Origin of the sequence: Wocania arenilitoris, assembly GCF_021728535.1 — a bacterium.
GTDB lineage: Bacteria > Bacteroidota > Bacteroidia > Flavobacteriales > Flavobacteriaceae > Wocania_A > Wocania_A arenilitoris.
The window spans coordinates 57,672-115,342 of sequence record NZ_JAKKDU010000001.1 but is presented as its reverse complement, the minus strand read 5'-3'; the positions used below and the strand labels follow the sequence as shown (position 1 = coordinate 115,342).

Annotated in this window: 59 protein-coding genes, 1 tRNA gene and 1 pseudogene (2 of these 61 cut by a window edge); 29 read left to right on the top strand and 32 right to left on the bottom strand. The window is 32.7% G+C overall.

Annotated elements, in window-relative coordinates; all coding sequences use genetic code 11:
• The 5 genes in view from L3X37_RS00570 to L3X37_RS00550 are tightly spaced (at most 56 nt apart) and all read right to left on the bottom strand, a layout consistent with a single transcriptional unit that may run on beyond the window.
• On the bottom strand, positions 1-69 hold the start of the coding sequence (locus L3X37_RS00570) for a hypothetical protein (RefSeq protein WP_237238210.1). The gene continues 330 nt to the left of window position 1, outside the view; only the first 69 of its 399 coding nucleotides appear in the window; the start codon lies at positions 67-69; its stop codon lies off the left edge, out of view.
• Positions 70-123: 54 nt separating this feature from the next.
• Positions 124-702 carry a nicotinate (nicotinamide) nucleotide adenylyltransferase gene (gene nadD / locus L3X37_RS00565; RefSeq protein WP_237238209.1) on the bottom strand — a complete coding sequence of 193 codons (579 nt, stop codon included), beginning with the start codon at positions 700-702 and terminating at the stop codon, positions 124-126.
• 2 nt (positions 703-704) lie between these two features.
• Positions 705-1,295 carry a guanylate kinase gene (gmk, locus tag L3X37_RS00560; RefSeq protein ID WP_237238208.1) on the bottom strand — a complete coding sequence of 197 codons (591 nt, stop codon included), beginning with the start codon at positions 1,293-1,295 and terminating at the stop codon, positions 705-707.
• A 37-nt stretch (positions 1,296-1,332) separates the two neighbouring features.
• Positions 1,333-2,190, bottom strand: coding sequence for a YicC/YloC family endoribonuclease (locus L3X37_RS00555; protein ID WP_237238207.1), 858 nt, complete (start codon positions 2,188-2,190; stop codon positions 1,333-1,335).
• A gap of 56 nt (positions 2,191-2,246) precedes the next feature.
• Entirely contained in the window at positions 2,247-3,806 is a 1,560-nt protein-coding gene (locus tag L3X37_RS00550) for an arylsulfatase (RefSeq protein ID WP_237238205.1), read from the bottom strand.
• Positions 3,807-4,072: 266 nt separating this feature from the next.
• On the opposite strand from L3X37_RS00550, the gene L3X37_RS00545 reads away from it, so the two are divergent.
• Both L3X37_RS00545 and L3X37_RS00540 read left to right on the top strand, forming a co-directional pair.
• On the top strand, positions 4,073-5,026 hold the full coding sequence (locus L3X37_RS00545) for a formylglycine-generating enzyme family protein (RefSeq protein WP_369409857.1): 954 nt from the start codon (positions 4,073-4,075) through the stop codon (positions 5,024-5,026).
• A gap of 239 nt (positions 5,027-5,265) precedes the next feature.
• Complete coding sequence (locus L3X37_RS00540) at positions 5,266-5,946, top strand: carbohydrate-binding family 9-like protein (protein ID WP_237238202.1); 681 nt, start codon at positions 5,266-5,268, stop codon at positions 5,944-5,946.
• A gap of 51 nt (positions 5,947-5,997) precedes the next feature.
• Here the strand turns inward: L3X37_RS00540 and L3X37_RS00535 are convergent.
• Positions 5,998-6,079 (bottom strand) — tRNA-Leu (locus tag L3X37_RS00535).
• Positions 6,080-6,225: 146 nt separating this feature from the next.
• Here L3X37_RS00535 and L3X37_RS00530 point away from each other — a divergent pair.
• The 6 genes from L3X37_RS00530 (at position 6,226) to L3X37_RS00505 (ending at position 11,536) form a co-directional block, all read left to right on the top strand.
• Positions 6,226-7,167 carry a ribose-phosphate pyrophosphokinase gene (locus L3X37_RS00530; protein ID WP_237238200.1) on the top strand — a complete coding sequence of 314 codons (942 nt, stop codon included), beginning with the start codon at positions 6,226-6,228 and terminating at the stop codon, positions 7,165-7,167.
• Positions 7,168-7,254: 87 nt separating this feature from the next.
• Positions 7,255-7,893: a 50S ribosomal protein L25/general stress protein Ctc gene (locus L3X37_RS00525; protein ID WP_237238199.1), complete on the top strand. Its 639-nt coding sequence runs from the start codon at positions 7,255-7,257 to the stop codon at positions 7,891-7,893.
• A gap of 138 nt (positions 7,894-8,031) precedes the next feature.
• A complete protein-coding gene (pth, locus tag L3X37_RS00520; RefSeq protein WP_237238198.1) occupies positions 8,032-8,598 on the top strand; it encodes an aminoacyl-tRNA hydrolase in 567 nt (188 codons plus the stop codon).
• A gap of 155 nt (positions 8,599-8,753) precedes the next feature.
• On the top strand, positions 8,754-8,924 hold the full coding sequence (locus L3X37_RS00515) for a transposase (RefSeq protein WP_237238197.1): 171 nt from the start codon (positions 8,754-8,756) through the stop codon (positions 8,922-8,924).
• Between the two features lie 196 nt (positions 8,925-9,120).
• On the top strand, positions 9,121-10,521 hold the full coding sequence (locus tag L3X37_RS00510; RefSeq protein WP_237238196.1) for a Gfo/Idh/MocA family oxidoreductase: 1,401 nt from the start codon (positions 9,121-9,123) through the stop codon (positions 10,519-10,521).
• Positions 10,522-10,735: 214 nt separating this feature from the next.
• A complete protein-coding gene (locus L3X37_RS00505) occupies positions 10,736-11,536 on the top strand; it encodes an SGNH/GDSL hydrolase family protein (protein ID WP_237238195.1) in 801 nt (266 codons plus the stop codon).
• A gap of 234 nt (positions 11,537-11,770) precedes the next feature.
• On the opposite strand, the gene L3X37_RS00500 is transcribed toward L3X37_RS00505, so the two are convergent.
• The 6 genes from L3X37_RS00500 to L3X37_RS00475 form a co-directional block, all read right to left on the bottom strand.
• The gene (locus L3X37_RS00500) at positions 11,771-12,553 is read right to left on the bottom strand and encodes an enoyl-CoA hydratase/isomerase family protein (protein ID WP_237238194.1); all 783 of its coding nucleotides are present in this window, start codon (positions 12,551-12,553) and stop codon (positions 11,771-11,773) included.
• Between the two features lie 43 nt (positions 12,554-12,596).
• Positions 12,597-14,039, bottom strand: a complete 1,443-nt coding sequence (locus L3X37_RS00495; protein WP_237238193.1) for a sensor histidine kinase — start codon at positions 14,037-14,039, stop codon at positions 12,597-12,599.
• Between the two features lie 174 nt (positions 14,040-14,213).
• Entirely contained in the window at positions 14,214-14,786 is a 573-nt protein-coding gene (locus L3X37_RS00490; RefSeq protein ID WP_237238190.1) for a CopD family protein, read from the bottom strand.
• Between the two features lie 2 nt (positions 14,787-14,788).
• On the bottom strand, positions 14,789-15,820 hold the full coding sequence (gene hemH / locus L3X37_RS00485) for a ferrochelatase (protein WP_237238188.1): 1,032 nt from the start codon (positions 15,818-15,820) through the stop codon (positions 14,789-14,791).
• A gap of 58 nt (positions 15,821-15,878) precedes the next feature.
• Positions 15,879-16,028 carry a hypothetical protein gene (locus tag L3X37_RS00480; protein ID WP_237238187.1) on the bottom strand — a complete coding sequence of 50 codons (150 nt, stop codon included), beginning with the start codon at positions 16,026-16,028 and terminating at the stop codon, positions 15,879-15,881.
• 49 nt (positions 16,029-16,077) lie between these two features.
• The gene (locus L3X37_RS00475) at positions 16,078-16,974 is read right to left on the bottom strand and encodes an AraC family transcriptional regulator (RefSeq protein WP_237238185.1); all 897 of its coding nucleotides are present in this window, start codon (positions 16,972-16,974) and stop codon (positions 16,078-16,080) included.
• A gap of 192 nt (positions 16,975-17,166) precedes the next feature.
• On the opposite strand from L3X37_RS00475, the gene hemA reads away from it, so the two are divergent.
• The 13 genes from hemA (at position 17,167) to L3X37_RS00410 (ending at position 29,940) form a co-directional block, all read left to right on the top strand.
• Positions 17,167-18,441, top strand: a complete 1,275-nt coding sequence (hemA, locus tag L3X37_RS00470; protein ID WP_237238184.1) for a glutamyl-tRNA reductase — start codon at positions 17,167-17,169, stop codon at positions 18,439-18,441.
• Between the two features lie 133 nt (positions 18,442-18,574).
• Complete coding sequence (gene hemC / locus L3X37_RS00465; protein WP_237238183.1) at positions 18,575-20,164, top strand: hydroxymethylbilane synthase; 1,590 nt, start codon at positions 18,575-18,577, stop codon at positions 20,162-20,164.
• Between the two features lie 93 nt (positions 20,165-20,257).
• Complete coding sequence (locus L3X37_RS00460; protein ID WP_237238182.1) at positions 20,258-20,614, top strand: four helix bundle protein; 357 nt, start codon at positions 20,258-20,260, stop codon at positions 20,612-20,614.
• 44 nt (positions 20,615-20,658) lie between these two features.
• Positions 20,659-21,684, top strand: coding sequence for a uroporphyrinogen decarboxylase (gene hemE / locus L3X37_RS00455; protein ID WP_237238181.1), 1,026 nt, complete (start codon positions 20,659-20,661; stop codon positions 21,682-21,684).
• Positions 21,685-21,854: 170 nt separating this feature from the next.
• Complete coding sequence (locus L3X37_RS00450) at positions 21,855-22,622, top strand: EI24 domain-containing protein (RefSeq protein ID WP_237238180.1); 768 nt, start codon at positions 21,855-21,857, stop codon at positions 22,620-22,622.
• Positions 22,623-23,165 carry a GNAT family N-acetyltransferase gene (locus L3X37_RS00445; protein ID WP_237238179.1) on the top strand — a complete coding sequence of 181 codons (543 nt, stop codon included), beginning with the start codon at positions 22,623-22,625 and terminating at the stop codon, positions 23,163-23,165. It abuts the gene before it with no gap.
• Complete coding sequence (gene hemF, locus L3X37_RS00440) at positions 23,165-24,073, top strand: oxygen-dependent coproporphyrinogen oxidase (protein ID WP_237238178.1); 909 nt, start codon at positions 23,165-23,167, stop codon at positions 24,071-24,073. Before L3X37_RS00445 ends, hemF begins: the two co-directional genes overlap by 1 nt.
• Before the next feature lie 26 nt (positions 24,074-24,099).
• Positions 24,100-25,089, top strand: coding sequence for a porphobilinogen synthase (gene hemB / locus L3X37_RS00435; protein ID WP_237238394.1), 990 nt, complete (start codon positions 24,100-24,102; stop codon positions 25,087-25,089).
• Positions 25,090-25,116: 27 nt separating this feature from the next.
• Entirely contained in the window at positions 25,117-26,406 is a 1,290-nt protein-coding gene (locus tag L3X37_RS00430; protein ID WP_237238176.1) for a serine hydrolase domain-containing protein, read from the top strand.
• A 40-nt stretch (positions 26,407-26,446) separates the two neighbouring features.
• The gene (locus L3X37_RS00425; RefSeq protein ID WP_237238175.1) at positions 26,447-27,565 is read left to right on the top strand and encodes a CNNM domain-containing protein; all 1,119 of its coding nucleotides are present in this window, start codon (positions 26,447-26,449) and stop codon (positions 27,563-27,565) included.
• A 340-nt stretch (positions 27,566-27,905) separates the two neighbouring features.
• Positions 27,906-28,034 carry an MGMT family protein gene (locus L3X37_RS15345; RefSeq protein ID WP_369409861.1) on the top strand — a complete coding sequence of 43 codons (129 nt, stop codon included), beginning with the start codon at positions 27,906-27,908 and terminating at the stop codon, positions 28,032-28,034.
• A gap of 51 nt (positions 28,035-28,085) precedes the next feature.
• Positions 28,086-29,237 carry a serine hydrolase domain-containing protein gene (locus tag L3X37_RS00415; protein ID WP_237238174.1) on the top strand — a complete coding sequence of 384 codons (1,152 nt, stop codon included), beginning with the start codon at positions 28,086-28,088 and terminating at the stop codon, positions 29,235-29,237.
• Positions 29,227-29,940, top strand: coding sequence for a 3'-5' exonuclease (locus L3X37_RS00410; RefSeq protein ID WP_237238173.1), 714 nt, complete (start codon positions 29,227-29,229; stop codon positions 29,938-29,940). Before L3X37_RS00415 ends, L3X37_RS00410 begins: the two co-directional genes overlap by 11 nt.
• Positions 29,941-30,336: 396 nt before the next feature.
• Here the strand turns inward: L3X37_RS00410 and L3X37_RS00405 are convergent, their stop codons facing one another.
• From L3X37_RS00405 to trhO, 6 genes are all read right to left on the bottom strand, one after another.
• Positions 30,337-30,990 carry a 3-oxoacid CoA-transferase subunit B gene (locus tag L3X37_RS00405; protein WP_237238172.1) on the bottom strand — a complete coding sequence of 218 codons (654 nt, stop codon included), beginning with the start codon at positions 30,988-30,990 and terminating at the stop codon, positions 30,337-30,339.
• A 130-nt stretch (positions 30,991-31,120) separates the two neighbouring features.
• Positions 31,121-31,822, bottom strand: coding sequence for a CoA transferase subunit A (locus L3X37_RS00400; RefSeq protein WP_237238171.1), 702 nt, complete (start codon positions 31,820-31,822; stop codon positions 31,121-31,123).
• A 121-nt stretch (positions 31,823-31,943) separates the two neighbouring features.
• On the bottom strand, positions 31,944-34,289 hold the full coding sequence (locus tag L3X37_RS00395; RefSeq protein WP_237238170.1) for a penicillin-binding protein 1A: 2,346 nt from the start codon (positions 34,287-34,289) through the stop codon (positions 31,944-31,946).
• Between the two features lie 65 nt (positions 34,290-34,354).
• Positions 34,355-34,849 carry a gliding motility lipoprotein GldH gene (locus tag L3X37_RS00390; protein ID WP_237238169.1) on the bottom strand — a complete coding sequence of 165 codons (495 nt, stop codon included), beginning with the start codon at positions 34,847-34,849 and terminating at the stop codon, positions 34,355-34,357.
• A complete protein-coding gene (locus L3X37_RS00385; RefSeq protein ID WP_237238168.1) occupies positions 34,836-36,023 on the bottom strand; it encodes a PSP1 domain-containing protein in 1,188 nt (395 codons plus the stop codon). Before L3X37_RS00385 ends, L3X37_RS00390 begins: the two co-directional genes overlap by 14 nt.
• A 202-nt stretch (positions 36,024-36,225) precedes the next feature.
• A complete protein-coding gene (gene trhO, locus L3X37_RS00380; RefSeq protein ID WP_237238166.1) occupies positions 36,226-37,299 on the bottom strand; it encodes an oxygen-dependent tRNA uridine(34) hydroxylase TrhO in 1,074 nt (357 codons plus the stop codon).
• 377 nt (positions 37,300-37,676) lie between these two features.
• On the opposite strand from trhO, the gene recA reads away from it, so the two are divergent.
• The 4 genes from recA to L3X37_RS00360 all read left to right on the top strand — a co-directional run bounded on the left by recA (position 37,677) and on the right by L3X37_RS00360 (position 41,336).
• The gene (gene recA, locus L3X37_RS00375) at positions 37,677-38,681 is read left to right on the top strand and encodes a recombinase RecA (protein ID WP_237238163.1); all 1,005 of its coding nucleotides are present in this window, start codon (positions 37,677-37,679) and stop codon (positions 38,679-38,681) included.
• Positions 38,682-38,808: 127 nt separating this feature from the next.
• Entirely contained in the window at positions 38,809-39,219 is a 411-nt protein-coding gene (locus tag L3X37_RS00370; RefSeq protein ID WP_237238162.1) for a hypothetical protein, read from the top strand.
• A 30-nt stretch (positions 39,220-39,249) separates the two neighbouring features.
• On the top strand, positions 39,250-39,792 hold the full coding sequence (locus tag L3X37_RS00365; RefSeq protein WP_237238159.1) for an RNA polymerase sigma factor: 543 nt from the start codon (positions 39,250-39,252) through the stop codon (positions 39,790-39,792).
• Entirely contained in the window at positions 39,792-41,336 is a 1,545-nt protein-coding gene (locus tag L3X37_RS00360; RefSeq protein WP_237238158.1) for a hypothetical protein, read from the top strand. The genes L3X37_RS00365 and L3X37_RS00360 overlap by 1 nt, the downstream gene beginning before the upstream one ends.
• Before the next feature lie 80 nt (positions 41,337-41,416).
• On the opposite strand, the gene L3X37_RS00355 is transcribed toward L3X37_RS00360, so the two are convergent.
• The gene (locus L3X37_RS00355; RefSeq protein ID WP_237238156.1) at positions 41,417-42,154 is read right to left on the bottom strand and encodes a lysophospholipid acyltransferase family protein; all 738 of its coding nucleotides are present in this window, start codon (positions 42,152-42,154) and stop codon (positions 41,417-41,419) included.
• A 65-nt stretch (positions 42,155-42,219) separates the two neighbouring features.
• On the opposite strand from L3X37_RS00355, the gene L3X37_RS00350 reads away from it, so the two are divergent.
• Together L3X37_RS00350 and trpS are read left to right on the top strand one after the other, a co-directional pair.
• The gene (locus L3X37_RS00350) at positions 42,220-42,462 is read left to right on the top strand and encodes a GlsB/YeaQ/YmgE family stress response membrane protein (protein ID WP_237238155.1); all 243 of its coding nucleotides are present in this window, start codon (positions 42,220-42,222) and stop codon (positions 42,460-42,462) included.
• A 120-nt stretch (positions 42,463-42,582) separates the two neighbouring features.
• Positions 42,583-43,551: a tryptophan--tRNA ligase gene (gene trpS / locus L3X37_RS00345; RefSeq protein WP_237238154.1), complete on the top strand. Its 969-nt coding sequence runs from the start codon at positions 42,583-42,585 to the stop codon at positions 43,549-43,551.
• On the opposite strand, the gene dprA is transcribed toward trpS, so the two are convergent.
• The gene (gene dprA, locus L3X37_RS00340; RefSeq protein ID WP_237238153.1) at positions 43,548-44,663 is read right to left on the bottom strand and encodes a DNA-processing protein DprA; all 1,116 of its coding nucleotides are present in this window, start codon (positions 44,661-44,663) and stop codon (positions 43,548-43,550) included. The two genes, trpS and dprA, sit on opposite strands and share 4 nt — an antisense overlap.
• Before the next feature lie 104 nt (positions 44,664-44,767).
• Here dprA and L3X37_RS00335 point away from each other — a divergent pair, with 104 nt between their 5' ends.
• Both L3X37_RS00335 and L3X37_RS00330 read left to right on the top strand, forming a co-directional pair.
• A complete protein-coding gene (locus tag L3X37_RS00335; RefSeq protein ID WP_237238152.1) occupies positions 44,768-45,724 on the top strand; it encodes an HU domain-containing protein in 957 nt (318 codons plus the stop codon).
• Between the two features lie 82 nt (positions 45,725-45,806).
• Positions 45,807-46,316, top strand: coding sequence for an acyl-CoA thioesterase (locus L3X37_RS00330; RefSeq protein WP_237238393.1), 510 nt, complete (start codon positions 45,807-45,809; stop codon positions 46,314-46,316).
• Positions 46,317-46,646: 330 nt separating this feature from the next.
• On the opposite strand, the gene L3X37_RS00325 is transcribed toward L3X37_RS00330, so the two are convergent.
• The 12 genes and pseudogenes from L3X37_RS00325 to L3X37_RS00265 form a co-directional block, all read right to left on the bottom strand.
• Entirely contained in the window at positions 46,647-47,873 is a 1,227-nt protein-coding gene (locus L3X37_RS00325; protein ID WP_237238151.1) for a murein hydrolase activator EnvC family protein, read from the bottom strand.
• A gap of 2 nt (positions 47,874-47,875) precedes the next feature.
• Positions 47,876-48,637, bottom strand: a complete 762-nt coding sequence (lolB1, locus tag L3X37_RS00320; protein WP_237238150.1) for a lipoprotein insertase outer membrane protein LolB1 — start codon at positions 48,635-48,637, stop codon at positions 47,876-47,878.
• Positions 48,637-49,998 (bottom strand): tetratricopeptide repeat protein, encoded by a 1,362-nt coding sequence (locus tag L3X37_RS00315; protein WP_237238148.1) that lies wholly within the window; start codon positions 49,996-49,998, stop codon positions 48,637-48,639. Before L3X37_RS00315 ends, lolB1 begins: the two co-directional genes overlap by 1 nt.
• Before the next feature lie 47 nt (positions 49,999-50,045).
• On the bottom strand, positions 50,046-51,065 hold the full coding sequence (locus L3X37_RS00310) for a sugar phosphate nucleotidyltransferase (protein ID WP_237238147.1): 1,020 nt from the start codon (positions 51,063-51,065) through the stop codon (positions 50,046-50,048).
• Between the two features lie 422 nt (positions 51,066-51,487).
• Positions 51,488-51,922 carry a dUTP diphosphatase gene (dut, locus tag L3X37_RS00300; protein WP_237238145.1) on the bottom strand — a complete coding sequence of 145 codons (435 nt, stop codon included), beginning with the start codon at positions 51,920-51,922 and terminating at the stop codon, positions 51,488-51,490.
• A 2-nt stretch (positions 51,923-51,924) separates the two neighbouring features.
• The gene (locus L3X37_RS00295) at positions 51,925-53,385 is read right to left on the bottom strand and encodes a lipopolysaccharide biosynthesis protein (protein WP_237238143.1); all 1,461 of its coding nucleotides are present in this window, start codon (positions 53,383-53,385) and stop codon (positions 51,925-51,927) included.
• Positions 53,386-53,540: 155 nt separating this feature from the next.
• Positions 53,541-54,011 (bottom strand): hypothetical protein, encoded by a 471-nt coding sequence (locus L3X37_RS00290; protein ID WP_237238141.1) that lies wholly within the window; start codon positions 54,009-54,011, stop codon positions 53,541-53,543.
• Between the two features lie 121 nt (positions 54,012-54,132).
• On the bottom strand, positions 54,133-54,993 hold the full coding sequence (gene atpG, locus L3X37_RS00285; RefSeq protein WP_237238139.1) for an ATP synthase F1 subunit gamma: 861 nt from the start codon (positions 54,991-54,993) through the stop codon (positions 54,133-54,135).
• A gap of 29 nt (positions 54,994-55,022) precedes the next feature.
• Positions 55,023-55,358 (bottom strand): annotated as a pseudogene (locus L3X37_RS00280) (four helix bundle protein).
• A gap of 67 nt (positions 55,359-55,425) precedes the next feature.
• Positions 55,426-57,003, bottom strand: a complete 1,578-nt coding sequence (gene atpA / locus L3X37_RS00275; protein WP_237238137.1) for a F0F1 ATP synthase subunit alpha — start codon at positions 57,001-57,003, stop codon at positions 55,426-55,428.
• Between the two features lie 6 nt (positions 57,004-57,009).
• The gene (atpH, locus tag L3X37_RS00270; RefSeq protein ID WP_237238136.1) at positions 57,010-57,546 is read right to left on the bottom strand and encodes an ATP synthase F1 subunit delta; all 537 of its coding nucleotides are present in this window, start codon (positions 57,544-57,546) and stop codon (positions 57,010-57,012) included.
• A 6-nt stretch (positions 57,547-57,552) separates the two neighbouring features.
• Positions 57,553-57,671, bottom strand: partial view of a F0F1 ATP synthase subunit B gene (locus L3X37_RS00265; protein WP_237238135.1) — the 3' end only. Its footprint extends 382 nt past the window's final position; only the last 119 of its 501 coding nucleotides appear in the window; its start codon lies beyond the right edge, outside the window — the gene reads right to left on this strand; its stop codon occupies positions 57,553-57,555.

The window sequence follows — 57,671 nt, the reverse complement described above, 5'->3', positions numbered from 1 at the left end:
ATCACATTGAAAAGCCATTAACGACAAACAAATTGCGAGTGTGAATAAATGAAACGGTGCGTTTTTCATATCTAACAATTTTATTTATAGATGTGAAATAATTGAAAAGGTTGCGTTAATTATTTACTTATAAAAATTCATTTCATCTAAATACTCCCAAACATATTGAGGAAGCATAGGTTGAATATTTTTACCCGCTTTAATGGATTTACGTATAAAGGTTGAAGATAGCTCCATAATTGGTGCATCGATATGATGAATTTTTTTATGATTATCAAATCGTGTTTCAATGTTACTTTTTGATATTCTTGGGTATACGTAAATATGATGATTTTCTAGTATCAATTCATAATTTTTCCACTTATGAAAACTCTTTAAATTATCCTCGCCCATAATTAAGGAGAAATTATAATTTGGGTGTTTTTCTTGTAAATATGTAAGCGTATTTATGGTGTAATTAGGTTGTGGTAAATTAAATTCAATATCGCTTGGCTTTAGTTTTGTGTAGTCTTTAGTAGCACGATAAACCATTTCTAAACGTTGGTAATTATCTAATAAGCTGCTCTTTTTTTTAAACGGATTGTGTGGCGTTACTACAAACCATATTTGGTCTAAATTAGTGTGCTCAACCAAATGATTTGCAATAATTAAATGCCCAATATGTATGGGGTTAAAGGAACCAAAATATAAGCCAGTTTTCATGCCTATGAATGTACAAAATCACTAATTAAAGTTTCGGCTTCGTTTAGTGCTTTTTTTAAATTATCATTTTCAATAATCACATCAAATAAAGGTGCAGTTGCTAATTCTGCAGATGCTTTTGCAACACGCATATTTATTTTATCGTCACTTTCAGTTTTGCGTTTTTTTAATCTAATTTTAAGTTCGTCAATACTTGGTGGTTTTACAAAAACGGCGAGTGTTTGCTCGGGGAATTTTCGTTTTATACGTAATCCTCCAGATACATCAATATCAAAAATAACATGTTTGCCTTTTGCCCAAATGCGTTTTACTTCGGTTTTTAGTGTGCCATAAAAATTGTCGCGATATACTTCTTCCCATTCTAAAAACTCATCCTTTTTAATTTTAGCTTTAAATGCTTTGGCAGATAAAAAGTAATAATCTTTACCCTCAATTTCTTCTCCTCGTTTTTCTCTGGAAGTGGCTGATATTGAAAATTCTAAATTCAAATCTTCAATATCTAATAAGTGTCTTACAATGGTTGTTTTTCCAGAGCCAGATGGGGCTGAAAAAACTATTAATTTTCCTTTTTTATTTGATTTTTGTTTTGCCACAAATACATGAATATTTTTTGTTTATACTACTAAACATTTAGAGTACATTCAATAACTGTTCCTTAATTTTTTCAAGTTCATCTTTCATTTGAACCACTAATTGTTGCATAGGTGCATAATTACTTTTAGAGCCAATAGTATTTATTTCTCGACCAATTTCCTGACTAATAAACCCTAATTTTTTACCATTAGAGTCTTTAGAATTTAAGCATTCTAAAAAATAATTTAAATGGTTTTTTAAACGCACTTTTTCTTCGGTAATATCAAACTTTTCAATATAATAAACCAGCTCTTGCTCAAATCTGTTTTCGTCGTATTTCTCTTTTAACTCTTCAACACCTTTAAGCAGTCTTTCGCGCACAGCTTTAACACGTTCTGGGTCTATTTTTATAACGCCATTAAGAATATCGTCAATATTACTAATGCGAGTTTTAAAATCTGATTCTAAAACCTTTCCTTCATTTAATCTATGTTGATTTAAACGTGTTATTGCATTTTCAATTTCAACTTCAATCTGTTTCCATTCTTTTTCATCAATTTCTTCTCTTACTGTATTAAGTGCATCTGGAAATCGAACGGCCATTTTAAGGAAATCTATCTCGTTACCTTTAACTACATTTTTTAATTGGTTTATATATTGTTTAACAACAGGAGCATTAATTTGTGTTGAAGTGTCTTCAGCAGTCGTCTCTACATAAATTGAAAAATCTACTTTACCACGTTCTAACTTTTTAGCAAGTAGCTTTCTTATGGCTAACTCTTTTTCTCTATAAATAGAATGCATTCTAGTATTTAAATCGAGACTTTTACTATTTAAAGATTTTATTTCTAAAGTGATTTTTTTTGTTGGTAATTGCAATACAGATTTTCCATAACCCGTCATTGAATGTATCATATTCCAAATATATTAAGTTGCACAAAGGTATGAAAACCTAAGGTTTAGAAAACGAATTATTTAGAATTAATAATGTTTTCTAAAGCTTGAATTTTAAATTTATCTATTTCTGGTGTGGTGTGTTCTTTTTTAATGATTTGATAAAAGTTTTCAATAAGTTCAGGATGATTATTTGCAATATTATGTTCTTCTAAAAGATCTTCATCAAGATTGTAAAGCTCAACCTCTGTATTACCTTTCTTAATTTTTTGCCAAACAAATTTCCATTTGCCTTGACGTATTGCCACTTGCCCATTATATTCTGGGAATTCCCAGTACATATAATCATGTTTTTTTTGAGTTTCCTTTTCAACTAAGGTGTTGTAAAAACTAATACCATCAGTGTTTTTTGGGCTTTCAATTTGTGCAACATCGCAAAGCGTAGCCATAACATCGTAAAAAGATGACATATGATTTGTTAATGTGTTTGGTTTTATTTTTCCAGCCCATGAAGCAATCATAGGTACACGAATCCCACCTTCATAAAGAAATCCTTTACCTCTTCCGTATTCACCATTAAAAGGTTTTGCGCTTTTAAACCAAACAGGATCTGCACCACCGGCATAACTAGGGCCATTATCGGATGTAAAAATAATAAGTGTATTATCATATTCATCAATCGATTTTAAATGCGCAATGAGGTCGCCTACTTTTTCATCTAAATAAGAAATCATTGCAGCATAAGTCGCTTTAGGGTAGCGGTTAGGAAAATAACCTTTGTTGCCAATATATGGTGGCTCTTCCCCAAACTTATTTACATAATAATCTACCCATTTTTTTGGAGCTTGTAATGGCATATGTGGAATAGGAGTTGCCCAATATAAAAAGAACGGTTTGTCTTTATTAGAATCAACAAAACCAATCATTTTGTCAAATGAAACTTCTGGAGCGTAGAAGGGTTGTGTATATTTTTTATAACTCGCAACATCATTAGGGTCTGCATTTTTATCTAATTTTTCGTTTGGAGGAACCGTATCATTATCTAAATAGTATCTTTTTTCATTTTCATATAAATGTAAAGGTGTGTATGTGTGTGCCTGACGCTGGCAATTATAGCCAAAGAAATAATTAAACCCCATTTGTGTTGGTAAAGAATGTGTGTTTGGAGCACCTAAACCCCATTTGCCAACAATACCTGTAGCATAACCAGATTGTTGTAATAATTCAGCAATGGTTATGGTGTTTTTTGGCAATGGGCGTTGGCCTTCAATAGTAGAATCTTTTGCCATTTCTAGGTAATCCCAAACCTTTCCTCTGGTATGCCATTCATCATTGCCTCTTATGTAAGAATGTCCTAAATGCTTTCCTGTAAGCAATGATGCTCTTGCTGGAGCACATACAGGAGCTCCTGAATAATGCTGAGTAAAAAGCATACCTCCTTTTGCTAACTTGTCTATATTAGGTGTTTCAATTTTTTCTTGACCATAGACCCCCAATTCTGAATACCCTAAATCATCGGCTAAAATATAAACTATATTAGGCTTTCCAGGGCTTTTGTTTATCACTTTTTCTTTTTTATTGCAAGAAATATGAAATAAAATTAAAAAGCCAAAAAAGAGATGTTTAGTTTTAAGCATTCGATATGATTTTTTAATTGAAACATAATAATTCACAAAATAAGAACTTTATCTATAAAATATAAAGATTTAGTAAAAGTAAATTAATATTTTTACCATCAATTAATCAGTTAAGCTTAATGAGGACTCTAATAATTTGCATTTGTGTTTTTACTTTTTTTTGTTGTAAGAATAAAAGTTTTAATAAAACTGAAAGAGTTAATAGTAATACAAAGAATGTCAGTACTACTATTTACGATAGTATAATTAACAACCCTCCAAAAGGTATGCTATGGATTCCTGGAGGCACTTTTTTACAAGGCGCTGTACCTCATGATGAAATAGCAATGATGCACGAAAAACCACAGCATTCTGTAAGTGTTGATGGGTTCTTTATGGATATAACCGAAGTAACAAATGCGCAATTCTCTAAATTTGTTGAAGAGACAGGATATATTACCGTAGCAGAACGAGAAATTGATTGGGAGGAAATGAAAAAACAATTACCTCAAGGCACGCCCAAACCCCATGATACTATTATGCAACCAGGGTCTTTAATGTTTAAAAAAACAAAAACATCTGTCCCTAACTTATATGATTTTTCGCAATGGTGGCGATGGGTAATTGGTGTAAACTGGAAACACCCAAGTGGTGTTAAATCGACTTTAGAAGGAAAAGAAAATTACCCTGTTACACATATCTCTTTTGAGGATGCTCAAGCTTATTGTAAATGGGCTGGAAGACGTTTGCCAACAGAAGCAGAATGGGAGTACGCAGCTAGAGGAAAAAAATCAAACACCATGTATTTTTGGGGTGATGACATTAACATATTGTCTAAAAATGCAAATACATGGGAAGGTGAATTCCCTGTGTTTAACACTTTTGAAGATGGTTACGAGAGAGCAGCACCTGTGAAATCTTATCCTCCAAACAGTTTAGGTTTATATGATATGGCTGGTAATGTTTGGGAATGGACTACAGATTGGTATAATATTAATTATTACCAAGAATTAGCGTCAACAAATACTACAACAAACAACCCTAAAGGCGCAGAAAAAGCCTACAATCCAAACAACCCATATATTCAAGAAAAAATTATAAAAGGAGGCTCGTTTTTATGCAGTTATTCGTACTGTGCGAGTTATAGAATTTCATCTCGAATGGGGTCTAGTACAGACTCTTCATCTGAGCATATAGGTTTTAGAACGGTTGCCACTCCAGATATGTTAGTAAAAGAATAGTATCTCAACACTTAGCTTGCTTTACAATGGTTCTTTCTGTTTCAATTTAATTTATTTATTAGTAACAGTTCATGAAAGTAAACAAATTTAGCAAAAGAACTCGGTTAGAAGCAAAATTAGTATTGCACCTAGTAATGGAGTTGATACAAAAACGGGAGAATTAATTAAAGGGGTATTACTCATTTATTATTACCATACTTTTATTACAATACAAAAAGATTAACACTAATAAAAAAGACATGACTTCAAATAAATCATTGTATTTATATAAAGTTGAGAAATCCACTGAACCTCACAATATTAATTCAAAATGGGATAAACAAATATGGAAAAACACCAAATCAATCGGTTTAAAAAACTTTATGGGAGAAAAACCTTTTCATTTCCCAGAAACAAAGGTAAAGTTACGTTATGATGCTAATAATATATATATTATTTTTAGTGTTAATGATAACTATATAAGAGCTATAGCGACCGAAACACATGGAAACGTTTGGGAAGATAGCTGTGTAGAATTCTTTTTTACTCCCGGATTAGATACAGACATAGGATATTTTAATTTAGAAGCAAATTGCAAAGGTGTTTTTCTGCTCGGATACCATCTTAAAAACAAGGAAATAAATGGCAAAGTAGCCCTTGAGGACTGTAAAAAAATCACAATATCTCATTCCTTAAAAAAAAATGTAGATACAGAATCTACTGAACCAGAAAACTGGACTGTTGAATATAGCATACCTATTTCAATACTATCAAAATATATGAAAGTAGAGCAGCCTAAAGCAGGTGTAAGTTGGCGCGCAAATTTTTATAAGTGTGCTGATGAAACTTCACATCCTCATTGGCTTACATGGGCACCTATTGATTACCCTAAACCAAATTTCCATTTGCCTGAATTTTTTGGAGAGCTAGTTTTCGAATAAAATAAAAAAACCTCAATTTATTTAGTTATTAAATAGTTGAGGTTTTATTTGTACTCAAGGTGGGAATCGAACCCACACTTCCGAAGAAACTGGATTTTGAATCCAGCGCGTCTACCAATTCCGCCACTTGAGCAATTTCTGACAGCAAAAATATAAAATATTTTTACTCATAACTATTAAAATAGTCGCTTTTATCCTTTTGGAATTCAAATAAATCCCTAAATTTGCACCTCATTAAAAATAAGTAACCTTTTTCGACTCATTAACAAGTAGTTAGTTATGACCAAAATAAAAACTCGAGCCAAAATATTTGCGTGTACTCAAAGTACAATTTTAGCACAAAAAATAGCAAAGGCTTATGGAGAAGAATTAGGGAATGTAATAACATCAACCTACAGCGATGGCGAGTTTCAACCGTCTTATGAGGAGTCCATCCGTGGGACTAGAATTTTTATAATCGGATCAACACATCCAGAACCAAGAAATTTGATGGAAATGTTGCTGATGATTGACGCAGCAAAACGTGCCTCGGCAAGACATATTACTGCAGTAATGCCTTATTTTGGTTGGGCGAGACAAGATAGAAAAGATAAACCAAGAGTACCGATTGCAGCTAAATTAATAGCAAAAATGCTTGAAGCTGCTGGAGCAACTAGAATAATCACCATGGATTTGCATGCAGACCAAATTCAAGGTTTTTTTGAAAGGCCTGTAGACCATTTATTTGCTTCAACAATATTTTTACCATATTTAAAAAGCTTAGGGCTTGATAATTTAACCATTGCTTCGCCAGATATGGGAGGCTCCAAAAGAGCTTATGCCTATTCTAAGGCTTTAGAAAGCGATGTAGTAATTTGCTACAAACAACGCGCAAAAGCTAATGTTATTTCGCACATGGAATTAATAGGTAATGTTGAAGGTAAAAATGTAGTATTGGTTGATGATATGGTAGATACAGCAGGAACATTAACTAGAGCGGCAGATTTAATGATAGAACGTGGTGCATTAAGTGTAAGAGCTATTTGTACGCACCCTATATTGTCTGGTAAAGCTTATGAAAACATAGAAAAATCAAAATTAGAAGAACTCATAGTAACAGATTCTATTCCTTTATCACAAAACAGTGATAAAATTAGAGTTTTAAGTTGTGCAGATTTATTTGCTAATGTTATGCACAAAGTGCATCATAATAAATCGATTAGTTCTCAATTTGTTATGTAGCTTCGACAAGCTCAGCTACCAATTATAGCTGTAAACGCTAGCGACTATATAAATAATGTAAATAATTAAATTAATATATAAACAAAAATGAAATCAATTACAATCAACGGATCTCAAAGAGAAAGCGTGGGCAAAAAAGCAACAAAAGCCTTACGTAATGCTGGTCAGGTTCCTTGCGTATTATACGGAGGAGATAAACCAGTGCATTTCTCAGCACCAGAATTAGCCTTCTCAAAACTTGTATACACGCCAAATGCGCATACAGTTGTGATTGAGCTAGGCAATGGAGAAACTTTAAACGCCGTACTCCAAGACATTCAATTTCACCCAGTAACAGACAGAATTTTACACGTAGATTTCTATCAATTATTTGAAGACAAAGAAATTGCTTTAAATATTCCTGTTCAACTTGTAGGAAACTCAAGAGGCGTTAAAAACGGTGGTGTTTTAAGAAGAAACAACCGTAAACTACGTATTAAAGCGCTTCCTGCTAACTTACCAGATTTCATAGAGATAGATATTACGCCTCTAAAAATTGGCGATAAAATAGCGGTTGGCGATTTACCAAGCGATAAATACACATTCTTACATTCAGACAATACTGTGGTATGTCAAATTAAGACATCAAGAGTAGCTGTTGAAGATGAAGAAGATGAAGAAGAATTAGAAGAAGGAGCTGAAGCAACTGCAGCAGAAGGAGCTGAAGCAACTGAGACTCAAGAATAGAAATTATTCTCAATTAAATAATAAAAAGCATCCTGTTTTATTCAGGATGCTTTTTTATTTTTACACAAATAAACTTTTATGTGTAAATTTTTAATCAGCTTATTTAAAAAGAAAAAGCATTTAAAGGATCTTGATTCTATGAAAAAATTCTTAATAGTAGGTTTAGGAAACGTTGGAGAGAAATACCAAAACACAAGACACAATATTGGTTTTAAAGTTTTAGATTTTTTTGCCAATAAAGAAGATTTGATTTTCGAAACTCAAAAACTTGGAGATATTGCTACATATAAACTAAAAGGCAGAACGTTTATATTTTTAAAACCAAGCACCTATATGAATTTAAGTGGAAAAGCCATTTTGTATTGGTTAACAAAAGAGAAAATTCCTTTAGAGAATTTGTTGGTTATTACGGATGATTTAAATTTACCCTTTGGAAGCATTCGTTTAAAAACAAAGGGAAGCGATGGCGGACACAATGGATTAAAAGATACTCAAGATAAATTAAACACTACAAAATACAACCGTTTTAGGTTTGGTATAAGTGATACTTTTAGCAAAGGCAGACAAGTAGATTATGTTTTAGGCGAGTGGACAGAAGAAGAAAACATAACACTTACAGAACGACTGGATAAGTCGGTAGAGCTCATAAAATCTTTTGTTTTATCTGGAGTAAATAATACGATGAATACCTTTAATGGTAAATAATAAATGAAGCGGTTCTGTAAATTAAGCTCTGTCTAGGTTTTCACTTCTCATGTGACTATCTCTATGAGAAGTGTGTTTTAAACCCAATTGGACTTTCTATATTAGACTGGACATTAAGTTGCGAGATTTAGAGTTATAAAAATTAACTTTGAATCATGAAAAAAAGAAACAGGACTTACAGTCCATCATTTAAGCAAAAAGCAGTAGAACTAATTATTTCCAAAGGTAATGTAAAACAAGTTTGTAAAGAATTAGACATTCCATATTCAGTTTTACATCGTTGGCAATCAAACTGTAGACTTTCTTCATACTTTTCACATATGTAATAATAAATTTTTACTAACTTGTAATCCTTGTTGTTGAGATTTGTATCCAAAATAATCTTGTTGAAATTGACTATTAAGATACTGAAAATCAATTACTTAAACAGGTTTAAAGCGTTGTTTTTCAATTAATTAAGCTTGTTTTTTTATTATATTCTCAACCCTTGATTCGCATAACTAATAAATTTACATCATAAATATGGAACATTCAAGAAGAACATTTCTAAAATCAATTAGCATGCTGTCGGCAAGTGCTGCACTACCAGTAAGCTCCTTTGCCTTTGGTAAGGGCGATCAAAAACTAAAGATATGCATGATAGGCACAGGTATACGTGGAAATGGATTTTGGGGAAAACGATTGGTAGATAAATATTCAGATATTTTAGAATTTGTCGGCTTGTCTGACAATAATCCTGGTAGATTAGCCTATGCTAAAAAATTTATAGGTGTAACATGTCCGACTTTTTCTGATTTTGAGCAAATGGTAACCGAAACCAAGCCAGATTTGGTAATAGTTACTACCAAGGATTCGAACCACCATGAATTTATCATTAAAGGTCTTGAGATGGGATGCGATGTACTCACGGAGAAACCATTAACCATTGATGAGGATAAATGTCAGGCAATTCTTGATGCGGAACGTAATTCGAATAAGAAGTTGATTGTTGGGTTTAACTACCGATGGAGTCCATACGCCACTAAAATAAAGGAATTGATTAAAAATGATACTATTGGGAAAATAGTATCTGTAGATTTTAATTACTACCTCAATACCAGTCATGGCGCATCATATTTCAGAAGGTGGCATGGTCTGAGAGAAGAAGGTGGTACGTTGTTGATTCATAAAGCTACGCATCACTTCGATCTCATGAACTGGTGGTTGAATTCCGATCCTGAGGAAGTTTTTGCCTATGGCGATTTAGAATTTTATGGAGATAACGGTCCTTTTAAGGGTAAGAATTGTAGGGAATGTGATTTTAAAGATAAATGTGATTTCCATTGGGATATCACCAAAGATCAGAGTATGATGGATTTGTATGTCAATAACGAAAAACACGACGGCTATATTCGAGATAATTGTCTGTATCGATCAGAGATAAACATCTATGATAAGATGTCGGCACAAGTCAAATATGCTAATAATGTGGTGATGAACTATTCACTGACCACCTATTCACCATTTGAAGGGTATCGGGTTTCATTTAATGGCACCAAAGGGAGGATAGAGGCTTGGAGACACGTCCCATACCTTCAAGATTCTAACATAGATCAGAAGAATATGCATGCAGCAGAAATGGATCAGGATAACGATGCAATGAACCATGAGCCGATTATCATTCATAAGCTATGGAATGATGAGTATGATACTCAGGTTGTAAGTTCAGAAAAAGGTGGACATGGTGGTGGAGACAGTCGTTTGCAGGATAAGGTCTTTATCGATCCCAATAAAAAAGATGAATTCGATAGATCGGCAGGCGTAAGAGATGGTGCTATGTCCATCTTGATTGGAATCGCAGCAAGGAAAAGTATTGAGTCGGGCAATCCCGTTCGAATTGAAGAATTAACGACCCTTGTTCCACGAGAAAAGAAACTTGTATAGTTGTTACAGGCTACTTTAAGGAACTTCTAGCGCTTAATAAAAGCCCTAATAATCTTAAAATTCATAAAGATTTTAAAGGTTTTCGAGCATTATTACTTGCATCAACTTTGAGTGGTAATTTGATAGATTTGAAGCGCAAAGTCCCTTACAAAATAATATACTCAACGTTAGCGAAAATAATGATAGAAATACAATAATTAAATTTAAAGAATCAATGCAAATATCACGAAGAAATTTTTTTCTGAATTTAGGAATAACAGGATTAGGTATAATCAGTTCGCCGAATATTCTTTTAGCAAAAAATCGCAGCAAACATTATCTTAAAAACACCAAAGGAACGGGATTAACATTTCTGTTCCAAGGAGACTCAATTACTGATGGAAAACGGTCGCGAAACAAAGACTGGAATCATGTAATGGGGCATGGATATGCATATCTTATTGCGAGTCGTCTTTGGTTCGATTATACAAATGAAGATTTAATGTTTTATAACAGAGGCATTAGCGGAAATAAAATAACGGATTTAAATGCTCGGTGGCAACAAGATACCATTGACCTGAACCCCGACGTACTAAGTATTTTAATTGGTGTGAATGATGTGCCCAAGATAATAGAAAATGAATACTCAATTAAAAAATGGGAGGAGACATATATTCAGGTTTTAGACAAAACAATAAAAGCTCTACCTAATACTCAAATTATTCTGTGTGAGCCTTTCATTCTCCCTTCTAATAATATGGTGAGAATTGACTGGACGAAAGAAAAAACAGAATCCTATCAAAGCGTGATTTCAGAAATGCAAAAAATCGTAAGGCAATTAGCTGATGCATACAAAGCTACTTTAATTGAATTGCAACAACCTTTTTTGGATGCGTGCAAAAAAGCTCCCGCTAAATATTGGATTTGGGATGGAGTTCACCCAATGCCTGCCGGTCATGAATTAATTGCTCGTACTTGGATAAATGAAGTGAGTAAAAAACTGAATTTCATAGGGCATGATTATTTAAAAGATTGATTTAACACTAAAGGCATATTAATACTTTCGCTAACAAAGTGTTATATTTAATTTGGGTTTCAGCCGTTTTATGGGCTATAGTTCGTTGTTGCAGCGTCGCCAATTCGTCTTTGACGATTGATGGAAAATTAGTAATATTTAATATACGAATTGACTACGTGCGTGTTTGAAAGTATCGTACTTTTAATCTCGCACTACACACACAAACCATTAAACGAACACCCTAAAAAGGCACTACTGCCCAGGAAAATTAGCCTTACGCTTTTCTAAAAAAGCGGTAGTCCCTTCTTTAAAGTCTTGGGTGTCAAAACAGTTTCCGAATTGCTTTACCTCAACTTTAAACCCATTTACACTATCTTCAAAATTAGCATTTATAGCTTTTATTGCAGCACTAATAGCTACTGAAGAATTTCGAGTTATTTTACTAGCTATTTTTTTGCAAAGTGGCAGTAACTCTTCTGGCGTGGTTACATGGTTAACTAAACCATAATTTAGTGCTTGGTTTGCATCAATCATACCAGCAGTCATAATCATTTCCATAGCGCGACCTTTACCTATTAGTTGTGGTAAACGTTGTGTGCCTCCATAACCAGGAATAACACCAAGCGATACTTCTGGCAAACCCATTTTTGCATTGTTACTAGCTACTCTAAAATGACATGCCATAGCTAATTCTAGTCCGCCACCTAGTGCAAAACCATTAACCGCAGCAATGGTTGGTGTGGATAAGTTTTCAACAAAATTGAACAGTATTTCTTGTCCTTTTTTAGCTAATTTTTTTCCTTTTTTAGAATCGAAATCTGCAAACTCAGAAATATCGGCCCCAGCAACAAAAGCTTTTTCTCCACTACCAGAAACAATAATAACTTTGGTTTGCTTATTAGCATCTGCACTTTTAAAAGCGTCGTGCAGTTCTTTTATTGTTGCCTTATTTAAAGCATTTAATTTGTTTGGGCGGTTAATTGTTATGGTTGTAATTCCGTTATTAAATGCTGTTAAAATATTTTCGTAATTCATACTATATGATTAATGGATTCCTGCCTTCGCAGGAATGACTAATTTATTCTTTAGGAAAAGACACGTTAAATGTTGTGCCTTTATCTTTTTCTGATGTAAATGTAATACTGCCTTTATAAGTTTCTACTATATTTTTAACCATGGCTAAACCGAGTCCCATTCCACTGGTTTTTGTGGTGAATTTAGGCTCGAAAACCATAGGTTTATTTTCTTCTGAAATGCCATTGCCATTATCTGAAACAATAATATTTACATGGTTGTTTTCTGAGGTTACTTGTACAACAACACTTGGGTGTTCTTTATCTTGTGGAATGGATTGAATACCGTTTTTTACTAAATTGGTTACTACTCTAATAAGTTGTGTTCTATCTAATTTAGCAATTATCTCTTCTTCATCGGTTTGAAAATGTATATAATCTTCGTTAAAAATATCTAAAGCTAACTTCACAATATTAACCACATTTAAGGTTTCGTTTTGTTGTGCTGGCATTTTAGCAAAGTTTGAAAATGCCGATGCAATAGAACTCATAGTATCTATTTGTTGAATGAGTGTTTTACTATACTCGTCTACTTTTTTGTGAATATTCTCGTCTTTTGGATTAAACTTTCGTTGAAAATTTTGAACCGTAAGTCGCATTGGTGTCAATGGGTTTTTAATTTCGTGCGCCACTTGTTTTGCCATTTCTCTCCAAGCTTGTTCGCGCTCGCTTTTCGCTAATTGTACAGCACTTTCTTCAAGCTCATCAATCATACTATTATACGATTTTACAAGTGTTGAAATTTCTTCGCTAGTTTCATCTATATCAATTTTTTCATTTCGTTTTTCTAATCGTGTAGCATTAATTTTATCACTTATAGTTTTAAGCGATTTGGTAATATATTTTGAAAGTAAAAAGGCAACACCAATTGCCATAAGCAAAACAAATAGATATGCGTACATAAGACGCCCTAAAAACTCGTTAAGTTCTTTTGAAAGAAAATCGTCATTTTCTAAATACGGGATATTTAATATGGCTAATTGCTTAGATTTTTTGTCGTTAACATAAGTGTATAATGATTGAAATGTTTCTCCGTTTTCTTTATGATAATCTACAAACCTATGTTCTAACTCGTTAGATATAGTGTTTAATTCTAGGTTATTTGATAGGCTATTTAATGTTTCGGCTTCAATACATTTATCTTTTAAGCTAGGTTGTAAATTGGCTTTTGAAGAAATTAAAAGTGTGCCTTCTAAATCGTATAAATTAATTTGAAGTCGATGTATTTCGGCAATATTAGCTATTTCTTCTTTAAAAATTAATGGGATATTTTCTGTTTTAATTTCCCAAGTATTTTGCCTGCCATTTAAAACTCTGTTTATGTGCGTTTTAACATTGTGTTCTTTACGTTCTAATCGTTGTTTGTGGTAGTCTTTAGTCTCTTCTCTGTATTGATAAATAGCTACTACAGCAATAAGTATAGAGGCTAATAATACCAAAAGTATCATGGTTAAAAAAATACGTGTACGTAAAGAGAGTTTTTTTATTTTCATTTGAAATAACAATGCATAAATATAGCAATAATCAATCCAAAGTATTGGTGGTAAATTCCAAAATTAAAAATTCCAAATTCCAATCATAAATTTTTTGGAATTGGGCACTTGAAATTTGGGGTTTCCTTTCTAAGCTTCGGGATTCTTTTCTCTAATGTTTTTATATAGTTTAAAACCTAACATAATGAGTACGCCTAGAACAATTATAGCTACCACTCCAAAAACCCAATTTATGGCACTTTTTAAAATAACCAAAAAGATAACTACAAAGAGAATAAAGGTTGCGCCTTCGTTAAAAATACGCATAAAGTTTGATGACTTTTTTACTATATCGTTCTGTAATTGTTTAAAATATTGATGGGTTTTTAGGTGATAAATAATAAGCAGTAAAATAAAACCTAACTTTACTTGCATCCATGAAAGTTGTAATAATGCAGGGTTTATAATAAGTAAAATAACCCCAAAGAGTGTTGCTAAAATTGCCGATGGCCATGTAATGATATACCATAACCGTTTTGCCATTAATTTGAGTTGTTTGCCTAAAATTTCTTTTTCTGGTGATGGTTTATGATGCGCCTCGATTTGATATACAAACAAACGCGGAATGTAAAACAATCCAGCAAACCAGGTAATTACAAATATGAGGTGTAAGGCTTTTATGTAAAAAAAATAGTCTAAAAACAGCTCGCTTAAATAGTCCATAATTACATTGTTTCTACGTTAGTTTCGGTCCATTTGTTTATCCAATTAGATAATAATTCTACAAACTCATCATCGTCATTTAAACATGGGATAGTTATAAAGTTTTTACCTCCCATTTCGTGGAATATTTCCTGACCTTCCATAGCTATTTCTTCAAGAGTTTCTAAACAATCGCTAACAAAAGCTGGGGTTACAATAGCCATGTTTTTTATACCTTGTTTACCCAAACGTTCAATGGTTCTGTCTGTGTAGGGTTGCAACCAAGGGTCGAATCCTAAACGGGATTGGAATGACGTAGAATAACTGCCTTCTTTTAACTGTAGCTTTTCTGAAACTAAACGCGTAACTTCTAAACATTGATGCCTGTAACAAAACTCGTGTGCTTTACTTGGTGTTATGCAGCAACTACCATCTATTTTACAATGCGATTTAGTAACATCGCTTTTTCGAATATGACGTTCTGGAACACCATGATACGAGAATAATAAATGTTGGTAATCTTTTCCTTTCAAATGCTTTTTTATGGAGTTTGAAAGCACTTCTATATAATCCTGTTTATTGTAAAATGCGGGTACCGTTTCTATGGTTATGTTTGGAAAATATTGTTGGCGAAGTTCTTCGGCAAGTGCTGTTATAGTTTCGGTGGTAGCCATGGCAAACTGAGGGTACAAAGGAAAAAGCAAAACCTCATCAACGCCTTTCTCTACTAGCTCTTGGAGTCCTTTTTTAATCGTCATGCTGCCATAACGCATAGCTAATGTTACTGGAATATCTACTTGTTTTTGAATTTTATTTTGAAGTCTTTTAGATAAAACAATAAGTGGAGAACCCTCATCCCACCAAATTTTTTTATAAGCTGCTGCAGATTGCTTTGGTCGTGTTTTTAAAATAATACCCTTAACTAATGCTGTTCTTGCTATTAGAGGAATATCTATAACCCGTTCGTCCATTAAAAACTCCCCTAAATACTTTTTTACATCTTTTGGTGTTGGGCTATCTGGCGAACCAAGATTTACTAATAGAATTCCTTTCATTGTTGTTTTGTTATTATAAAAATACGATAGAATAGTGAATTAGAATAATTAACACTAATTAATCATTTTGTTTTCTGAATGTTTTTTGACTTTCGTCATTATAATCACAATCTTGAAAAATACCACATGAAATATTAGTTCGTGCTAACGATTTTCCTTTTACATGATGTTTTGATAAGGCTTCAATTTCTGGGGTTAAAAATTTCATAATATTGATTTTGGGTTTCGTTAATTTTAATAAAAATGGTGCACAATATTTAATTTAAAGACATTACATACTTTTTAGGTGTTGTACCGTATTTCTTTTTAAAAGCAGCAATAAAATGGCTAGATGTACTGTAGCCTACCTTATGTCCTACTTCATTTACATTATCTTTACCAGCCTCTAATAGTTTGCGAGCTACTTCCATTTTATAATCAAATAAAAAACTAAAAACAGAATCGCCATAAATTTGCTTAAAACCTTCTTTTAATTTTTTAATATTTAATCCTATTTCATCTGCTAATTCTTGAAGTGTAGGCGGTTCTGCTATACGAGAAACAATAATATCTTTAGCTTTTCTTATTTTAATTACGTTAGATTCATCTACTAAAAAAGGGCATTGTTCTACATTAGCATCCTCACTTCTATTAAAATATAAGCTCAGTAATTCGTAAGCTTTCCCCTTAAAATATAACTGTTTTATAGAAGCATTTAAACTGTAATTAATTATTTGATTTAATACAATAGCCATTGAGGGTGTAATGGTACCATCCTTATAGTATTTTTTATCTTTATTTTCTCCATTTAAAAATGAAATATAATTGGCTTCATTAGAAAATAAACCATGAAATTTCTTAATAGATATTAATACAGAAACTATCCAAGAATTGGATTCAACCTGAAGATTTATAGGTAGTTCTCGTTGAGGGTTATAAAGTAACAAAGAGTTTTCTTCGTTAATATTTAAACTGTAACGCCCTTGATTAAATACAAATTTAGCACTACCCTTAACACAAAAATGAAATTGTATAAATGCACTATCTATTTCTTTTTCAACTCTTTGAGAAACACTTTCCTCGTTTTTAAAGGTTAAAATTAAAAAACCCTCTTCAATATTTATTTCATTAAAAGTACTTTTAGCGATACTTTTCATGTTGTTTTTCTTGTTCATTTTTTAAATTTATTTAGAATAGTTCTAAATTAGAATGTGCAAAACCAGCAAATTTGCTACAAAAATATGACATTTATCATATTTTTTAAGAAAAAGACTTTAAAAAACCACAAACGATATTAAAAGTTCTTTTAGCGTTGTTTTTTTTTGTTCAATCCCGTTACTTTTGTTTTCGCAATTTCAGGTATAGCAATGCATAAATACAATATTAGTAAAAGTAGTTCTTTTTATACCATTGGCCTAAGTTATAAAAAAGCCGATGCCAATATAAGAGGACGTTTTAGTTTAGATGAAGAGTCTAAGCATGCATTGTTGGTTCAAGCCAAAGAGAATGGTATTGAAAGTTTAATTGTTACTTCTACATGTAACCGTACCGAAATTTATGGTTTCTCGCAACACCCATATCAACTTATCGAATTGTTGTGTGATAATACAAGTGGTACGGTTGAAGAGTTTAGAGATGTTGCCTATATCCTTAAAAACAAAGAAGCTATTGCACATATGTTTCGAGTAGGCTCTGGGTTGGATAGTCAAATTCTTGGGGATTTTGAAATTATTAGTCAGCTAAAAGTAAGCAGTAAATTATCTAGAAAATATGGACTGCTAAATCATTTTTCTGAGCGGTTAGTTAATGCTGTAATTCAAGCCAGCAAACGCATAAAAACCGAAACAGATATTTCATCGGGAGCAACGTCTGTATCTTTTGCCTCAGTGCAATACATTTTCAATAATGTAGCTAATGTATCAAATAAAGACATTCTATTATTCGGCACTGGAAAAATAGGACGAAACACCTGCGACAATCTTGTAAAACATACTAAAAATGAACATATTACTCTAATAAATAGAACAAAAGACAAAGCAGAACGAATTGCTGGAAAGTTTAATTTAATTGTAAAAGATTATGCGAATTTACAGGAAGAAATCAGTAAATCAGATATCTTAATTGTGGCAACTGGTGCACAGCGTCCGACGATTGACAAACACATCATTCAAACTAAAAAACCGCTTTTAATATTAGATTTATCAATTCCTAAAAATGTAAACGAAAATGTTCAGGAACTAGATAATGTATCTTTAGTACATCTAGATCATTTATCAAAAATTACCGATGCAACTTTAGAAAAGCGCAAATCACATATTCCTTTAGCAGAAGCCATTATAGAAGACGTTAAAGCAGAGTTTAATAATTGGTTAGAAACTAGAAAGTTTGCACCAACTATAAAAGCTTTAAAACATAAATTAACTGATTTTGCTACTGCAGAATTGGATACTCAAAGAAAAAAACTGAACGATTTCAATGAAGAGCAAGCGGAATTAATTAGTAATAAAATCATTCAAAAAATCACCAATCATTTTGCGCATCATTTAAAAGATGATGACGTTTCTACAGATGATAGTTTAGAACTTATTAAAAAAGTTTTTCAGTTAGAAGAACCTCAAAAAACAAATGTTGATACTGTCTAAATTCCAAAAATGACGAATATAAATTGTTTCTTTTTAGCTTATTTATCGTTCAAAAAAACTACCGTAACTAGGCTATGCTAATTTTTTTCGCCTCAACTAATCTAAAAATAATTCAATTTATTAATCCATCATTTTGAAATCTAACCAGTATAAAACCATTAGAATTGGCACACGTGATAGTGAATTAGCACTATGGCAAGCCAAAATAGTACAAAGTTTACTCGAAGAAGAAGGGCATCAAACCGAATTAGTTCCAGTAAAATCTACTGGCGATCTAGTATTAGATAAACCTTTGTACGAATTAGGTATTACAGGTATTTTTACACGTACTTTGGATATCACCATGTTAAATCATGACATCGATATTGCAGTACACTCGCTTAAAGATGTTCCAACGGTTTTACCAAAAGGCATTGTTCAAGCTGCTGTTTTAAAACGTGGTAATGTAAACGACACTCTGGTTTATAAGGAAAATGAAGAGTTTTTAAGCGCAAGAAACGCTGTAATAGCAACGGGTAGTTTACGAAGAAAAGCACAATGGTTAAACCGATATCCCACGCATACCATTGAAGATTTACGCGGCAATGTGAATTCTCGTTTACAAAAACTTCAAGATAACGAATATTGGAATGGTGCTATTTTTGCGGCAGCAGGTATTGGTAGAATAGGTATTAGACCCGAAGAAGCCATTAATTTAGATTGGATGATTCCTGCGCCAGCACAAGGTGCTATTATGATTACAGCTTTAGCTGAAGATGATTTTATATTAGAAGCTTGCGCAAAATTAAATCACGAAGAAACAGAAATCTGTACCACAATTGAGCGCAAATTTTTAAACCGCTTAGAAGGAGGATGTACGGCACCTATTGGTGCTTTGGCTTATATTAAAAATGAAGAAGTCAACTTTAAAGGCATCCTTTTAAGTAAAGATGGTTCTAAAAAAATACAAGTTGAGCGTACCGAAAAACTAGGAAAACATGAAGATTTAGCAGTTTTTTGTGCAGATTACATCATCGAACGCGGAGGCAAGCGCCTAATGGATGAGATTAAATACTCGCATAGAGTTACAAATGTGTTTTCAACCAAAAAATTAACGGAGGATCAGAAGAAACTATTCCATGAAAAGGTAACTGCTAAAAGCGATGATTTTATCAAGATTCGTTTAAACCGAATTCGCCCGCAAATTTTAAAATCAGAAATTGAAAATGTAATCATTACCAGTAAAAATGCGGTTGAAGCGTTAATCACAAACTATTCGGCAGCAGAATTACAGTTTAAAAATATCTATTGTGTTGGTCGTCGTACCAAAAGACTCATAGAAAATAAAGTAGGTCCAGTAAAACATTCAGCTAAAAACGCAAAAGCATTAGCAGAGTATTTAGTGGAATACATTGAAGGTACAGAAGTTACCTATTTTTGCAGTGATATCAGATTAGATGCTTTACCAACTATTTTAAGTAAAAATAATATTACCGTTCACGAAGTAGAAGCATACCAAACAAAATATGACAGTACTAAAGTAGAAGGTTCAGTAGAAAGCGCTATGTTTTACAGTCCTTCAACCGTTGAAAGTTTTATTCGAAGTAATAAAGGTGATGTCATTGCTTTTTGTATTGGTGAGACTACTGCATCAGAAGCAAAAAAGCATTTTAAGGATGTAAGAGTTGCAAAAGTGCCAACTGTTGAGAGTGTCATTGAGTTGGTGAACGAACATTATGTGTGATGGCTATTTACCTCTAGCTATTAGCTATTGGCTTCCACTGTTGTGAATAATAAATACTAGAAGCTAAAGGTAAATAGCCAACAGCTTGACAAAATGAGAGATTTTAAAAAACTAGATATTTGGAAAAACGGTATTGAGCTTGTAAAACAAGTTTATCAACTATCCGACAAATTACCTTCCGAAGAAAAGTTTGGTTTAAGAAGTCAAATTATAAGAGCATCAATTTCAGTACCATCAAATATTGCGGAAGGTTGTAGTAGAAATAGTGAAGTTGAATTTAAACGCTTTCTTGAAATAGCAATGGGGTCACTTTTTGAAGTAGAAACCCAATTGATTATCGCACAAGAATTAAATTTTATAGAAGAAAAAGAACTTGAAACCATTTTTACTTTAATTCAAAAAGAAGGAAAAATGATAAACAGTTTAATAAATAAAATCAAAAATGGTTAATGCTATTTAGCCAATAGCTAAAAGCCAAAAGCCAAAAGCCAGATATGATAAAAAACGATTTATTTTTAAGAGCATTAAAAGGAGAAACGGTTGATCGCCCACCAGTGTGGATGATGCGCCAAGCAGGACGTTATTTGCCAGAATTCATGGAAATTAAGGCTAAATACGATTTCTTTACACGCTGCCAAACGCCAGAATTAGCAAGTGAAATTACCGTGCAACCTATACGTCGTTATGGTATGGATGCAGCTATTTTATTTAGTGACATTTTGGTAATTCCACAGGCTATGAACATTGAGGTACAAATGAAACCTAATTTTGGACCCTATTTACCAAACCCTGTCCGCTCTCAAAAAGACGTAGATAACGTTATTGTTCCCGATGTAAAAGAAGAACTAAACTATGTATATAAAGCCATAAAAGCAACTAAAGAAAAGCTTAATAATGAAATTCCGTTAATAGGCTTCGCAGGTTCTCCATGGACTATTTTATGCTATTGTGTGCAAGGACAAGGAAGCAAAAACTTTGATAAAGCCAAAGAATTTTGTTTTACAAACCCAATTGCAGCACACCAATTATTACAGAAAATTACAGATACTACTATTGCTTATTTAAAAGAAAAAGTTGAAGCAGGTTGTAATGCAGTTCAGGTGTTTGATTCTTGGGGAGGCATGCTCTCACCAGTTGATTATCAAGAATTTTCATGGCAATATATCCAACAAATCATTGATGCATTGAAGGATGATGCTCCAGTGATTGCTTTTGGTAAAGGGTGTTGGTTTGCATTGGGCGAGATGGCTAAATCTGGTGCTTCGGCATTAGGTGTAGATTGGACTTGTTCTGCAAGAAACGCACGCTATTTAACAGGTGGAAATATTACCTTGCAAGGTAATTTCGACCCTACCCGTTTGTTTTCTCCACCAGCAGAAATCAAAAAAATGGTGCGTCAAATGATTAACGATTTTGGTAAAGATAAATACATCGTAAACCTCGGTCACGGTATTTTACCTAACATTGGATTAGATAATGCCAAGGCATTTATCGATGCCGTAAAAGAATACGGAAATTAAAATATCTTGGGCGTTACCTACTTTTTTATGTAACATTAGGTTTTAAAAATATACTTATTGTTGTAAAAAAGTAGGTCGGGCTTTCGGCAGTCGCTTTTTTGTGTTGCATAGGTGCAACAACACAAAAAGAGCTTCAACAAATGCCTCAATCCCTAACGTAAAACAACGTTATGATAAAAAACATCATTTCAGGAATTAAAGCATACTTCGGAGCGTTTAGCTTAATATCAAAACTAAAACTTTGGAAGTATTTTGCTATCCCTATGCTTATAAGCTTCATTACCGCCATTGCTATTTTTGGTTCAGCTTATGGGTTTTCCGATGTACTTACAGATTATATTACTAGCCTTTTCCCTAGTTGGAATTCTTATTCTTGGGTTAGAGCAACTTTCAGAATTTTAACTGGTTTAACCATTATAGTTACCGGGCTCATCCTTTTTAAACACATCATAATGGCATTATCGGCGCCTTTTATGAGTCCAGTTTCAGAAAAAATAGAAGCACATTTTACAGGTAACCCACCACATTCGCATAGAGATACTACTTTTATGCAACAACTTTGGCGAGGTATCCGCATAAATGGTAGAAATTTATTAATGGAATTATTGCTTACTATTCCTATTTTACTTTTAAAATTCATTCCTTTAGTTAATATATTTTCAGCAGTTTTATTATTTTTAGTGCAAGCCTATTATGCTGGTTTTGGTAATATGGATTATACACTAGAGCGCCATTTCAGATATAGAGAAAGTGTCCTATTTGTTAGACACCACAGAAGCACTGATATTGGCAATGGCATTGTGTTTATGCTGTTTCTATTGCTACCTGTAATAGGTTGGATTTTAGTTTTACCACTAAGTGTAACTGCAGCTTCTCTAAAAACTGTAAAACTCCTGCAGCAAGAACAACTATTGAAAGCCTCTAAAAACCTAGTCTAAATGCTTATACAGTTTGACGGTTTCGAAATTAATCCAATTCATCAAGGTGACTCTTGGAAAATTTGTGATTTTGTCATTTCAAATGCAGATCGATTAAAACGCTTTTTTCCAAAGACTCTAGAGCAAAACTTAAACCCAACTTTATCAAAAATTTATGTTGAAAAACGGACCAAAGCATTTCAAAATAACGAGGGTTTTGTGTTTACACTTAAACAGTCAGAAACACACAATCTTATTGGGCTTATCATTATTAAAGAAGTGAATTGGACTATAAAGCAAGGTGAATTTGCCTATGCTATTGATTACAATTTTGCAGGTAAAGGTTTAACATCAAAAGCAGTAAAACATTTATCTACATATGCTTTTAAAACCCTTGGGTTAGAACGTTTACAAATAGTTGTGCATAAAGATAATTTACCAAGTGTTAAAGTTGCATTAAACAACAACTTTAAATGGCAAAAAACATTTAAAAATACATTTACTCCTCATGGTGAATTGCCACTAGATATGGAATTGTATGAACTTTATAAAGAGATTGAATAATGAAAAATAAATTCTACCAATACATACAAGATTTACAAAATACCATCACCTCAAAACTAGAAACTATTGACGGAAAAGCAAAGTTTCAACAAGATATTTGGAAACGTCCTGAAGGTGGCGGCGGATGCACACGCGTCATTGAAAAAGGTAATGTGTTTGAAAAAGGTGGTGTAAATATTTCTGGCGTTCATGGAAAACTTCCCAAGTCTATGCAGACTTATTTTAAAGTGGGAGATGTTGACTTTTTTGCCTGCGGATTAAGTTTAGTGTTGCATCCTAAAAATCCGATGGTACCAACGGTGCATGCTAATTGGCGCTATTTTGAAATGTATGACGAAAACGGAAATATTATTGATAGTTGGTTTGGTGGCGGACAAGATCTAACACCTTATTATTTGTTTAAAGAAGATGCAAAACATTTCCATCAAACCTGCAAAACAGCTTGCGACAAACACAATCTTGAATTTTACTCAAAATATAAAGCCCGTTGCGACGAGTATTTTTATAATACACACCGTAACGAAGGCAGAGGTATAGGCGGATTATTTTTCGATTATTGTAAAGCATCAGAAACCATGACTATGGAAAATTGGTATAACTTTGTAACCGAAGTTGGTGATAGTTTTTTAGAGGCCTATGTTCCAATAGTTAAAAAACGAAAGGATTTACCATATACTGAAGCACAACGTAATTGGCAAGAAATTCGTCGTGGTCGTTATGTAGAGTTTAATTTAGTGCATGATAAAGGCACACTTTTCGGATTAAAAACCAATGGGCGTATTGAAAGTATTTTAATGAGTTTACCCCCGCATGTGCAATGGGTGTACGACCATCATCCAGAAGCTGGAAGTGAAGAAGAAAAATTAATTGCCATTTTGAAAAATCCTGTTAATTGGATAAACAAATAAACGCATCAACATATAAACATTTTACTATGTTCCCAATAAGAAGAAATAGAAGATTAAGAACCAACGAAGCTATTCGCTCCTTAGTTCGTGAAACCGTTATAACACCAAACGATTTTTTAGTCCCGCTTTTTGTAGTGGAAGGTAAAGGCATAAAAGATGAAATTCCATCCATGCCAAATTACTTTCGTTACAGTTTAGATTTATTAGAAAATGAAGTAAAAGAGCTTTGGAGCCTAGGTTTGAAATCGGTATTGCTTTTTGTGAAAGTACCTGATAACCTAAAAGACAATAAAGGCACTGAAGCATTAAACCCAAACGGGCTGATGCAACGTGCTGTAAAAACCGTAAAAAAGGCTTGCCCTGATATGCTAGTAATGACTGATGTGGCTTTAGACCCATATTCGGCCTACGGACACGATGGTATTATTAAAAATGGACAAATAATAAACGACGATACCATAGAAGTTTTAGCAGAAATGAGTGTCTCTCACGCCCAAGCTGGTGCTAATTTTGTCGCTCCAAGCGATATGATGGACGGTCGCATCCTAACCATCCGTGAAGCTTTAGAAGATGAAAATTTTATTAACACAGGCATTATGAGTTATTCGGCTAAATATGCCTCCGCTTTTTATGGCCCTTTCAGGGATGCTTTAGATTCTGCTCCAGTAGACATACAAGATATTCCAAAAGATAAAAAAACATATCAAATGGATTATAGCAACCGCTTTGAAGCCATAAAAGAAACCGAAATGGATATAGATGAAGGCGCAGATATCGTGATGATAAAACCAGGAATTTCATATCTTGATATCCTCAGAGAGATTAAAAATGAAGTCGATGTGCCTGTAGCCGTTTACCAAGTTTCTGGTGAATATGCTATGATTAAGGCTGCTGCCGAAAAAGGTTGGCTAGACCACGACCAAATTATGCTAGAAACCACGACTGCCTTTAAACGTGCTGGTGCAGATATAATAGCGAGTTATTTTGCAAAAGATATTGTAAAATTGATTTCGTAACTTTTAAGACTAATTATCAATTTGTCTATGATTCATTTTAAACTTTTCACAGTTTGTTTTTTTCTTTTTTGTACACTTAATATTAATGCGCAACTAAGCCATGATAATCTAGAATCTGTTGGTCTTGATGGAACTTTTATAAAATCTAAAGTTGATTCTATAATGCACGATGCTATTACTCAAAAAGGATTTCCAGGAGCGCAATTATTAGTAACCAAAAAAGGTAAAATTATTTTTCATGAAACTTACGGATATCATACTTATGATAGCATTCAAAAAGTGGCATTAAACGATGTTTACGACTTAGCATCAGTTACCAAAATTACTGGTCCGTTACCTGCCTTAATGAAACTTTATGAAGACGGTAAAATTGATTTAGACACCCCATTTAGTAAATACTGGACAGACTGGAAAAACCAAAAAGACAAAAAAAACATCACGCTAAGAGAACTTTTAGCGCATCAATCTGGTATAAAACCCTATATCGTTTTTTTGAATGAAGTCCTAAAAAAGGAAAAGATTAAAAAACGTTTCATGCGCTCAGAAAAGAGCAAACGCTTTTCCAATCAGTTTTACAAAAATCTTTATATAAAAAATAGATTTAAGAACAAAATATACCGCAAACTTAAACGGGTAAAAGCTGATGGTAAAAAAGAATATTTATACTCTGGAATAGCCTCATTAATCTACCCACAATTAATTGAAAATATTACCAGAACACCTTACACAAAATATATTCAAGATAACTTTTACACCCCTTTAGGTTGTAATACGCTTGGTTATCTTCCTATGAATAAAAATCTTAAAAACAACATTGTGCCAACAGAAATTGATACTATAGTTAGAAAAGATCTCACAAAAAACTGGGTTCATGATGAAAATGCTGCGCTTTTTGGAGGCATTTCTGGCAACGCAGGTTTATTTAGTTCTGCTTTAGATTTGGCAAAATATATGCAAATGTTAATACAAAATGGATCTTATGATGGTAAACAGTATTTTAAACCCGAAACGATTAAAGAATTTACTAGAATTCAGTATCCAAATAACAATAATCGTCGGGGCTTAGGTTTTGACAAACCCCTAATTGGTAACGATACCTTAAGCATCGAAAAGGCTTATCCTGCACCACAAGTAAGTCCAGAAAGTTTTGGGCACTCAGGTTTTACAGGTACTTTTGTTTGGGCTGACCCTGTACACGATATTGTATTTATATTTCTTTCAAATCGTGTTTACCCTAGTAGAACACATAGGAATATTTATAATTTAAATATAAGACCCAAATTACAAGAGTTGTTTTATACCTCATTAAAAGATTAATACATTTGAAATTAGTATTTTAGACATTTAAATTATACTTATGGGATTACTTCTATTTTACGCTTTTATATCAATATTTTTTTCGTTTTTATGCTCTATTTTAGAAGCCGTATTATTGAGCGTTACACCAACATTTATTAATTTAAAAAAACAAGAAAACAAAGATTATGCTTTTGCTTTAGAAACCTTAAAAAAGGATGTAGACAGACCGTTAATTGCTATTCTTACATTAAATACCATTGCGCATACAGTTGGTGCTATTTTAGTTGGGGTACAAGCTAAAGTAGCTTATACAGAGTTATATGGCTCGCAATCAAAAACTATTTTTGGCTTTACTTTTACTGAAGAATTAATGGTTGGTGTTGTTTCCTCAATAATGACGATTTTAATATTAGTGGCGTCAGAAATTATACCTAAAACCATTGGCGCAACATATTGGAAGTCCTTAGCAAATTTCACGACCAAAGCCTTAAAAGTTTTAATATTTCCTTTAAAGTGGACAGGCTTACTTTGGTTGCTTCAATTAACAACAAAGCTTATTGGTGGGAAAGGACATGGTAGTGTTTTAAGTAGAGAAGGGTTTATGGCCATGACAGATATTGCCCATGAAGAAGGCGTTTTTCAAGAATCTGAAAGTAAAGTGATTAAAAATCTTTTAACTTTTAAAGAAATTAAAGCTAAAGACGTAATGACACCACGAACGGTAATGAAAACAGAAAATGAAACCACAACCGTTGAAGACTTTTTTAATCAAAATTTAAATCTTCGCTTTTCAAGAATTCCAATTTATACAGATACTGAAGACAATATAAAAGGTTTAGTTTTAAAAGATGATGTATTTAAGGAAATGGCGCTTGATAATGGCTCTAAAAAACTCTCTGAACTTAAACGCAATATCATTATTATTGATAGAAATATGGCTATTCCAACACTTTTTGAAGAACTGGTTAAAACCCGAAACCATATGACTTTGGTAGTTGATGAATATGGCACTGTAAGCGGATTAGTAACCATGGAAGATGTTATTGAGACCTTGCTTGGTTTAGAAATTATGGACGAAAGTGATAACGTATCAGACCTACAAGTACAGGCTAGAAAAAACTGGGAAGCCAGAGCTAAAAAATTAGGAATTTTAAATGATACAAATACTGCTGATTAGTGAAAAATTGCGTCATCGAATCCCCTTTAGGTTTTACTAAAATTTGGTGTTGCAAGCGGTATTTCTTCAGTGAAAATACTTAATTCTGAAAAAATTACAGATATAATCCCTATTGAATTAGCAGATTGTGTCATTCAGCTTAACGAATATTTTGTATGAGCTCGTAAACAATTCAACCTAAAATTAAATTCACAAAGTATAGACTTCTAAAAAAAGTATGACATCTATTTGACCAAATTCCATACGGAAAAAACACTTTCATATTTAAAATTATCAAAAAATAGGTCATTTAAAAGCTATTAAAGCTGTTGCTAATACTAATAGCAAAAATCCACTTTAGATTATTGGTCCGTTTCATCGTGTTATTGGAAGCGACTGTAGTTTAACTGGTTATGCAGGTGAATTACAGCGCAAGCAATGGCTCTTAGAGCACGAAAGGTTTTTATTTAAGCAACAATCGTTGTCTTAATAAATAAAAAGATAAATTTTTCCCTATATTTAGTTCATTAAATTCAAACAAATGACGTTTTTAAAAAAAATTTTAAAATGGTTAGCCTTAATTATCGGAGTCGTTATAATTCTACTTTATGTTTTCGATTATAGCTATATACTAAGAGGTATTCGTGTTGTTTATTTTACAGGACACACTACTGCATTTATTGATGATTATCCTTATTTTGAAAATGAAATTATTGAAAAAGGAAATAACCCTAGTCTTTGGCCTATTCATAAAAATTACAATTCCACAAAAGAAACTAACGAGTTAAAACAAATAAATAAAGCAAATGGAACCATTGCTTATTTAATAATTAAAAATGATAGCATTTGGTTTGAAAAATACTTCGATGGTTTTAACGAAAATTCCAAGACCAATTCATTCTCTATGGCAAAAAGCATAACAACAGCTTTACTGGGAAAAGCCATTATGGATGGTTATATTAAAAATTTAGACCAACCACTTAGTGACTTTTATCCTGAATATGATTATGCTAAAACAACAGTTGGAGATTTAGCCTCTATGGCTTCTGGATTAGATTGGGTTGAAAAGTATACAGATCCTTTTTGTGTTACGGCACGCGCTAATTATGACGATGATTTAGCAGAAACGATTTTAAATCAAAAAGTTATTAAAACTCCTGGAGTAGAATTTGAATATTTAAGTGGAAGCACAGCCTTGTTAGGAATGGTTATTCAAAAAGCAACAGATAAACCTTTAGCAAAATATCTTTCTGAAAGTTTTTGGAAACCTTTAGGCACTGAGCATGACGCTTTATGGCAATTAGATGATAATGAAAATAGACTTGCTAAAGCTTTTACTGCCATTTCTAGCAATGCGAAGGATTTTGCCCGTTTTGGGAAGCTCTATAAAGACTATGGTAAATGGAAAGGCAAACAACTTTTAGATTCTGCATATGTTAGCAAATCTATTACACCTCGCTTTCCTGAAAGTCCTGAATACGGTTATGGTTTTTGGTTAAAAGATATCGGGAATAAGCATTTTTTTATGATGCGCGGACACCTAGGGCAATATGTAATTGTTGAACCTAATGACAATGTGATTATTGTAAGGTTAGGGCACTCTAAAGGCCCAGGCGATGCTATTGCTACGTTTACTGATGATATTACTACTTATATTAAAGAAGCTTATAAAATGTTAGGTTATGATCTCTAAACTCAACTTAGAAAACATACTATTTTTAGACATTGAAACCGTACCAGAAACACAACATTTTTCTGATTTAAACGAAACCAAACAAGCGCTTTGGGAATATAAATCGCAATACCAACGAAAAGATGATTATACTGCTGAAGAGTTTTATGAGCGAGCAGGAATTTGGGCAGAGTTTGGTAAAATCATCTGTATTTCGGTTGGATATTTTACTTTTCAAAGCGATAACAGAAAATTTAGAGTCACTTCTTTTTATGGCGATGAAATTAAAATCTTAAAAGATTTTAAAAACCTTTTAATCTCTCATTTTAGTGAAACCAAACACTTGCTTTGCGCTCATAATGGTAAAGAATTCGACTTTCCTTATATAGCGCGACGCATGATTATTAACAATATTGAATTGCCTTATAAACTCAATCTCTTTGGCAAAAAACCATGGGAAGTTCCTCATTTAGACACTTTAGAGCTATGGAAATTTGGGGATTATAAAACCTATACTTCATTAAAATTATTAACCAATGTTTTAGGTATTCCTTCACCTAAAGATGATATTGACGGAAGTGAAGTTTTTAGGGTTTATTATGAAGAAAACGAAATCGACAGAATTATTATTTATTGCGAAAAAGACACCATTGCTGTAGCACAGATATTTTTAAGATTACGAGGTGATACACTTTTAAGTGATGATGAAATTATTCATGTCTAAAAACAAATCTTAATCGAAAATTATAGTATAAAAAAAGATAATATTTGAATAGTTTATCAAATATTATCTTAATCTGTAAAAATATTATATCAAATAAATTTATAGCATAAATATTTTTTTTGTTAAGTACATTAAACTTTTAAAAAAGCGTAAATTTTCTTCAAGTGTTTCTTTCCATTTACTTTCTTTAAAAGTTGACTGTTTAGGCAGATTTGTCTCCATAGTTCCGTAGGTTAAGTTTATGGTAGATTTAGGAAAATCTATATCATTTTATTTGGTTGATTTGGGATTGTAAATATGGAACTAAATTTTAAAAAATCAGATTAAAAACATAAAAAATCGACAAAATGTAAATTATTTTAACATTTAATCTGTTTTTTATCGATTATCTTACTACTATAAAGTCATTTCTGGTATAGTTCCTTCAATAATTAGTGTGCCCTCAGTGGCATTTTTTATATTTTCTACAGTTACTCCAGGCGCACGTTCTAAAAGTTTAAACCCAGATTTAGTAACTTCAAGAACTGCTAAATTGGTTACTACTTTTTTTACACAACCAACACCAGTTAGTGGTAATGAACATTTTTTTAATAGCTTAGATTCGCCTCTTTTATTTGTATGCATCATAGCTACTATTATATTTTCTGCACTTGCTACTAAATCCATAGCGCCCCCCATGCCTTTTACCATGCGTCCTGGAATTTTCCAATTGGCAATATCACCATTTTCAGCAACTTCCATAGCTCCTAAAATGGTTAAATCAACATGTTGACCTCTAATCATTGAGAAACTCATTGCAGAATCAAAAAAACTAGCACCAGGTAATGTAGTAATAGTCTGCTTTCCTGCATTTATAATGTCTGGATCTTCTTCGCCCTCAATCGGAAATGGCCCCATACCAAGTACACCATTTTCACTTTGAAATTCGACTTCAATATCATTCCTAACATAATTAGCAACCAACGTAGGAATACCGATTCCCAGGTTAACATAATAACCGTCTTTTACTTCTTTAGCTATTCGCTTTGCTATACCTGTTTTATCTAACATTTTTAAGTTATAAATTAAGAGTGCCTTAATTTTTAAAGTTAGCACCCGCTGTTAATAATTCATTAGAAAATTAAAAGTATTAGAGCGTTTGAGTATGTTAACTTTAACCACATTAAATACTTATAACTTTTTAACTTCTCTTTCTTACTGTTCTCTGTTCAATACGTTTTTCGAAGGTTTGTCCTTGAAAAATGCGCTGTACAAAAATTCCAGGGATATGTATTTGATTTGGGTCTAAGCTTCCTAAAGGTACTAATTCTTCTACCTCAGCGACGGTTATTTTTGCTGCGCCACACATGTTGGGGTTAAAATTTCTAGCTGTTCCTTTAAAAATTAAATTTCCTGCATCATCTCCTTTCCATGCTTTTACAAAAGCAAAATCGGCTTGAAAGGCGTGTTCTAAAACATACATTTTTCCGTTAAACTCTCTAGTTTCTTTTCCTTCGGCTACTTCTGTGCCAAAACCAGCAGGTGTATAAATTGCAGGAAAACCAGCTTGTGCTGCACGACAACGTTCTGCCAATGTGCCTTGAGGAATTAGTTCTACATCCAATTCGCCCGAAAGCATTTGTTGTTCAAATTCATCGTTTTCACCTACATAAGATGATATCATTTTTTTTATTTGATGCTTTTGTAATAATAAGCCCAATCCAAAATCATCAATACCAGCATTATTGGATATGCAGGTTAATCCTTTTACTCCAAGTTTTACTAATTCTGCTATGGCATTTTCGGGGATTCCACTTAATCCAAAACCACCTAACATAAAAGTCATATTATCTTCTACGCCAGTAAGTGCTTCTTGAACGTTGGCTACTTTTTTATTAATCATTACGTTTCTTTTTGTGTTTTATAAAATTACGAATTATAGTACCAAATTAATGTTAAATAAAAAACCATTCTTTTAGAATGGTTTAAGATTTTATGAATTTAACTATTGGTAATAAACACCTCTAATTAAAATCTAAATCACCTGGTGTTTCATCTTCGTCATCATCTGTAGCCGTTTTGTCTTTAACCTTAGAGCAATCAACTAATATTGAAAGGTCTGTTGGCTTTTCAAATTCATCTTTAGAAATATTTAAAGTTTCATCGGCATAACAGCTTTTCATATATAATCCCCAAATTGGTAATGCCATTGCGGCTCCTTGACCGTAAGTAATATTTTTAAAATGTACAGATCTTTCTTCACCGCCTACCCAAACGCCTGTTACCAAATTTGGCACCATACCCATAAACCACCCATCACTTTGGTTTTGGGTTGTTCCTGTTTTTCCCGCAATAGGGTTTGTAAATTCGTAAGGGTAACCTGTAACTACCTCTCTATAATCTGCTCTATATGCATCTGCTCCTTTTGTTCGCAAACGAGCTCCTGAGCCAGATTGCGTAACACCCTCCATAAGTTTTACAGTAACATAAGCAGTTTCGTCGCTTAAAACATCATTTGTTTCTGGAGTAAATTGATATAATATAGTGCCGTTTTTATCTTCAATGCTGGTTACCATAACTGGTTTTGTATATACGCCTTTATTAGCAAAAGTTGAGTAAGCACCAACCATTTCGTAAACACTTATTTCTGAAACTCCTAAAGCAATTGCTGGAACAGGAAGAACCTCAGACTCAATACCCAATTTTGTAGCTAAATCGACAACAGATTGCGGCCCAACCTCATCAATTAATCTTGCTGTAACCGTATTAACAGAGTTAGCCAGTGCATTTTTTAATGTTCTATTTCCACCATAATCTAGATTGGAATTTTTAGGACACCACTCTTCTGGGTTCCCATGCTTATTAGCCTCAATACAATAGGGGGTGTCTGGATATTCATCACATGGAGATTTATGTAATTGATCGATAGCAGCAGCGTATACTAAAGGCTTAAAGGTAGATCCTATTTGACGCTTTCCTTGTTTAACCATATCATATTGAAAATGCCTATAATTCATACCGCCAACCCAAGCTTTTACATGACCCGTTTGCGGATTCATAGACATCATACCTGTTCGCAAAAAAGTCTTATAATACCTTATAGAATCAATAGGTTTCATAATAGTATCTCTTTCTGAGGGCTTACCATCTTTCCATTCAAAAACAGTCATTTGTGTTGGCTTATAAAATGATGCTTCAATCTCTTTATCAGACTTTTTTAAATCATATTTCATATGCCTTCTACGTTCTGATTGTCGCATAGAACGCATCAACAAAGTATCTATAGCGCCATTAGTTAAATCTAAAAATGGTGCTGTTGGATTTCTGTCTGGTGTGTTTTGATGAAAAAACTCTGCTTGTAGCCTTGGCATGTGTTTTTGTACAGCATCTTCAGCATACTTTTGCATGCGCGAATCGATGGTGGTATATATTTTTAAACCATCGTTATATAAACTCCATTTAGTACCGTCTGGTTTTGGATTCTTTTTTATCCAATCTTTCATAAAACCAGATAAATACCCTCTAAAATAAGTAGCAATCCCATCTCGATGCGATTGAGGTGTATAATCTAAATCTAACTCTGTTTTTTGAAGCGAGTCCTTAACGGCTTCTGTAATATATCCATTTCTGTGCATTTGATATAGCACTAAGTTGCGTCTGTTTTTTACACCTACAGGGTTTCTTCTTGGGTTATATAAAGCCGAGTTAACAAACATGCCAACTAACATAGCGGCCTCTTTTATCTCTAAATCGATAGGTTCTTTATTAAAATAAATTCGAGATGCACTTTTAATACCATCACCATTATTTCCGAAATCATATTTATTAAAATACTGAGTCATAATCTCCTCTTTGGTATATTGACGTTCTAATCGCGTTGCTATTACCCATTCCTTAGTTTTTTGGAAAACCCTTTTAAAAATACTGCCTGAAGCTTTTTTAGTAAAAAATAATTTTGCCAATTGTTGAGTAATGGTACTAGCACCTCCTTTAGCTCCTAAAAAAACAAATGCTCTTAAAGTGCCTCTAGCATCAATTCCAGCATGTTTATGAAATCGCTCGTCTTCAGTAGCAATTAAAGCATTTACTAAGTGTGGTGATAAATCATCATAAATTACTGGGGTTCTGTTGTCATTATAATAGAAATTACCAATTGTTTCTCCATCTGAAGAAATTATTTCTGTTGCTAAATTGGATTTAAGGTTCTCTAACTGTGTATGGTCTGGCATTTCACCAAGCCAACCCCAAGACGCTGATAAAAATACAAGAATTACTGCTAGAATTGCTCCAGAAAACAACATCCAAAACCAACGAATGTATTTTGAAAAATCTTGACTTGACTTGTTTTGTTTTATTTTCGTTTTTGCCATTTAATTTTGGATATTAAATACTTCTCGATACAATTCCTCATGCTTCGGAATCACTCGAAGTGACATTAATTTTTTTGTGGTTTTTCAATCCTAAAGCCAACATCTGTAATGCCTTCCAACTCAACCACACCATTAACTTTTCCGTTTTCTCTCATGGCGTGTTGTATATTAACCTTGTATTCGCCAGCTTCTTTAAAAACAACGTGTTCTTTATACCACAACTTATTTTCTTTAACACTACCTAGTCCTGAGCCTAAAAGTTTACCACTTGGATCTGCCATTCTGTATTCCAAAGTATCTTTTATTGTTTTTCCATGGGGAAAACACATTTCAACAATTAAAAACAGATTGTTAAATTTATAATCGTTAGTGCTTCTTAAATTAACAAATAAATTATAGGCTTTTGTTGAATCTGGCGGATTAACCTTAAAGCTTACAATACTATCTTTATGCCACGAGTTTGGAACAGATTTATAAGTATCGAACACGCGATTTGAATCGCATGATGCTAAAACAAAAGAAAAAACTAAAGAAAATAGTACCACATTACTTCGCTTCATTTTTACTTTTTTGAGGTTTTCTTCTGTTGTTTTTATTTCTATGGTTTCTGTTCTTATTATTTTTACGTTTGTTATGGCGTTTTGGACTATCAAAGCGTGTTAAACTATCTTGACCTACAACGTTTTCAAATTCAGTTTTAGTGTCTTCAATAAGATCTGAAGCATACTCTTCAAGGCTTACTATTTTTTTATTTTTCTTATTAGCTTCAATTATTTCATTGGCTTGAGCAGTGGTAATTTTATGCCAATTCATCCATTCGCCTTCGTAGGCATACCACATGTATCCTTTAAAAATATCTGTTTTTTGACAAACAGCAGTTCCTTTTTCGGTTTTAAGTTTTATATCTGTTTTTGGAAAATCTTTTAAAGCATCTAAATAAGTATCTAACTCATAATTTAAACAGCATTTTAACTTACCACATTGTCCCGCAAGTTTTTGTGGATTAAGTGATAGTTGCTGATATCGTGCAGCAGAAGTGCTTACCGACCTAAAGTCGGTTAACCATGTTGAGCAACATAGTTCGCGACCGCAAGAGCCAATGCCCCCAAGTCTCGAGGCTTCTTGACGAAATCCAACTTGTTTCATTTCAATGCGCGTTCTAAACTCACGCGCAAATACCTTAATAAGCTCTCTAAAATCTACGCGATCTTCAGCTGTATAATAAAAAGTAGCTTTACTAGCATCACCTTGAAATTCGATATCCGAAATTTTCATCTGTAGCCTTAAATCGATAGCAAATTGGCGTGCCTTAACCTTCATAGGCTCTTCTCTATCTCTTGCTTTTTGCCAAATATCAATATCTTTCTGACTTGCTTTCCTGTAGATTTTTAAAATATCGTCACCTTCAGTAGATACGTTTTTACGCTTCATTTGAACACGCACCAATTCCCCCGTAAGGGTAACCATACCAATATCGTGACCAGATTGTGCTTGTGTTGCAACTATATCGCCTATACTTAACGTTAAATTTTCGGTATTATGGTAGTACTTTTTTCGTCCGTTTTTAAACCGAACTTCTACCCAATTAAAAGGTTTTTCGCCGTTAGGAAGCGACATGTTTGAAAGCCAATCAAAAACAGTTAGTTTATTACAACTATCTGTCCCGCAAGTCCCATTATTTTTACACCCTTTAGGCTGACCACCTTTTCCAGTTGAACAACTGTTACAAGCCATAAATTTCTATATATTGAATCCGTTAATAATCAAATTATTACGAATGAAGGTTTATAAATCTTTTAGATTCACACTTTCGTGAGAATGACAAAATGAGCGGATTTTTGAAACATAGTTTCAAAAGAAATCTTCTCGACGTAAATATAAGATTATTCTAAAGACTTAAAACAAAGAATTTATAGTTGTTGATTTTAATTGAAGTTCAAGCTTCTTTCTTTTTTAAAACTTCAAAAATATTTCTTAAATCTTTTTTATATGGCAAGTGATCTGCTCGACCTTTTTTAAAAATATCATTACTATTTCCTTGCCCTTTTCGAAGTTCTTTTTGTTCTTCGTAAGGTAAAGCATTTACTTCTTTGCACGCTGTAGAACAGCAATTATCCATTTCTGCTTTACAAGCATCACATTGAATAAATAATAAGTGGCAAGCATCATTAGCACAATTGGTATGGATATCTGCTGGGTTACCACATTGGTGGCAACATGCAATTACATCGTCACTTATTTTCTCTGCTCTTCGTTCATCAAAAACAAAATTTTTACCAATAAACTTATTTTCTAACTGCTTTTCGTTTACTTGCCTTGTGTATTCAATAATACCACCTTCTAACTGATATACATTTTTAAAGCCTTTATGTTTAAAATACGCACTAGCTTTTTCGCAACGAATACCACCAGTACAATACATAACTAAGTTTTTATCTTCTTTGTAATCTTTTAAATCATCTTCAATAATATCTAAAGATTCTCTAAACGTATCTACATCTGGAGTAACGGCGTTTTTAAAATGCCCTATTTCGCTTTCGTAATGATTACGCATATCAACCAAAACAGTTTTATCGTCTTCAATAAGTTCATTAAACTTTTCGGCACCAACATGAATACCTTTATTGCGAACATCAAAAGTATCATCATTTAAACCATCGGCAACAATTTTGTGGCGCACCTTTACTTTAAGCTTTAAAAACGATTTATTGTCTTGCTCTATAGCAATATTTAACCGGATACCTTTTAAAAATTCAATGGTATCTAAATGCGCTTTAAATTCGTTAAAACGATCTGCTGGAAGTGATAGTTGCCCATTAATGCCTTCTTGAGCTACATAAATTCTACCTAGAACATCTAAGGCGTTCCAAGCAATAAATAATTGATCTCTAAAGGCTTTAGGATTGGCAATTTTAGCATATTGATAAAAAGAAAGTGTTAATCGATCTTTACCTGCTTTTTCGATTAATTCTGCTCTTTCTTTAGCGCTTAATTTATTGTACAGTTGCATGCTATACTAATGTTTTAAGGTTAACACCGCTTTACGCGGATAAAAGAAGTATTTTAAGGATACAAAAGTACAATTTTAAAAGCATAGCACAATAATTTGCATAAAAAAAGCACCTTAATATAACATAAAGTGCTTTATAAAACAGTTCGAGCTAGTCTATATTCAAACCATCATTAGGTAAATTTCATAGCAAAATTTTTCCCGCTTTTAATATTTAGATGCAAAATATGTGAAAAGGTTGCGTGGCGTTTTTACATTCGTTCTAAATATTATCAAAAAAAGATTTATTTGGTTAAAATTTTTATGTTGAAAACTATTATTGTAACATGAAAAAAGTTGTAGTATTTTAGCAGTTATAATTTCAGAAAAACAGAATAATGAGTAACGAAAAAGAAGCAAAATTAAAAGCATTAAAGCTTACATTAGATAAATTAGACAAAGCATACGGAAAAGGTACTGTAATGAAAATGAGCGATGCCGCTGTTGAAGATGTTGATGCCATTCCTTCAGGGTCGTTAGGTTTAGATATTGCCTTAGGCGTTGGTGGTTATCCGCGTGGTCGAGTTATTGAAATTTACGGCCCAGAATCATCTGGTAAAACCACATTAACCTTACATGCTATTGCTGAAGCTCAAAAAGCTGGCGGGATTGCCGCATTTATTGATGCAGAACATGCTTTTGATAGGTTTTATGCAGAAAAACTAGGTGTAGATATTGATAATTTAATTATTTCTCAACCCGATAATGGCGAGCAAGCTTTAGAAATTACCGATAATTTAATTCGCTCTGGCGCTATAGACATTGTGGTTATAGATTCTGTTGCAGCATTAACACCTAAAAGTGAAATTGAAGGCGAAATGGGCGACTCAAAAATGGGCTTACACGCACGTTTAATGTCTCAGGCTTTAAGAAAACTTACGGGCTCAATAAGTAAAACCAATTGCACTGTAATTTTTATTAACCAATTACGCGAAAAAATTGGGGTTATGTTTGGTAACCCAGAAACCACAACAGGAGGTAATGCCTTAAAATTTTATGCTTCGGTTAGGTTAGATATTCGTCGATCAACTCAAATTAAAGACAGTAACGGCAGTGTTTTAGGAAATAAAACCAGAGTAAAAGTGGTTAAAAACAAAGTGGCTCCACCTTTTAAACTTGCTGAATTTGATATCATGTATGGCGAAGGCGTAAGTAAAGTAGGAGAAATTTTAGATGTAGCCGTAGAGCACGAAATAGTTAAAAAAAGCGGCTCGTGGTTTAGTTATGATGATACTAAACTCGGGCAAGGGCGAGACGCTGTAAAGGCCATTATAAAAGACAATCCAGAACTTATGGAAGAGCTCGAAGATAAAATTAGAACTGCTTTAAAAGCATCAGAATAAATAAAAAATCCCGATTTATCGGGATTTTTTATACAATTAAATTAATATCTCACGCAACCTTTTTGTTTGTTTAGCATCTATAAAAGACAAAAACAGGTATTAAAAAACAAAATTAAAATTATTTGCAATGAAAAAGTTAGTCACCCTAAGCTTAGCTTTATTTTTATTTGCTTCATGTAGTATTGATGATGATAGCTCAAACTATAGCTTTGAAATCTTACCTATTGAAAGTGTTGAAATTCCAGATGAGTTTACTTTAGGAGAAACTTACCCTATAACCGTTTCTTATTTTAAGCCTTCAACATGTCATTCTTTTAAAGAGTTTTATTATTTGAAGGAAAACAACGAGCGTACTGTTGCTGCCATAAATTATGTGTTTGATGATAGAGATTGCCAAACACTAACAGATGAGTTAGTAGATGCAACCTTTAATTTTGTTGTAACCAGTAATGGGTCATATATTTTTAAGTTTTGGCAAGGAGAAGATGCAAATGGAGAAGACCAATACTTAATTAAAGAAGTTTCTGTTACAAATTAAGTTTAAGTATTAATAAATACGTGTTTTAATTTGAGTTTAAACCAACTCATAGAAAATTGTAGAATTAATGATACTAAAGCCCAAGGAGAACTATACAAACTCTTTTCGAGTAAACTATTCTCTGTGTGCTTAAAGTATTCGAGAAACTATGCCGAAGCAGAAGACAACCTGCAAGACGCTTTTTTAATCATTTTTAATAAAATAGAGCAATATAAAAGCAAAGGCTCTTTTGAGGGTTGGTTAAAACGAATAACCATAAACACCGTTTTACAACGCTATAGAAACGAAAAGATTTTTGATATTATAAATGAAAATGTAACCGATGAGGTTGAATTAGATATAGACGAAGATAATGTGCCTTTAGAATATCTCTTAAAAATAATTCAAGAGTTGCCAGACCGTTATAGGTTAGTGTTTAACCTTTATGTTTTAGACGGCTACTCACATAAAGAAATAGCAGAAATGCTAAACATAAATATAGGTACATCAAAATCTAATTTAGCGCGTGCGCGACAGATTTTGAAAGACATTATTGAAAACTATAAAACAAGACAACGTTTACAATCCTTATAATGAGTGATAAAAAACATATAGACAGATTATTTCAAGAACGCTTTAAAGATTTTGAAGCGACTCCTAGTGATGCTGTTTGGAAAAATATAGAAGCAGAACTTAATAAGAAAAAAAGGCGCGTTATTCCTATTTGGTGGCGTTATGCAGGCGTTGCGGCATTACTATTATTATTATTAACAGTTGGTGGTTTGTTTTTAAATGATTCTGGCAGAAATGATTCTGACAATATTGAACCTACTCAAGTGGTAGATACTAAAGATGAGGTTTTAGATGATTTAAATAAAAATGATAACAATCCTTTAATTAATTCTAATAAAAAAGAAGAAGAAATTATAAATGAAAAAGAAGCTGTTGCTGAATCGAATATAGAAAAGGATTCTTCTGAAAAAGCTTCAGGCACAAAAACTGAAGATGCACTAAAAAACATTACTCCTTCAAACAAAACTTCGGTTGCCGAAAATACTTCATCAAAAAATAAAAATGAAAGTAAGTTAAAAGAACATCAAAATTCAAATAAAAAATTAACTGTTTCTAATTCCATTTTAAAAAACGATAACAAAACGGCAATTGCTAAAAACTTAAAAGATAATGAGGCAATAAAAAAGGAAAATGAAATCTCACAAATTGATAAAAATAAAACAACAGAAATAATTAATAGCACAACAACAAATAATACTGTTGCAAAAGTTAACCCAAACGATGTTTCGACAAACTCAATAACCAAAACTAATACTGTCGCAAATAACAAAGAGGAGAATATTACTATTGAAGACGTTTTAGATAAAAACAAAGATATTATTGAAGAAGAGAAAGACGAAAAATTAAACAGGTGGAGTATAGTCCCTAACGCTGCGCCTGTTTATTTTAGTAGTTTAGGAGAAGGATCTTCAATAGACCCACAGTTTAACAACAACTCTAAAACTGGAGAGCTTAATATGAGTTATGGCATTAAGGCTAGTTATGCAGTTAACAAGAAATTAAGTATACGTACAGGTGTAAATAAAGTTAATTTAGGCTATAACACTAATAATGTAGTGGTTTTTCAATCTCTTAGCGCTAGTAGCAGCTCTAGCTCATTACAAAATATAAGTGCAAGTGATAATAGTAGCGTTAGCTCTGTTTCGGTTATTAGTAGACAAAACTTAAGCTCTGCTAAAAGACCTGAGGTATTTACTCAAAACTCAAACACATCTATTAATCAAGACATGGGCTATATTGAAGTGCCTTTAGAAATTCAATATGCACTTACAAATAAAAAATTAGGAATTAATCTTATTGGCGGATTTAGTTCCTTATTTTTAAATAAAAACGAGATTTTTTCAGAGAATGCTGGGTCGATAATTCTTTTAGGCGAAGCAACTAACATTAATAAAGTAAGTTATAGTGCTAATTTTGGTTTAGGATTTAATTATAAATTTTCAAAAAAGATAGATTTGAATTTAGAGCCTATGTTCAAATATCAAATCAATACGTTTAATAATACATCTGGTAATTTTAAGCCTTATTTTATTGGGGTTTATACCGGGTTTGCCATTAAGTTCTAGGTTTTTGGTTAGATCTAGATATTGATTTTCTTTAAGCTCGAAAATCAATATCAAAAAAACTGCTCTCCCCAGAGCAGTTTTTATTTTTTAAAAGCATTCAATTGCTTTAAAATAATTTGTCTTGCTTCCTCATTTAAAGATTTTGTGTCTTCAATGGTTAAATTTTCAGTAGGTAAAAATTTATGAATTTTAACACGCATTTTTCCGGGGCTTCCGCTAAAAAAAGTATAAGAAAAACGTTTTTTATTATCGGCAAATGTTAATGGTACAATAGGGATTTTATGGTTAATGGCTAGTCTAAACGCACCATCTTTAAAGCTATCTAGTTCAATATGTTCTTCTGGCACGCCTCCTTCAGGAAAAATACAAATACTTAATCCAGATTGCAATCGGCGTTGTGCTCTTAAAAAAACAGCTTGTCTGCTTTTAGCAGAGCTTCTATCAACTAAAATACAAGTGCGCTTATAAAAAAAACCAAAAAGCGGAATTTTAACTAACTCCTTTTTACCAACAAAAACAAACGGATTTTTAACCGAAACTAGCATAAGCATAATATCTGCCATTGATGTGTGGTTTGCAATAAACATATAACTTTTATCTTTTTCGGGAACTTGTTCTCGCTCAATAATATATATAAAACCCATACCAATTAAAATGAATTTTGCCCAAAAACGTGCTAATTTAAAAAAGAACGGATACCACGATTCTTTTAAAATAGAAATTAAAAGAATTGGAAACATAATAAGTATTGGTGAAGCTACAAGAATATAGAACCAAATACGATAAAGTATCCAAAAAATATGCTTAACAATTTTCATTAAACCAAAAATACTATTATAAATTGATTATCTTTAAAACATATTAACTTTAAAATATTTAAATTATGGGTTTACTGTATTCACTTTTAATTGGAGCTATTGCTGGCTGGTTAGCTGGTAAATTAATGAAAGGCGGCGGATTCGGAATATTGCTCAACATTATTATTGGTATTGTTGGTGGTATTGTTGGTAATTGGCTTTTTGGGCAACTAAACATCTCTTTAATAGATGGTGTTGTTGGAGACATTTTAACAGGAGCTATTGGTGCATCTGTTATTCTATTTTTAGCTGGCTTATTTAAAAAATAAGAAAACCCTAGCTTATATTATAGTAAAAAGTGGCTTTTGCCACTTTTTTTATTGCCTAACAAATACGTATTTTCGCAGTGTTATTTAATTAAAAACCATCTTGTATTTACAGGACAAATTATGGCAAGAATACTAACAGGCATACAAAGTACAGGCACTCCACACTTAGGAAATATTTTAGGCGCTATTATACCAGCAATAGAAATGGCGAATAACCCAAGTAACGATTCATTTTTATTTATTGCCAATTTACATACGCTAACCCAAATTAAAGATGCGGCACTTTTACGAGAAAACACCTATTCTACTGCAGCAACATGGTTAGCTTTTGGATTAGATATTGAAAAAACCGTTTTTTATAGACAAAGTGATGTGCCACAAGTAACCGAATTATCATGGCATTTAAGTTGCTTTTTTCCATACCAGCGTTTAACATTGGCACATAGTTTTAAAGACAAAGCCGATAGGCTAGAGGATGTTAATTCTGGATTATTTACTTACCCAATGCTAATGGCGGCAGATATTTTATTGTATGATGCAAACTTTGTTCCTGTTGGAAAAGACCAATTACAACATATTGAAATGACACGCGATGTGGCGTCTCGTTTTCATGCTAAAATGGGTGAAACGTTTGTGTTGCCAGAAGGGAAAATACAAGAAAACACAAAGCTTGTTCCAGGTACAGATGGAGAGAAAATGAGCAAGAGTAGAAATAATATTATCAACATATTTTTAGATGATAAGAAACTGCGCAAACAAATTATGGGTATTAAAACAGATAGCACACCGCTTGAAGAACCAAAAGATTGGAAAACCTGTAACTGTTTTACACTTTATAATTTATTAGCTTCTGAGACACAGATAACAACCATGAAAGTCAACTACGAAAATGGCGGTTATGGCTACGGACACGCCAAACAAGATTTATTTGAATTAATTATTGAAAAATTTGCTAAACAGCGAGAGCGCTATAATTACTACATGAACAACCTTAATGAAGTTGATGCTGCATTAGCTGTAGGTGCTGAAAAGGCAAAAATTGTGGCTGATGCCGTTTTAAGTAGGGTTAGGGAGAAGGTTGGTTATTAGACCACCTCAAACAACTTCCCAGGTAAAGGCCTAATAATACCTTTTAATTCCATATTTAACAAAATACTAACTACTTTAAAAATGGGCATGTCGCAATTAATGGCTATTACATCCAATAATTGTTTTTCGTTTTCTTTTAAGTAATTATAAATCTTCTTTTCAGTGGTGTCTAGTTCAACAAATAATTGCTTTTGTATGTTTTTTTTGGTTGTTAAGCTTGCCAAAGTATCTAATTGCCAATTTAAAATATAAGGCACATCTAACGGGTTAGAAAGCATGTGTGCTTTTTGGTGTTTAATTAAATTATTACACCCTACACTTTGCGAATCGGTTGTGCGCCCAGGCACTGCAAACACATCTCTATTGTAAGAATTGGCAATATCGGCAGTTACTAAACTTCCGCCTTTTTCGGCAGATTCTATAACAATTGTGGCTTCGCTTAAACCAGCAATAATTCTATTTCGTTTTAAAAAATTGTTTTTATTAAAGGCATCGCTACTCCAAAAATCGGTAAAAAACCCACCGTTTTTTTCAACATCAATCATATACTTTTTATGCACTTTCGGGTAAATGGTGTGCAACCCATGAGCTAAACAACCAATGGTTTGTAAGTTATGTTTTAATGCTGCTTTGTGGGCAGTAATATCTGTTCCGTATGCAAAACCAGAAACAATAATTGGGTTATATGGTGTAAGCGCTTCAACCAAATTTTCACAAAAAGTTATTCCATTTGTAGTTATTTTTCTGGCGCCAACAATACTAATAATGTGTTGTTGTTTTAAATTAATATGTCCCGATTCAAATAGTAAAATAGGACCATCAATACAATGCTTAAGTTTTTCAGGATAACTTTCGTCTTTAAAATACAAAACCTTGAGTTTGTTTTGTTTAATAAATTTTATCTCTTTTTCTGCCTCTTTTAAATGATAAGCTTCAAACAAATCGCCTAAAATAATACCTCCAATACCACCAATTTTAAGTAAGTTTTGCTTTTTTTCTTTTAAAACAGCTTCAGCAGAACCACAATGAGAAATGAGTTTTTTTGCAGTAATATCGCCAATATTGGGTACATGTTGCAAAGCTAAAGTGTAAAGCAAATCATTTTCTTCCATTATAAACATTTGGTTTTAAAGCTACAATAAAAGAATTTTTCAACTGTTAATAAATACTTCGTCTTAAATTTTATCCAAAAGCATAATTTTTTAACTTTGTTTTTATGCAATTAGAAACTTACTTAAGCGATTTATTATATAGGTACGAATGTGTTACTATTCCAGAGTTTGGCTCTTTTTTAACGCAACGTGTATCGGCAACCATAAACGATTCAACAAATGCATTTTATCCTCCTAAAAAAGCGGTGTCTTTTAACGAGCAAATTCAACAAAATGATGGCTTATTAGCACATTATATTGCTGATGTAGAAAAAATTCCTTTTGAAGTCGCTACAAAAAAGATTGCAAAACGTGTAAAAACCCTAAAATCTTATTTAACACAAGGTGAAACACTTACATTTAATAATATAGGCGAGGTCGTGCTTAATAAAGAAGGAAGAATTTTATTTGAACCGACTTACAGTCTTAATTATTTGACTGATTCGTTTGGTTTGTCTCAATTTGTATCACCATCAGTTACTCGCGAAGTTTATAAAAAAGAAGTTGAAGATATTGAAAAAGTAATTCCGCTTACCGTTACTCCTGAAAGACGTGCTTTGAAAGGCTCTACAAGAGCTAAAAGACCGTATTTAAAATATGCAGCAGTAGCTTTAATTGCTTTAACGCTAGGTGGTTTTATGGCTTCAAATTTTTATATTAACCAAATTGAAACTCATAATCAATTAGCACAAGAAGAAGCGACAAAACAACTTGACACTAAAATACAGCAAGCTACTTTTAGTTTAAATCCGCTACCCGCAATTACACTAAATCTTACTAAACAAACAGGGAATTATCATATTGTTGCAGGTGCTTTTAGAGTTGAAGGAAACTGCAATAAAATCATTGCTCAATTAAAAAAAGATGGATTTAACGCTAGAAAGATTGGTGTAAACAAATACGGTTTACACGAGGTGGTTTATTCTAGCCACGAAACTGGTAAAGAAGCACTTAAAGCCGTTCGCGAAATAAGAAAGTCGCATAATAAAGATGCTTGGATATTGTTTAAAAAATTAGATTAACCTCAAAAACAATTCACTCCCCTTTTTACTTTATTAATACTTAAAATCATTTTACCTTTGCAACATCATTAAAACAAGCATGATGCAAGCAAAAACTCCCGAGCAATCTAAAACAATACTTACCGATATGGTTTTACCAGGTGAAACCAACCCACTAAATAATTTGTTTGGCGGTGAATTACTCGCACGTATGGATCGTGCCGCTAGTATTGCTGCTAGACGCCATAGCAGACGCATTGTGGTTACTGCATCAGTTAATCATGTTCTATTTAGCAAAGCGGTACCTTTAGGTAGTGTGGTTACCGTTGAAGCCAAAGTGTCTCGTGCCTTTAAAACTTCTATGGAAGTGTTTATTGATGTATGGATTGAAGATAGAGAATCTGGAGAAAAATCTAAAGCAAACGAAGCTATTTACACCTTTGTTGCTGTTAACGACACAGGCAGACCCGTTTCTGTTCCAGCAGTAATCCCACAAACAGATTTAGAAAAAGAACGTTTTGATGCTGCATTGAGACGTAAACAATTAAGCTTGTTGTTAGCAGGTAAAATTACGCCAGACAAAGCTACTGAGTTAAAAGCTCTGTTTTTTTAATTAAACCTTTTAAGTTTCCATATGTCTAATTAGTGATATGGCTATATTGATATAAAAAATGACATAAAAGATTTTAAAAGAAAAAAATCAAAGTTTGAGTCATAGCTATGGTGATAATTTTTTAACGAAGAAATTTGGGTTTTTTGCTCAAAATATTAATGTTGATTTAGCTATATGTTGTGATGAGAGTTTAATCTCGTGTTATTCTGAGCTTGTGCGTAAAAATCTGTTATTGCTTATAAAATTTTAAATTATGACATCCTAAAACAAGTTCAGGATGACACCGCGTGTTACATTTTGTAAATCCTATTATAATATTTCAAAATGCTATCACATTTTGTAAATCCAAGATGCTGGATTTTGAGTGCTGCTTTCTTTAGAAATACTAAAACTCAATATGGTTTCGCCGGTTATTCTATTGGTAAAAACCTCGCCTATATCTTGTTTTGTATTGACATTATCGCCTTCTTTTACATAAACTTTTGAGAGGTTTTTGTAGTATGTAATGTAATTTCCGTGACGAATTATTACTATCGGATTTACATTTTTCATTCTATGTACCGCAATAACTTCTCCTTTAAAAACAGCTCTAACTTTGGCGTTTTTTTCGGTAGCAATTCTAACTCCGTTACTTTTAATAGTTAACGATCTGTTTATAGGGTGTGGCTGTGTACCGTAACGCACTTTTACAATACCTTTTTTAACTGGCCAATCTAATTTGCCTTTATTCGATTCAAAATCTTTTGCCAACGCTCTTCCTGCTGGAGTTAATGCAAACGTTTTTGAGCTTGTAGATTTTCCTGCTTTTTTATTAGATTTTGCAATAGCTGCCTTAATAATTTTATCTATTTCGGCATCTATTCTATTAGCTTCTTGTTGTCTTTTTTTAATTTGAGTTGTATACCTATTAATATTTTTCTTAATAGATTTCATTATTACTTCGTGCTGATTTCGTTCAGCTTGTAACGATTTTTGTGTCTCTTTATTTTCAGCAATCAATTTCTGTTTATCTTCTTTTTGCTTTAGTAAACTCGTATTAATATCCTGTAATTCGGCAGTTTTTAATTTTATGGTTTCTCCTTGTTTCTTCTGATGATTACTGTATTGTTTAATATACTGTAAGCGTTTGTATGCCTGCTTAAAATCGTTTGAAGACAACAAAAACATTATTCTACTCTGTTGATTTTTACTTTTATAAGACTTCACAATCATTGCTGCATAATCTTCTTTTAACTGCTTTAATTCTTCTCTTAGATTACTAATCTTTTTTTGGTTAGAATTAATTTCTCTGGTAATTAAATTAGCTTGTTGATTAGTAACTTTAATTAAGTTGTTTAACACGCTAATTTTATAGTTAAAATCTTCAATCAAAGACAACTGCGATTTTTCTTTAGACTTGTTTTCAGAACGTAATTCATTAATTTTTTGAATCTCACGACGTAATTCCTGTCGGCGAGTTTCCAGCTCTTTTTGTTTGTTATTTTGAGAAAAACCCAAGCCACAGTACAAGCAAAAAACGAGTAAAACTAAAAACCTATATGTTCCTTTACTATTCAATGCTATAACTTAATTTCTTTAAATCCAGATGGTATTTTAAACGGAAAACGGAGGTCTTCGTTTAATAATACATTTTTAAATTCTAATTTAATAATGGCTTCTTCGTTAGCTTCAACAGCATTAATTTTTATATGCTCAGGTAGTGTTTGACTACCAACTTTTTGATACGACAAATAATCAATCTGTAATATTCTAAATTCCTTTGGTTGAGATATTTGTTGCGATTTTACTTTAAAGTGCGAAGGGTCTAATAAAAAGAAAATCTCAAACAATTCGCGTTGCTTTTTTGGTTGAAGCACATAAAGACTATCTCTTATACTTGAAAAATAAGTATCATCTTTTAAGCTAAATAACGTTTCACCCAATAATAAATTTTGAACTTTTTGAAAATCTAAATCAGTTCCCAATAAATCACTTAAATAGGCGTAGTCACCTTCAAAATACGTATTGTCCAGCTTATTATAAAAACTTACTTTTTCTGGTGTTACTTTGGCTCTTATAACTGAAAAAGTAGCGCTAATCCATAAAATCTCATCTTTCTTAGCTCTAAATGATACTGCGTGTGTTTGCTCCTTTTCATTTTGTAAATATGTAATTTTAAGTTTTGCCTGTAACGTTTTAAAGCGAGCCGCCTGTTTTGCGTTTTCTTTAATTAATTGTCTCGTAGAAAGTTTATAATTTGCTTCGCCAGCACTAATAGTTTTAGTTGATTTACAGCTTGATGCTAGCAAGATAAGAAGCGTAAAAAAGATATATTTATGCATTAATTTGAGGTTTCTAATTGTTTTGCCTTATCACTAAACGCTTTTGCTTTGGTTGTATTGTTTAGCAGTGTATAGGCTCTACTGAGTTGATTATAGAAATCTGCTTCCATTTTGTTATCATCAATAATATAATCTAATCCAGATTCTAAAACTTCGGCGGCTTTTTCAGCTTGATTTAATCCGTTTAAAGCCACACCATTTATTAAGTAAAATATAGGTTGCGAAGGATATTTTTCTAAGGCATTATTACTTTTTTGAGAAGCTGCATCAAATTGTTTTAAATCAATGTAAAGTAGTAATACATTACGCATAATTTGAAAATTATCAGTTTCTAAAGCCAAAGCCTCTTGATAGTATTTTAAAGCGTTTGCTTTATCGCCTTGCTTTAAATAATATTGAGCTAATTCTACTAAAGTTTTACCATTATTGCTATTGCCAACTAAGGCTGTTATTTCAACTAAATCTGACTCATATTCTGGGTTTTTACGAACAAAACTCACAAAGTCTGATAATACTTTAAGTTTAGCATCTGGTTTTATCTGGCTGCTTTTTAAAACGATTTTCATCGATTCTATAGCTTTTTCTGTATTGTTATCATCTAAATAAAATTTGTATAAAGCAAGATGAACAATTTGAGAATTCGGATTAATTTTAAGCAATTCTTTGGCAGTTTCAAACGCCTTTTCTTTTTCATTGTTTTCGCTATAGCGGAAAATAAGTGCTAAATAATTCGACTCTTTATCTGGGTTATTTTCAACACGAGATTCTAAATTTTTAATTTGATCTTTTTTGCGTCCTGTTGCCTCATAAATTTGGTTGCGAAGTATATCTCTAGCTACCGATATTCCAAATTCTAAATCCAATTCATCCAAGATTTTAAGAGCATCGTTATAATTTTTTGTTCGCAAATAAAGCGATGCCAAATCTTCTTTATAATCTGGATGATATTTTACAAGTTGTTTTACTGTTTTTATGGCTTTATCATAATCATTTTGAGAGGCATAAAACCCATACAATTCATCTAAAAACCATTCATTGTCTGGTTCAATTTTTATGGCTTTTTTTAGTGCATCTTCAGCTGATCCAAAATTTTTGAGCAGGTTGTAGCTTTTGCCTAATTCAAAATATAACACTGGTAACGTATTATCAATTTCTATACATTTTAAAAGCGCCTCTACAGATCGGTCGTAATTCTCTATTCCTTTTTGTTTTAAGGCTTCATAAAATAGTTCTTGAAATTCGTCATCTACATTGCCTAAATCGTCATCCGGTTTTTTATTAAAATCTACTTGAGCATAATTTATCTGCGGAAAGAAAATTAATCCGAAGAGAAAAAAGAGTATGTAGATTTGTTTTTTCATGATAAAAATGCTTAGACTCAGCTTAGCATGACATTATATTTCAAAAGTTATTCCAAAACCGAATAATCTCCAATGCTAATGCTGGTAAAATTACCATCGTATTTTACATGATTGCCAACCATAGCATTGTCTAAATTAGCATTTTTAACGGTTGTTTGTGTTTGAATTAAGCTGTTTTTAACGGTTGAGTTTTCAATAGCACTACCATTTCCAATGGAAACAAATGGACCAACAGTACTGTTTTTAAGCATAACATTATCGCCAATAAAACAGGGCTCGATTATAGTTGAATTTTCTAATTTAACTGAAGATGATACCAATTGTTCATCACCATCGTCTTTTAAAAACCCTAACATACGCTGATTGGTTTCAATCGTTATTGTTTTGTTTCCACAATCCATCCATTCATCAACTGTACCTGTTTTAAATATTTTACCTTCAGCCATCATACGCTTTATCCCATCGTTAATTTGATATTCGCCACCATTCATAACGTTTTCGTCAAGAATTTCTTGTAATTTTCCTTTTAAAACAGCCACATCTTTAAAATAATAAATACCTATAACCGCTTGATTGCTTACAAAGGTTTCGGGTTTTTCAACTAGCTCAATAATTTCTTCATTTTCATTAAGCTTAACAACACCATAAGCTTCTGGGTTATTTACTTTTTTTGTCCAAATTACCGCATCAGCATCTGGGTCTAAATCAAACTCAGCTCTAATTAAAGTATCGGCATAAGCTATAACCGCAGGTCCTGAAAGTGATGGTTTTGCACACATTATAGCATGGCCTGTTCCTAATGGTAAATCTTGTCGGTAAATTGAAGCTTTTGCACCTAAGCTTTTTGCTAAATCTTCTAAACTTAATACAACCTCATCGCCAAACCATGCTGGATCGCCTAAAACAAAAGCGATTTCTTCAATAGGTTGTTTTAAAACTTTAGCAATATCTTTTACCAAACGATGAACAATTGGCTGTCCTGCAACAGGAATTAATGGTTTTGGTACGGTTAAACTATGTGGGCGTAATCGAGAACCTCGACCTGCCATTGGGACTATTATTTTCATGTGTTTATATTTATTGTCATTCAACGGTCACATGTAACATCCTAAATAATCATTTGGTTGTGTGATTAAATATTAATCATGGATGTTTCATACAATTGCCTGCGAAAGCAGGTATCTTTTAATGTTAAATTTTATTTTCTTAATTTATTATAATTTATATTCCAGTTAATACTCAAATCTGACCAACTGGGATTTATCTCTTCAATTAATTCTGTTTTCCAATCTCTCTTCCATTTTCAAATTCTTCAAAATAAATCAATTTATCGCAATTATACTTTGCTGTAAATGACTTAGGGCAAACTTTTAATTTATGTTCTTTTACTCTTTCCAACATATAAAACACCGTTTGGTTTATTTGTTATTACATAGACGTGCCAACATTTCATTCTTATCGACTAAGAGATTCCTGCCTTCGCAGGAATTTATTTTACACCTGTGCTTCCAAACCCACCAGAACCTCTTTCTGTACTAGAAAGTTCTTCTACAGCAATCCATTCTGCGCGTTCGTGTTTTGCAATTACTAATTGTGCAATACGCTCGCCGTTGTTAACAATAAAATCTTCGTTTGATAAATTAGCTAGAATCACTCCTATTTCGCCTCTATAATCGGCATCAATTGTTCCTGGAGCATTTAAAACGGTAAGGCCTTTTTTTGCTGCTAATCCACTACGTGGGCGTACTTGTGCTTCGTAACCTATTGGCAATTCTATAAATAAGCCTGTGCCCACGATACTGCGTTCTAACGGCTTTAAAACTCTTGATTCTGATATGTTTGCACGTAAATCCATTCCTGCCGATGCTATGGTTTCATAATGTGGTAAATCGTGAGTGGATTTATTTATTATTTTAATTTGCATTTTTAACGCTTTAATAATTGTTTAATTTGATTTTTTTCTGAGATATATACGATTGTCAAAAATACAATTAACAACGCTATTCCAATACTATAATTTTCTCTAAATTGATAAAATGACAAACTTGATAGACTAATGGAAAGCACTAAATATAATCCGATTTTCTTAAGATTGTAAGGAATTGGATAATATTTTCTTCCAAAATAAAACGACGCGAACATCATACATGCATAAGCGGTTAATGTAGCAATTGCAGACCCTTTATAGCTCATGACTGGAATAAGCCAAAAGTTTAAGACTAGCGTTAAAATGGCTCCAAAAACAGATATGTAAGCTCCAAATTTTGTTCTATCGGTTATTTTATACCACACCGATAAGTTATGATAAATACCCAAACAAAAATTTGCCAGTAAAATAATTGGCACAATCCACATGGCTTGCCAATAAGCCTCATCGCCAATAAAAATAACTTTTAAAACATCTGCAAAAACAACTACAATTAATAAAATTACCGAACCAAAAATCACAAAGTACTCTAAAATTTTAGCATAATTTTTCTGTGGATTTTCTGTTTTAGCATGACTAAAAAAGAAGGGTTCTATCCCTAAACGGTAAGCTGTTGCGAAAAGCGTCATAAATAACGCTAGTTTGTAGCAAGCTGAATACATTCCTATTTCTGTTTTAGCTATGTTTTCTGGTAACAGTTTGTCCAATAAAATCCTATCAAACGTCTCGTTTACAGAAAATGCCACACCTGCAATTAAAACAGGAAAAGCGTAACGCATCATTTGTTTCCAAAGTGTAGAATTGAAAGTGTACTTTATCTTAAAATAAAATGGAAGCATTAATAACAGCGTTACCCCACTTGCCACTAAATTGGCAATAAATATATAGTTGATTTCGTAATTAGGTTTGTAAATAGATTCAAACAAAGAAGATTCTGAAGCTAAATCTTTTAGCCATAATAATAAAAACAGATTTAAGCCTAGGTTTATAACTACATTTAAAGTTTTGATAACTGCATACTTTATTGGTTTTGCATTGGCACGTAACCAAGCAAATGGAATGATTACCAAGGCATCCAATAGTAAAATCCAGATAACTAAATGAATATATTCTGCTTTAATATCAATGGCATTTGCAATCTGGTTTTGAAAAGCGATTGCGATAATAAAGAAAAGTACTGAGGTTATTATTAATGAAATAGAAGACGTGCCAATAACCTTTGATTTATCCCCTTCTTTATTAAAAAACCTAAAGAATGCCGTTTCCATACCATAGGCTAAAACCACATTGAATAAAACGAAATATGAAAATATTAAGGAAACATCACCATAATCTGCAACCGATTTTAGTACACTTTCATCGGTATGTAAACGCACCAATAAAAAACTTAACATTCTTGGAAGCACAGTAGCTAAACCGTAAATAAATGTTTGTTTAAAAAGTGATTTGAGTCCGCTCAACGATTGGTTATTTATAGGCTAAAAATACGTTTTTAGCTAACGCTAACCAAACCGTTTAAAACGGATTTAACATGGCTCTATTTTTCTAAAAAAATAAATAGACGCTATAATAAAAGGCTATTGATTTTTAGGTGAAGATCTTGGGTATTATAATTCTACTTTTTAGTTAACCCTTCAATTTTAAAATATTTAATTTTAATCCCTTGTTTATAGCTAATAACGCACGCATTGGCTTTCAATTTAAACGGTATTTTTTTGGGGAATTCTGGCACTTTATTGCCATATTCAGCAAAAGGTTCATTACTCATAATAATATCTTCTTTTTCGTTTGAATCGTCTTGAAAACGACCTACGTAAAGAGTTTTATTAGTCATTTCTAGTTTAGATTGTTCACCTCTAAAATAAATACTGTCTAATATGATATTATTAGGGTTTAAAATTATTGGAATAAATAAGTTAACACCCGAGCCTCCTCCTTTTTCTCCAGTAACCCAATCCTGATAATATACGTCTCCTATTTCAAAAGGTATTTCGCTTTGAAGCTTTTTAGTGCTTGAACAATGTAAAAAACTAGACATAATTACTAATAATAAAAGGATAAAAGATATGTTTTTTAAAGGTTTCATTTAGATAAAATTTAAAATATTATAAAAATACTATTTACAAAATGGATGCCACAAAAAAACCTCACTATTGTGAGGCTTATATGTTATGTGATACTGAAACAGGTTCAGTAAAACAAAGATATTAATTGTTCAATGCTTCTGCTCCACCTACAATTTCTAATATTTCATTAGTAATTGCGGCTTGACGTGCTTTGTTATACGTTAACTTAAGCTGGTCTCTTAATTCTGTAGCGTTATCTGTTGCTTTATGCATTGCTGTCATACGTGCACCATGTTCACTTGCAAAAGAATCTCTTATCCCTTTAAACAATTGTGTTTTTAATGACTTAGGAATTAACTGTTCTACGATTTCAATTTTTGATGGCTCAAAAATATAATCGGCATTATTAATGGCTTCGCCTTCAACAGGCACGATTGGTAGAAATTGTTCAGTCATAACAATTTGAGTCGCTGCGTTTTTGAACTTGTTGTACACAATTTCAATTTTATCAAACTCACCTGCAACAAATTTCTCCATTAGCATTTCTGCAATTTCTGCAACATTATCAAAAGTTAAATCATCGAAGACTTCACTTTTATTAGCGATTACAATATTTTGCTTTGAAAACGCATCATTTGCCTTTTTTCCTATCGCAACAACAGAAACTTTTTTATCAGCATACACATTATTTATTAAGTTTTGTGTTTGCTTAATAATGTTAGAATTAAAAGCGCCACATAAACCTCTGTTAGAGGTAATAGTAACAATTAATACATTGTTAACTTCGCGTTGTGTAGAATATTTACTTCCAGAATCTGCATCTAAAGTCGCACTTAGGCTTTGTAAAAGCTCGGTTAACTTATCTGCATAAGGACGCATTGCGGTAATAGCATCTTGAGCTTTCTTTAACTTTGCGGCAGACACCATTTTCATGGCACTGGTAATCTGCATCGTTGATGATACTGATGATATTCTGTTACGTATTTCTTTTAAGTTTGCCATTTTTCAAGTTATGAGTTATGAATGCTGAGTTATGAGTTCTTGATTATCGCAACCAATATCCTTATTAACTCCTCACATTTATTCATCATGTCTTTTGGTATTTCTCTTCCAGTCGCTTCTAAAATTTCTAACCAATATTTGGTTTCATCAGCTTCTTTAAGTGCTATACCAAACTTATTTTTAAAATCCTTTGTGCTAACTCCTCTTTAAGCTTCTCTAGTATTGGCTCCAATACTTGTTCCGCTTTTTATTAATTGAGATGCTAATTCAAAATCTTTATTTTCTTTTAATTTGTCAGTAAAATGAACAATATCACAAGCAAATTGAAAACTCTTTACTCTAATAGGACTGTTATTTAATGACATCGTACTTATAAAAAAGTATTCTGTTATGAGTGAATTACTCTGAACTCATAACTTATCACTCTGAACTTTAGTTATATTTTCCTGATAAATCTTTTGCTACAGCTGTTAATGTATCTATAACCTCATCAGTTAACTTACCTGCTTTTAATGTATCTAAAATATTTCTGTGTTTAGCATTTAAGAATTCTATGAAATCTCTTTCAAATTCTTTTATTTTTTCAACAGGAACGTCTCTTAATAAGTTTTTAGATCCCGCATAAATAATGGCTATTTGATCTTCAACTGTAAACGGATCGTTTTGTGCTTGCTTTAAGATTTCAACGTTACGTTTTCCTTTTTCAATTACATTTAAAGTAACGGCATCTAAATCAGATCCAAACTTAGCAAATGCTTCTAATTCACGGAATTGCGCTTGATCTAATTTTAAAGTACCTGCCACCTTTTTCATAGATTTAATCTGTGCGTTACCACCAACACGAGATACCGAAATACCTACGTTAATTGCTGGACGAACACCAGAGTTAAATAAATCTCCGTCTAAGAAAATTTGTCCATCTGTAATAGAAATTACGTTAGTTGGAATATATGCAGAAACATCACCTGCTTGTGTTTCAATAATTGGTAAAGCTGTTAAAGAACCTCCACCTTTTACCATAGGCTTCAAGCTATCTGGTAAATCGTTCATGTTCTTAGCAATATCATCATCATTAATAACTTTTGCAGAACGCTCTAATAATCTAGAGTGTAAGTAAAATACATCGCCTGGGTACGCCTCACGTCCTGGTGGACGACGTAATAATAAAGACACCTCACGGTAAGCTACTGCTTGTTTAGATAAATCATCGTAAATGATTAATGCTGGACGACCAGTATCTCTAAAATACTCACCAATTGCAGCACCTGCCATTGGAGCGTATACCTGCATTGGTGCAGGGTCTGATGCATTTGCTGCTACAATAGTTGTATAAGCTAATGCGCCTCTTTCTTCTAATACTTTAGCAATGTTTGCTACGGTAGATGCTTTTTGACCTACTGCAACATATATACAATATACAGGCTCGCCTGCATCGTAAAATTCTTTTTGATTTAAAATCGTATCGATACAAACGGTAGTTTTTCCTGTTTGTCTATCACCAATTACTAACTCACGTTGCCCACGCCCTACAGGAATCATGGCGTCTATAGACTTAATACCTGTTTGTAATGGCTCAGTAACTGGTTCACGATAAATTACTCCAGGAGCTTTACGCTCTAATGGCATTTGGTAAGTTTCTCCAGTAATTGGTCCTTTACCATCTATAGGGTTTCCTAATGTATCAACAACACGTCCAACAATACCTTCTCCTACATTTATAGATGCGATACGACCTGTACGCTTTACTGTAGAACCTTCAGCTACTGCTTTAGAGTGTCCTAATAATACAATACCTACGTTATCCTCTTCAAGGTTAAGTACAATACCTTCAAGACCACCATCAAATTCTACTAACTCCCCGTATTGTGCATTAGACAATCCGTAAGCACGTACAATACCATCACCTACTGTTAATACTGTTCCTACCTCATCTAATGAAGCCGATGCTTCAAAACCCGAAAGTTGTTGTTTTAAGATTGCTGAAATTTCAGCTGGTTTTACTTCTGCCATTTTATTTTAATTTAAAGTAAATTCTCTTTTTAACTTATTTAATTTGTTTGCTATACTAGCATTGTATTGTTTGTCTCCAACACGTAAGATGAAACCGCCTAAAATACTTTCATCGACAATGTTTTCTAATTCTACTGCTTTACTTGTAAGTTCTTTTATTTTTGCAAGCACTTTTAATTCTAAATCATCAGTCATCGGAATAGCCGTTGTTACTTGTGCTATTTGTTTTCCGTTTAATACATCAAATAACTGATTGTACTTAGTTGCAACATCTCCTAAAATGTCAATTCTTTTGTTAGACATTAATAGGTTGAACAACTCAGAACTTATTGTGTTTATTTTTGGGAAAATTTGAGTTAAGGCTGCTTTTTTCTCATCCGACTTAACAATTGCGCTTTTAAGCACCTGACTTAATTCTTCATTTTCATCTATAGTAGTAGCAATTAGCTTCATGTCTTTGCTTACAGCTTCTGCTGCTTTTTGCTGACTTGCTAAACTTAGTACTGCTTTTGCATAACGTATTGCTGCTCTAGTTCCTGCCATCTAACCCTAGTTTAAAGTTGCTTCACCTAACATAGATTCAACCAATTTTACTTGTTTGTCTTTATTAGATAATTCTTCACGAACCACTTTTTCTGCAATATCAATTGATAAGTTAGCCACTTGCG

Bases quoted from the DNA above. Each gene is read 5' to 3' on its own strand.
- L3X37_RS00385 (WP_237238168.1), bottom strand. From the start codon at position 36,023: ATGGCTTGTAACAGTTGTTCAACTGGAAAAGGTGGTCAGCCTAAAGGG.
- pth (WP_237238198.1), top strand. From the start codon at position 8,032: ATGAAAAAATTCTTAATAGTAGGTTTAGGAAACGTTGGAGAGAAATAC.
- L3X37_RS00495 (WP_237238193.1), bottom strand. From the start codon at position 14,039: ATGATACTTTTGGTATTATTAGCCTCTATACTTATTGCTGTAGTAGCT.
- lolB1 (WP_237238150.1), bottom strand. From the start codon at position 48,637: ATGCATAAATATATCTTTTTTACGCTTCTTATCTTGCTAGCATCAAGC.
- L3X37_RS00290 (WP_237238141.1), bottom strand. From the start codon at position 54,011: ATGAAACCTTTAAAAAACATATCTTTTATCCTTTTATTATTAGTAATT.
- L3X37_RS00415 (WP_237238174.1), top strand. From the start codon at position 28,086: ATGACGTTTTTAAAAAAAATTTTAAAATGGTTAGCCTTAATTATCGGA.
- L3X37_RS00405 (WP_237238172.1), bottom strand. From the start codon at position 30,990: ATGTTAGATAAAACAGGTATAGCAAAGCGAATAGCTAAAGAAGTAAAA.
- hemE (WP_237238181.1), top strand. From the start codon at position 20,659: ATGATAAAAAACGATTTATTTTTAAGAGCATTAAAAGGAGAAACGGTT.
- L3X37_RS00355 (WP_237238156.1), bottom strand. From the start codon at position 42,154: ATGAAAATTGTTAAGCATATTTTTTGGATACTTTATCGTATTTGGTTC.
- L3X37_RS00445 (WP_237238179.1), top strand. From the start codon at position 22,623: ATGCTTATACAGTTTGACGGTTTCGAAATTAATCCAATTCATCAAGGT.
- L3X37_RS00335 (WP_237238152.1), top strand. From the start codon at position 44,768: ATGCAATTAGAAACTTACTTAAGCGATTTATTATATAGGTACGAATGT.
- L3X37_RS00490 (WP_237238190.1), bottom strand. From the start codon at position 14,786: ATGGACTATTTAAGCGAGCTGTTTTTAGACTATTTTTTTTACATAAAA.
- L3X37_RS00555 (WP_237238207.1), bottom strand. From the start codon at position 2,190: ATGATACATTCAATGACGGGTTATGGAAAATCTGTATTGCAATTACCA.
- L3X37_RS00475 (WP_237238185.1), bottom strand. From the start codon at position 16,974: ATGAACAAGAAAAACAACATGAAAAGTATCGCTAAAAGTACTTTTAAT.
- recA (WP_237238163.1), top strand. From the start codon at position 37,677: ATGAGTAACGAAAAAGAAGCAAAATTAAAAGCATTAAAGCTTACATTA.
- L3X37_RS00315 (WP_237238148.1), bottom strand. From the start codon at position 49,998: ATGAAAAAACAAATCTACATACTCTTTTTTCTCTTCGGATTAATTTTC.
- L3X37_RS00530 (WP_237238200.1), top strand. From the start codon at position 6,226: ATGACCAAAATAAAAACTCGAGCCAAAATATTTGCGTGTACTCAAAGT.
- L3X37_RS00550 (WP_237238205.1), bottom strand. From the start codon at position 3,806: ATGCTTAAAACTAAACATCTCTTTTTTGGCTTTTTAATTTTATTTCAT.
- atpH (WP_237238136.1), bottom strand. From the start codon at position 57,546: ATGGCAGGAACTAGAGCAGCAATACGTTATGCAAAAGCAGTACTAAGT.
- L3X37_RS00350 (WP_237238155.1), top strand. From the start codon at position 42,220: ATGGGTTTACTGTATTCACTTTTAATTGGAGCTATTGCTGGCTGGTTA.
- hemH (WP_237238188.1), bottom strand. From the start codon at position 15,820: ATGAAAGGAATTCTATTAGTAAATCTTGGTTCGCCAGATAGCCCAACA.
- L3X37_RS00515 (WP_237238197.1), top strand. From the start codon at position 8,754: ATGAAAAAAAGAAACAGGACTTACAGTCCATCATTTAAGCAAAAAGCA.
- L3X37_RS00545 (WP_369409857.1), top strand. From the start codon at position 4,073: ATGCTATGGATTCCTGGAGGCACTTTTTTACAAGGCGCTGTACCTCAT.
- L3X37_RS00460 (WP_237238182.1), top strand. From the start codon at position 20,258: ATGAGAGATTTTAAAAAACTAGATATTTGGAAAAACGGTATTGAGCTT.
- L3X37_RS00540 (WP_237238202.1), top strand. From the start codon at position 5,266: ATGACTTCAAATAAATCATTGTATTTATATAAAGTTGAGAAATCCACT.
- L3X37_RS00310 (WP_237238147.1), bottom strand. From the start codon at position 51,065: ATGAAAATAATAGTCCCAATGGCAGGTCGAGGTTCTCGATTACGCCCA.
- L3X37_RS00425 (WP_237238175.1), top strand. From the start codon at position 26,447: ATGGGATTACTTCTATTTTACGCTTTTATATCAATATTTTTTTCGTTT.
- hemF (WP_237238178.1), top strand. From the start codon at position 23,165: ATGAAAAATAAATTCTACCAATACATACAAGATTTACAAAATACCATC.
- L3X37_RS00370 (WP_237238162.1), top strand. From the start codon at position 38,809: ATGAAAAAGTTAGTCACCCTAAGCTTAGCTTTATTTTTATTTGCTTCA.
- L3X37_RS00390 (WP_237238169.1), bottom strand. From the start codon at position 34,849: ATGAAGCGAAGTAATGTGGTACTATTTTCTTTAGTTTTTTCTTTTGTT.
- hemA (WP_237238184.1), top strand. From the start codon at position 17,167: ATGCATAAATACAATATTAGTAAAAGTAGTTCTTTTTATACCATTGGC.
- L3X37_RS00450 (WP_237238180.1), top strand. From the start codon at position 21,855: ATGATAAAAAACATCATTTCAGGAATTAAAGCATACTTCGGAGCGTTT.
- atpG (WP_237238139.1), bottom strand. From the start codon at position 54,993: ATGGCAAACTTAAAAGAAATACGTAACAGAATATCATCAGTATCATCA.
- L3X37_RS00430 (WP_237238176.1), top strand. From the start codon at position 25,117: ATGATTCATTTTAAACTTTTCACAGTTTGTTTTTTTCTTTTTTGTACA.
- nadD (WP_237238209.1), bottom strand. From the start codon at position 702: ATGAAAACTGGCTTATATTTTGGTTCCTTTAACCCCATACATATTGGG.
- dut (WP_237238145.1), bottom strand. From the start codon at position 51,922: ATGCAAATTAAAATAATAAATAAATCCACTCACGATTTACCACATTAT.
- L3X37_RS00505 (WP_237238195.1), top strand. From the start codon at position 10,736: ATGCAAATATCACGAAGAAATTTTTTTCTGAATTTAGGAATAACAGGA.
- L3X37_RS00500 (WP_237238194.1), bottom strand. From the start codon at position 12,553: ATGAATTACGAAAATATTTTAACAGCATTTAATAACGGAATTACAACC.
- L3X37_RS00480 (WP_237238187.1), bottom strand. From the start codon at position 16,028: ATGAAATTTTTAACCCCAGAAATTGAAGCCTTATCAAAACATCATGTA.
- L3X37_RS00525 (WP_237238199.1), top strand. From the start codon at position 7,255: ATGAAATCAATTACAATCAACGGATCTCAAAGAGAAAGCGTGGGCAAA.
- hemB (WP_237238394.1), top strand. From the start codon at position 24,100: ATGTTCCCAATAAGAAGAAATAGAAGATTAAGAACCAACGAAGCTATT.
- L3X37_RS00400 (WP_237238171.1), bottom strand. From the start codon at position 31,822: ATGATTAATAAAAAAGTAGCCAACGTTCAAGAAGCACTTACTGGCGTA.
- L3X37_RS00510 (WP_237238196.1), top strand. From the start codon at position 9,121: ATGGAACATTCAAGAAGAACATTTCTAAAATCAATTAGCATGCTGTCG.
- L3X37_RS00330 (WP_237238393.1), top strand. From the start codon at position 45,807: ATGCAAGCAAAAACTCCCGAGCAATCTAAAACAATACTTACCGATATG.
- dprA (WP_237238153.1), bottom strand. From the start codon at position 44,663: ATGGAAGAAAATGATTTGCTTTACACTTTAGCTTTGCAACATGTACCC.
- trpS (WP_237238154.1), top strand. From the start codon at position 42,583: ATGGCAAGAATACTAACAGGCATACAAAGTACAGGCACTCCACACTTA.
- trhO (WP_237238166.1), bottom strand. From the start codon at position 37,299: ATGCAACTGTACAATAAATTAAGCGCTAAAGAAAGAGCAGAATTAATC.
- L3X37_RS00360 (WP_237238158.1), top strand. From the start codon at position 39,792: ATGAGTGATAAAAAACATATAGACAGATTATTTCAAGAACGCTTTAAA.
- L3X37_RS00410 (WP_237238173.1), top strand. From the start codon at position 29,227: ATGATCTCTAAACTCAACTTAGAAAACATACTATTTTTAGACATTGAA.
- L3X37_RS00395 (WP_237238170.1), bottom strand. From the start codon at position 34,289: ATGGCAAAAACGAAAATAAAACAAAACAAGTCAAGTCAAGATTTTTCA.
- atpA (WP_237238137.1), bottom strand. From the start codon at position 57,003: ATGGCAGAAGTAAAACCAGCTGAAATTTCAGCAATCTTAAAACAACAA.